Annotated in this window: 37 protein-coding genes, 1 tRNA gene and 1 pseudogene; 11 read left to right on the forward strand and 28 right to left on the reverse strand. The window is 37.8% G+C overall.

From position 1 onward, the window contains the following. Positions 1–178 precede the first annotated feature (178 nt). Positions 179–1021, forward strand: coding sequence for an alpha/beta fold hydrolase (locus tag LQV35_RS08395; RefSeq protein ID WP_230057433.1), 843 nt, complete (start codon positions 179–181; stop codon positions 1019–1021). A gap of 150 nt (positions 1022–1171) precedes the next feature. Here the strand turns inward: LQV35_RS08395 and LQV35_RS08400 are convergent, their stop codons facing one another. The 9 genes and pseudogenes from LQV35_RS08400 to LQV35_RS08435 all read right to left on the reverse strand — a co-directional run bounded on the left by LQV35_RS08400 (position 1172) and on the right by LQV35_RS08435 (position 10109). Beyond that, entirely contained in the window at positions 1172–1801 is a 630-nt protein-coding gene (locus tag LQV35_RS08400) for an NAD(P)H-dependent oxidoreductase (protein WP_230057434.1), read from the reverse strand. 538 nt (positions 1802–2339) lie between these two features. Further along, positions 2340–2606: a heavy-metal-associated domain-containing protein gene (locus LQV35_RS08405; protein ID WP_230057435.1), complete on the reverse strand. Its 267-nt coding sequence runs from the start codon at positions 2604–2606 to the stop codon at positions 2340–2342. A gap of 55 nt (positions 2607–2661) precedes the next feature. Continuing rightward, entirely contained in the window at positions 2662–3351 is a 690-nt protein-coding gene (locus LQV35_RS08410; RefSeq protein ID WP_230057436.1) for an MOSC domain-containing protein, read from the reverse strand. A gap of 39 nt (positions 3352–3390) precedes the next feature. Then, on the reverse strand, positions 3391–5193 hold the full coding sequence (typA, locus tag LQV35_RS08415; protein WP_230057437.1) for a translational GTPase TypA: 1803 nt from the start codon (positions 5191–5193) through the stop codon (positions 3391–3393). A gap of 177 nt (positions 5194–5370) precedes the next feature. Next, positions 5371–5931, reverse strand: coding sequence for a formate dehydrogenase FDH3 subunit beta (gene fdh3B / locus LQV35_RS08420; RefSeq protein WP_230057438.1), 561 nt, complete (start codon positions 5929–5931; stop codon positions 5371–5373). Then, positions 5931–8666 (reverse strand): formate dehydrogenase subunit alpha, encoded by a 2736-nt coding sequence (locus tag LQV35_RS08425; RefSeq protein ID WP_418884446.1) that lies wholly within the window; start codon positions 8664–8666, stop codon positions 5931–5933. Before LQV35_RS08425 ends, fdh3B begins: the two co-directional genes overlap by 1 nt. Before the next feature lie 12 nt (positions 8667–8678). Continuing rightward, positions 8679–8891: pseudogene (locus LQV35_RS09180) on the reverse strand (twin-arginine translocation signal domain-containing protein); the annotation flags it as partial. 37 nt (positions 8892–8928) lie between these two features. Continuing rightward, a complete protein-coding gene (locus LQV35_RS08430; RefSeq protein ID WP_230057440.1) occupies positions 8929–9135 on the reverse strand; it encodes a Tat pathway signal protein in 207 nt (68 codons plus the stop codon). Positions 9136–9395: 260 nt separating this feature from the next. Next, complete coding sequence (locus tag LQV35_RS08435) at positions 9396–10109, reverse strand: TorD/DmsD family molecular chaperone (protein ID WP_230057441.1); 714 nt, start codon at positions 10107–10109, stop codon at positions 9396–9398. Between the two features lie 309 nt (positions 10110–10418). Between LQV35_RS08435 and LQV35_RS09115 the strand changes: the two genes are divergently transcribed. Then, positions 10419–10940, forward strand: coding sequence for a type II secretion system protein (locus LQV35_RS09115; protein ID WP_268250104.1), 522 nt, complete (start codon positions 10419–10421; stop codon positions 10938–10940). A gap of 28 nt (positions 10941–10968) precedes the next feature. Here the strand turns inward: LQV35_RS09115 and LQV35_RS08445 are convergent, their stop codons facing one another. Both LQV35_RS08445 and LQV35_RS08450 read right to left on the reverse strand, forming a co-directional pair. Further along, complete coding sequence (locus tag LQV35_RS08445; RefSeq protein WP_230057442.1) at positions 10969–13950, reverse strand: molybdopterin-dependent oxidoreductase; 2982 nt, start codon at positions 13948–13950, stop codon at positions 10969–10971. A gap of 10 nt (positions 13951–13960) precedes the next feature. Further along, complete coding sequence (locus tag LQV35_RS08450; RefSeq protein ID WP_230057443.1) at positions 13961–14683, reverse strand: 4Fe-4S dicluster domain-containing protein; 723 nt, start codon at positions 14681–14683, stop codon at positions 13961–13963. Positions 14684–15118: 435 nt separating this feature from the next. Between LQV35_RS08450 and LQV35_RS08455 the strand changes: the two genes are divergently transcribed. Next, positions 15119–16477 carry an ATP-binding protein gene (locus LQV35_RS08455; protein ID WP_230057444.1) on the forward strand — a complete coding sequence of 453 codons (1359 nt, stop codon included), beginning with the start codon at positions 15119–15121 and terminating at the stop codon, positions 16475–16477. A 675-nt stretch (positions 16478–17152) separates the two neighbouring features. Here LQV35_RS08455 and LQV35_RS08460 read toward each other — a convergent pair. Then, positions 17153–17228: transfer RNA gene (locus LQV35_RS08460), tRNA-Val, on the reverse strand. Between the two features lie 303 nt (positions 17229–17531). Between LQV35_RS08460 and LQV35_RS08465 the strand changes: the two genes are divergently transcribed. From LQV35_RS08465 to LQV35_RS08495, 7 genes are all read left to right on the forward strand, one after another. Further along, positions 17532–19076, forward strand: coding sequence for a flavocytochrome c (locus LQV35_RS08465; RefSeq protein WP_230057445.1), 1545 nt, complete (start codon positions 17532–17534; stop codon positions 19074–19076). Positions 19077–19141: 65 nt separating this feature from the next. Beyond that, the gene (locus LQV35_RS08470; protein WP_230057446.1) at positions 19142–19573 is read left to right on the forward strand and encodes a cytochrome c3 family protein; all 432 of its coding nucleotides are present in this window, start codon (positions 19142–19144) and stop codon (positions 19571–19573) included. After that, on the forward strand, positions 19570–20250 hold the full coding sequence (locus LQV35_RS08475; protein ID WP_230057467.1) for a cytochrome c3 family protein: 681 nt from the start codon (positions 19570–19572) through the stop codon (positions 20248–20250). The genes LQV35_RS08470 and LQV35_RS08475 overlap by 4 nt, the downstream gene beginning before the upstream one ends. 1 nt (position 20251) lies before the next feature. Further along, the gene (locus LQV35_RS08480) at positions 20252–20917 is read left to right on the forward strand and encodes a response regulator transcription factor (RefSeq protein ID WP_230057447.1); all 666 of its coding nucleotides are present in this window, start codon (positions 20252–20254) and stop codon (positions 20915–20917) included. Continuing rightward, positions 20917–21243 (forward strand): hypothetical protein, encoded by a 327-nt coding sequence (locus tag LQV35_RS08485; protein WP_230057448.1) that lies wholly within the window; start codon positions 20917–20919, stop codon positions 21241–21243. The genes LQV35_RS08480 and LQV35_RS08485 overlap by 1 nt, the downstream gene beginning before the upstream one ends. Positions 21244–21311: 68 nt before the next feature. Continuing rightward, entirely contained in the window at positions 21312–21929 is a 618-nt protein-coding gene (gene thyX, locus LQV35_RS08490; RefSeq protein ID WP_230057449.1) for an FAD-dependent thymidylate synthase, read from the forward strand. 250 nt (positions 21930–22179) lie between these two features. Continuing rightward, a complete protein-coding gene (locus LQV35_RS08495; RefSeq protein WP_230057450.1) occupies positions 22180–23595 on the forward strand; it encodes an alanine/glycine:cation symporter family protein in 1416 nt (471 codons plus the stop codon). Between the two features lie 4 nt (positions 23596–23599). Here LQV35_RS08495 and LQV35_RS08500 read toward each other — a convergent pair whose 3' ends face one another. The 16 genes from LQV35_RS08500 to LQV35_RS08575 form a co-directional block, all read right to left on the reverse strand. Then, positions 23600–24337: a sulfite exporter TauE/SafE family protein gene (locus tag LQV35_RS08500; RefSeq protein WP_230057451.1), complete on the reverse strand. Its 738-nt coding sequence runs from the start codon at positions 24335–24337 to the stop codon at positions 23600–23602. A 51-nt stretch (positions 24338–24388) separates the two neighbouring features. Further along, the gene (locus tag LQV35_RS08505) at positions 24389–25573 is read right to left on the reverse strand and encodes a replication-associated recombination protein A (protein ID WP_230057452.1); all 1185 of its coding nucleotides are present in this window, start codon (positions 25571–25573) and stop codon (positions 24389–24391) included. A gap of 59 nt (positions 25574–25632) precedes the next feature. Beyond that, positions 25633–26142, reverse strand: coding sequence for a hypothetical protein (locus tag LQV35_RS08510; protein ID WP_230057453.1), 510 nt, complete (start codon positions 26140–26142; stop codon positions 25633–25635). Further along, the gene (locus LQV35_RS08515; protein WP_230057454.1) at positions 26139–27092 is read right to left on the reverse strand and encodes a hypothetical protein; all 954 of its coding nucleotides are present in this window, start codon (positions 27090–27092) and stop codon (positions 26139–26141) included. Before LQV35_RS08515 ends, LQV35_RS08510 begins: the two co-directional genes overlap by 4 nt. Then, entirely contained in the window at positions 27089–27757 is a 669-nt protein-coding gene (locus LQV35_RS08520; protein WP_230057455.1) for an ABC transporter ATP-binding protein, read from the reverse strand. Before LQV35_RS08520 ends, LQV35_RS08515 begins: the two co-directional genes overlap by 4 nt. After that, complete coding sequence (locus tag LQV35_RS08525) at positions 27754–28863, reverse strand: ABC transporter permease (protein ID WP_230057456.1); 1110 nt, start codon at positions 28861–28863, stop codon at positions 27754–27756. The genes LQV35_RS08520 and LQV35_RS08525 overlap by 4 nt, the downstream gene beginning before the upstream one ends. Further along, on the reverse strand, positions 28853–29041 hold the full coding sequence (locus LQV35_RS08530) for a hypothetical protein (protein WP_230057457.1): 189 nt from the start codon (positions 29039–29041) through the stop codon (positions 28853–28855). The genes LQV35_RS08525 and LQV35_RS08530 overlap by 11 nt, the downstream gene beginning before the upstream one ends. Next, complete coding sequence (locus LQV35_RS08535; RefSeq protein WP_230057458.1) at positions 29038–29679, reverse strand: nitrous oxide reductase accessory protein NosL; 642 nt, start codon at positions 29677–29679, stop codon at positions 29038–29040. The genes LQV35_RS08530 and LQV35_RS08535 overlap by 4 nt, the downstream gene beginning before the upstream one ends. 15 nt (positions 29680–29694) lie before the next feature. After that, entirely contained in the window at positions 29695–30492 is a 798-nt protein-coding gene (locus LQV35_RS08540; protein WP_230057468.1) for a tetratricopeptide repeat protein, read from the reverse strand. A gap of 89 nt (positions 30493–30581) precedes the next feature. Continuing rightward, positions 30582–33251: a cytochrome c biogenesis protein gene (locus LQV35_RS08545; protein ID WP_230057459.1), complete on the reverse strand. Its 2670-nt coding sequence runs from the start codon at positions 33249–33251 to the stop codon at positions 30582–30584. 17 nt (positions 33252–33268) lie between these two features. Then, positions 33269–34225 carry an NrfD/PsrC family molybdoenzyme membrane anchor subunit gene (gene nrfD / locus LQV35_RS08550; protein WP_230057460.1) on the reverse strand — a complete coding sequence of 319 codons (957 nt, stop codon included), beginning with the start codon at positions 34223–34225 and terminating at the stop codon, positions 33269–33271. Position 34226: 1 nt separating this feature from the next. Beyond that, entirely contained in the window at positions 34227–34847 is a 621-nt protein-coding gene (locus LQV35_RS08555; RefSeq protein ID WP_418884447.1) for a 4Fe-4S dicluster domain-containing protein, read from the reverse strand. A gap of 107 nt (positions 34848–34954) precedes the next feature. Further along, a complete protein-coding gene (locus LQV35_RS08560; protein WP_230057462.1) occupies positions 34955–35719 on the reverse strand; it encodes an FKBP-type peptidyl-prolyl cis-trans isomerase in 765 nt (254 codons plus the stop codon). 55 nt (positions 35720–35774) lie between these two features. Continuing rightward, positions 35775–37853, reverse strand: a complete 2079-nt coding sequence (locus LQV35_RS08565; RefSeq protein WP_230057463.1) for a cytochrome c3 family protein — start codon at positions 37851–37853, stop codon at positions 35775–35777. A gap of 98 nt (positions 37854–37951) precedes the next feature. Continuing rightward, positions 37952–39376, reverse strand: a complete 1425-nt coding sequence (locus LQV35_RS08570) for an ATP-binding protein (RefSeq protein WP_230057464.1) — start codon at positions 39374–39376, stop codon at positions 37952–37954. Beyond that, positions 39366–40058 (reverse strand): response regulator transcription factor, encoded by a 693-nt coding sequence (locus LQV35_RS08575; RefSeq protein WP_230057465.1) that lies wholly within the window; start codon positions 40056–40058, stop codon positions 39366–39368. The genes LQV35_RS08570 and LQV35_RS08575 overlap by 11 nt, the downstream gene beginning before the upstream one ends. 185 nt (positions 40059–40243) lie before the next feature. Between LQV35_RS08575 and LQV35_RS08580 the strand changes: the two genes are divergently transcribed. Next, the coding region (locus LQV35_RS08580) for a cache domain-containing protein (RefSeq protein ID WP_230057466.1) at positions 40244–41866 on the forward strand (1623 nt) is incomplete at its 3' end.

Here is a 41866-nt window from a genome sequence, read left to right on the forward strand (position 1 = left end):
TTATCAAAACTAAGACAAGCAAACTAATATAAATTCTGCTATACTCTTGCTAGGAGCATAATGATGAAAAGATTGTTTAGCTATAGCAAGAGTGTGGATTTTAAGTTGTATCAATAACTTTAAGCTTTATTTTCAAGATAGATGCTAAAATTTAAATAATAAAATCTAAAGGAAAACAATGAAAATTTTAGCCATTTTATCACTCTTTTTAAGCCTTGCTTTCTCAGCAGAGCTTCGCTACTTCATGCAAGACGAAAACTCACCAAAATTTAGCCAAAACTACGGCGACAATGGCGGTAAATTTGCCCTAAGCGATGGCGTAAAAATTTATTACGAAACATACGGCAAAGGCGATGTCATCGTGGTTTTGCACGGTGGCGGACTAGGCAGTATGCAAGAGATGGGCGGCTTTATAGACGAGCTTAGAAAAACGCACAAGGTTATCGCCATCTCAACCCGCGGACACGCTCGCTCAGACATTGGAGCTAAGCCATTTAGCCTAAAGCAAAGAGCCGATGATATAATGGCAGTTTTAAACGCCGAAAATGTGAGTGAGCCTGTTAGTTTGCTCGGATTTAGCGATGGTGGATACGCGGCATATAGCTTTGCCGTGCATTTTAAAGACTACGCCAAAAAGCTCGTTACCATCGGTGCTGGAGAGGTGCTTGCGACAAATAAACGCTTCGTTTTTAACCAAAACGAGTGGCAAAACTACGACGCAAAATTTATCGCTCAGCAAAAGTCGCTGATGTCTGAGCCACATCGCTACGATGAGTTTTTAAAAATGTATGAAGATATGTGGAATGGGCTTGTCATCAACAAGGAAATTTTTACTCGCATTCAAGCCAAAACGCTCATCATCAACGGGCAAAACGATCCAAACTCGCATCTTTTAACAGCGATAAACGCCTATCAGAGCATACCAAACGCGAGCATTGCCATCATCGTAGACACATCACACGCGTGTTTTTTGGAAAATTTTGACGCAGTTTGGGCGGTAGTGAAGCCATTTTTAAAATAAGTTAATTAAAAATTTGTTCTTGCGAAAGCAATATGATTAAGACTCAATAAACTAAATAAGTGTAAAACTGCGAAGATATTTTTGTATGTAAATATTTAGAAAAAGTCTCGGGCTAAATTTTGTAAAAACAAGGGGCACTTGCCCCAAAATTTAGTTTATCCACTTCACTACATCGCTAAGTTCGCGGCGATATTTTTGTGGCTGAGAGTTTAGTCTGTAGCCAAATGGTACGACGATGGCGACACGCTTATCACTTGGATTTAACCCCAAAAGCTCATTTAGCCCCGCTCTATCAAAGCCCTCGATCGGGCAGCTATCAATGCCTAAGCTAGCAGCTGCGTTCATCATATTTGTCGCAGCTATCATACACTGCTCATGCGACCACTGAAATATCAGCTCTTCATTATCTTTAAAATTTGAGCTTAAAAAACCCTGATAAAAAGCCACTCTGCCAGCTCTTTCTTCAGGCGTCTTATCAGGTCTGCGTGCTATCATATCGGCAACATAATGGCTATGTATTTTTATGTCAGAAATTTTAGCTAAAACTATAACTAGGTGCGAGCAAGATGTGATTTGTACTTGGTTCCACGATAGGGCACGGATCTTCTCGCGTAGCTCTTTGTTTTGCACGACTAAAAAGTCCCACTGCTCAAGCCCTGTAGAGCTAGGGCTTAGTCTGCCTGCCTCTAGGATGAAGTTAAACTCGCCTGCGCCTATCTTTTTGCTCTCATCAAAGACCTTGCATGCGTGGCGAAATTTTAAAATCTCTAAATAATTCATTTTTCTCTCCTTAAAATTTTACACATTATACTCATTATTTTTGTATAAGAGTTAAACTAGTCTAAAATTTTTACAAACTTTAAGTAATTTTTAAAATAAGGTAAATGCTTGTGCGTATACATACTTTAAAATCAAAAAAAGAAAATATAAAAATTTTTAGTCTTGGCTACTGGTATTTGCTCAAACACTGCGTTTAGTTATGGTGCCTTTATGGTGCTTAGGCAGATTACACTTTGCCTTTAAAATACTTAAGGCAATAAAAATAAAAAACCTTAAATCTATAACTGGTCTTTTTACTAAAAGGTAAAAAATCCAAGCATAGTAACTGATAGCCACTCAGAAGAGTTTGCAAAAATAGATTGAATTTACAGGCCAAATAAAAGTAGCAAATAGAGTTTAGCCATAAACTTAGTCAAGCCAACTATGCAAAATCAACAAAACTTAATATTCAAGATACAAAAATCACAGTCTTTATCTAGGCTACAAATTTAAAAGGCCAGCGATCTGCCGACCCATGCTAGCCATAGAATAAAATGACTTATTTTACCCCAACCTTAAATTTCTTCTCTTTTGAGCTTTTTATAGCTTTTATAACCTGCGATAGGCTCGTGTTTTTGTCGGTTGTGATATTTACATCTTTTGTCTGCAGGTCAAAACTCATCGACTTATACCCTGGCATATTGATAACAGCATTTTCTATCTGTTTTACGCAGTGCTCACAGCCCATATTTGGGATATTTAGCTGATGAGTTTGTTCAGCAAAAAGAAAGCTAGACATGATCGCTAAAAGTGCGATTTTTTTCATTTTTTCTCCTTTTACGCAACTTGGTTGCAATGATACACAAAAAGAGCTTACTAACTTATAAAACTTTCATAAAATCAGCATTATAGCTGCCATCAAGTTTTGTCTTCATCGCATCTATAAAAGATGGCGTAAGAGCAGTAAGTAGATTAAATTTATTTAATAGGTGTAAATTTTGATCAGTTTGATGAAATAGTCTGTTTATCTCAGCAATGCTCATCCCCACACTGTCTTTTTGCACTACTTTTACTTCATCTCCAGCTTTGCATGAGCCCTCGTTTAGCACTCTGTAATACCAACCGCTCAAGCCACTTTTAGCGATATAAGCTGTCATATCAGGGTTGCCCCAGCGTTTTGAAAGCTTTGAGCAGGGTTTTCGTGGCTGGCTAACTTGCAAAACAAGCGAGCCTATCTCGTGAATATCGCCTACGCAAACACTATCTTCACATAAACCATCAATGGTTAAATTTTCGCCCATAGCACCATAAGCTAAATTTTTAAGTCCTAAAAATTTCTCCCACTCGCTATAGTTTTGTAAAGAATTTGCAAATATCGCCTTTTCAGCACCACCGTGATGAAGGGTATCAGCCACACTATCTCCTACAAAACCAAGAGTGTTAGCAAAAATTTCACCCTCTTGCACGACTTTAAAAATGGCTGAAACCCACGGTTTATTTAGTGGGTTTTTGGAGTTTTTATCTCCGTAATTTTTTACCTCTCCAAGCAAAAGTGCTTTTAGTCTAGCCACACCAATCCTTTACACAAAAGCCTAAAATTAGATTTTAGACTATGCTTTTGACTTTCTTTTTCGCTCAGTTGGATCAAGATAACGCTTACGAACACGGATATTTATAGGAGTTACTTCAACAAGTTCATCATCTTCTATCCATTCTAAAGCACGCTCTAGACTTAATCTGCGTGGTGGAACGAGCTTGATCGCATCATCTGAACCGCTTGCACGGACATTGGTAAGGTTTTTGCCTTTTATAGGATTTACATCAAGATCATTTGGACGGCTATGCTCACCTATAATCATACCGATATAAACCTTTGCTTGCGGATCAAGGAAAAGAACTCCACGATCTTGAAGATTATAAAGAGAGTACGCTAGTGTAACTCCATTTTCCATTGAGACTAAAGCTCCATTCGTACGATGCTCAACAGTGCCTGAAAGTGGGCGGAATTCTAAAAAGCTATGATTCATAACGCCCTCGCCTTTTGTGTCGGTTAAAAACTGACTTCTAAAGCCGATAAGCCCGCGTGCTGGAATTTCAAACTCAATACGAGTCTGACCATCGCCAGTAGGACTCATCGAGGTCATCTCTGCCTTTCTTTTTCCAAGTTTTTCTATAACAGTTCCAGTGCAATCATCTGGCGCATCGATAACAAGATGTTCGTATGGCTCGCATTTTACGCTATCTATCTCTTTTACTATAACCTCTGGACGACCAAGCAAGAACTCATAGCCCTCGCGACGCATATTTTCAGCTAGTATCGTTATCTGAAGCTCGCCACGACCACTTACTTTAAATTTACCCTCTCCAACATTTTCATACTTCATAGCAATATTTGTCTTCATCTCGTTTTGCAAGCGCTCATCAATCTTATTTGATGTAACATGCTTACCTTCTGTGCCTGCTAGCGGACCGTCATTTACAGCAAAAACTACGCTTAGAGTTGGCTCTTCGATATGAAGCGGATCAAGTGGCATAGGATTTGCCGGATCAACTACGCTATCGCCAACATCAAGAGCTTCAAAGCCAGCTATAGCCACGATATCGCCAGTGCTAGCTTCATTTATATCAGCTCTTTCAAGTCCCATAAATCCGATAAGCTTTGAAATTCTACCCGTTGTTTTAGAGCCATCAGCCTTTGCAAGCATAACATTTTGATTTTTAGCAACTTTACCGTTAAAAATTCTAGCTATGCCTATCTTTCCAACATAGTTATCATAATCAAGTGTGAAAACTTGAAGCTGAAGTGGATTTGTATCACTTCCGCTTGGAGCTGGAACATTAGCCAAAATAGTCTCAAAAAGTGGCTCCATATTGACATTTTCATCATCTAAATTTAACTTTGCATAGCCGTTTTTAGCAGCCGCATAAACTACTGGAAACTCAAGTTGTTCATCGTTTGCGTCAAGTGCCACAAAAAGGTCAAAAATTTCATTTATAACACGCTCAGGATCGCCAGCTGGTTTATCGATCTTATTTACTACCACTATCGGACGAAGACCTAGGCTAAGAGCCTTTTTTACCACAAATTTTGTTTGAGGCATAACGCCCTCTTGTGCATCAACCAAAAGCAAAACGCCATCGACCATCTTAAGCACACGCTCAACCTCGCCACCAAAATCGGCGTGTCCTGGGGTGTCAATGATATTAATCTTTGTATCTTTATAGCGGATAGCTGTATTTTTTGATAGTATCGTGATACCACGCTCACGCTCAATGTCGTTACTATCCATGACACGCTCGCCAACACTTTGATGTTCGTTAAAAGTACCAGATTGTTTTAAAAGCTCATCTACCATTGTTGTTTTACCGTGGTCGACGTGTGCGATGACGGCGATATTTCGTATATTTTCCAAAATTTTATCCTTGAATTTATTAAGAGGTAGATTATAGCGAAAAAAGCTAAAATTTTTATTTAAATTTTTTCTTAGTGAAAAATTTTTAATCAAAATGCTTGTTATAATGAGAATTTAAAGTATTGAAAATTTAAAAAATGGGTGTAAATTTTAAAGAATTTACACCCCCTAAAATAACTACAGTTTTGTTACCGCATTTCTCGTCATAACGCGTTTGCGATAGACATTTGCTACCTCAGTAGCATCTCCAACAAGAAGTGCGTTTGTAGAACAAATAGCCGCGCACATTGGCACTTTGCCCTCTGCGATACGGTTTTGTCCATATAAATGAAGCTCTTCGTTTGAGAAAGTTTCTTCTGGACCACCTGCACACATCGTGCATTTATCCATTTCGCCTTTTATGCCAAATGCCCCATCTCTTGGGAACTGCGGTGCACCAAAAGGACAAGCATAAAGGCAGTATCCACAGCCAATACACTTTTTCTTATCATGAAGCACGATACCATCGGCGCGGATATAAAAGCAATCCACTGGGCAAACTTGCTCACAAGGTGCGTCGGTGCAGTGCTGACAAGCTATGGTTGTTGAAATTTCTTTACCATGAACGCCGTCATTTAGAGTAATGACCTTGCGGCGGTAAATTCCCACTGGAACTTCGTGAGCGCCAGAGCAAGCAACTTGACAACCAAAGCAACTGATACATCTGTCATTATCAACATAAAATTTCATCCGTGCCATTATGCAAGCTCCTTACTTCCTAAAATTTCATCAAAGAACTGAGTTTTAAAGCCCATATCATCAGCTTTTTCTAAGCGGCAAAGACCGGCATTGTATTCTGAAATTTGCGTCACAGGGTCAAAGCCGTAGTTTGTGATAGTGTTTGAACTTTCGCCTATCGTATAAGGCTTTGTGCCCTCTGGATAGCGTGATGAAAGATCCACACCTTGCATGATACCCGCAAAGTTATACGGCAAGCAGATACGATCTGGTGTAACCGTTTGGTTGTGATAGCACTTTACTTTTATCTTTGTGCCTTGTGGGCTGTGTATCCACATCATCTCTTTATCGCCGATACCGTATTTCATCGCTAGTTCTGGATGAACATAGGCAAACATCTCAGGCGTGATAGCTGCTAGATACTTACTCGTTCGCTCAAGCATACCAGCACCACTTAAATTTACAAGACGAAGTGAGCTCATGATAGTTGGGAAGTCTTTGCTCCAGTCTTGCTTTTGCTGTTCGCTCTTAAATTTGCTCTCAACACGGAAATTTCTAGCCTGATCATCGATAGCTGGATACTTTTGAACTAGATCCCAGCGTGGTGAGTGAAGTGGCTCTCTGTGCTTTGGAATTTGATCGATAAATTCCCAAACAGACGCTCTTGCTCTTGCGTTACCAAATGGCGCAACACCCGCTTCACGGCATTTTTTATTGATAATACCGCTATAATCCATCATCCAGTTATCGCCCATCTGTGCTTTTTCATCTTCAGTTAGCGTGATACCAAGCACCTCTTCGATATTTGCTTTTGTGATTTGAGGATAGCCGCCTTTTACCTTTGCACCTTTTAGCTGGATACTCTCATCAGCTATCTGGCTAACACCATTGTGTTCAAGTCCAAAGCGATTTCTAAAGCCACAACCACCCTCGGTATAAGGCTTGCTTAAATCATAAAGTATCGGGGTGCCAGGGTGCTGTTTATCCCAGCAAGGCCACGGAAGGCTGTAATATTCGCCCTTAACATCGCCACCGATACCAATAAGCGTATCAGGGTCAAAATTTGCCCAGTTTTCTTGGTGCCTTCTTAAGCGCTCTGGCTGCCAGCCTTGCAGTCCGATAGACTGGCCCATACGAGCTAGCTCACGAGTCGCATCATCTGGCCATACAAATTTATCTTTGACAACTTTTAGCGTGTCATCCATTAGCAATGACTTTGTATATTCCTCATAAAAGCCCCATTTTTTAGCAAATTCAAACATAACTTCATGGTCTGGCTTGCTTTCAAAAAGCGGATCAACAACCTTTGTTCTCCACTGAGCCGCGCGGTTTGTAGCCACTACGATACCCTCGTTTTCAAACTGCGTTGCCACGGGTAGTATGTATGTATTTTCTTTTCTATCTGCAAGGATAGCTATCTCATTTACAAATGGCTCAGCCACAACAAGCAAGTCAAGTTTTGCTACCGCTTCTTGAATTTTTGTTAGGTGCGCCATAGAAGTTATACCAGTTCCTTGAACCCAAACAGCTCTTAAATCGCCACTTGAAAAAGTTTTTTCCTCTTTTAGCACGCCTTGCCACCATTTTGACAAGCTCCAGCCCTTTTCGTTTCTCCAGTTTCTATCCTCTGGATTTTGTGGATCATGATAAAAATACTCTGTAAATTTTGTCCCTTTAACTGGCTCACTGCCCTGCTTTGGCTCTTTTGTTGATACTGCAAAGCGTTTGACAAACTCATCAAAATCCTGTCCCCAGCCCTTACAAAAGTGCTTCCAAGCCGCATCGCCAAGACCGTAGTAAGTCGGCAAACTATCAGCAAGGTTGCCCATATCAGTAGCACCCTGAACATTGTCGTGACCGCGGATGATTTGACAGCCGCCACCTGATTTGCCTGCATTACCAAGAACAAGCTGGATAATAGGGAAAATTCTCGTATTTGAACTGCCTATTGAGTGCTGTGTAAGACCCAAAGACCATGCGATAGCTGCTGGCTTTGTTGTCGCAAAAAGTCTAGTTATTTGTATCAGCTGATCTGCTGGCACACCTGTGACATTTTCGACCTCTTCTGGCGTCCATTTTTCAGCCTCTTGGCGAATTTCATCTATGCCATAAGTGCGGTCTTTGATAAATTCTTTATCTTCCCAGCCATTTTTAAATATAAGATGAAGCATACCATAAGCAAACGCTATATCTGTGCCCGGTCTAACGCGCACGAAGTGATCAGCCTTTGCCGCTGTTTTTGTAAAGATAGGATCAACAACGATAAGCTTTGCGTTGCTTCTATCTTTTGCTTGTAAAAAGTGTTTCATACCACCAACTGGATTTGCAACTGCTGAGTTTGCACCTACAACCATGATGGCTTTTGAATTTGCCGCTATATCTCCAAAGTGGTTTGTCATCGCGCCATAACCCCAAGTATTCGCCGCTCCGGCGACTGATGCGCTATGTCAAATACGGGCAACGTGGTCTATATTATTCGTGCCCCAAAATGCTGCAAATTTTCTAAAATACCATGCTTGCTCATCGCTAAATTTGGCCGATCCTAAAAACTCAACGCAATCAGGACCATGCTTTGCACGAAGCTCAAGCATCTTATCGCCGATCTCATTTACCGCTGTCTCCCAGCTAATGCGTTGCCATTTACCATTTACGATTTTCATCGGGTATTTGATACGCTGTTTTGACTTGGTTAGATCGATCTGATCGATACCCTTACAGCAGTGACTTCCCTGAGATATAGGGTGATCTACCGCCATATCTTGGCGTATCCACACGCCGTCTTTTACCTCCGCTTCGATACCACAACCCGCTGAGCAGATCGAACATATCGTGCGAACCTTTTTTGAGCCTTCAAATGGGGCTTTTAATTCCGCATTTGTGGCTTTTCTGATGGTGTCGTTTGAGCCAAACGCCATGGTGCTACCAGCTCCAACGGCGGCAAGCTTGAGAAACGAACGCCTTCCCACTCTTACATCACTCATGATTTTCTCCTGTAAGCGATTTAGCCACTACAAATGCCTAGTAGGCGACTTTGTAGAATTTTTCCCAGGCTAGGCTCTTATGATAGAGCACCTCTTTTTTGTTTGATGTTCCGACTACAACGCCATTTCCATCAGCCGTTAGCTCCTCGCTAGTGACTTTTGCAGCCAAAGGTGTGGCTACTACGCCAGCTACGGCGCCAACTTTGAGGGATTTTTTGAGAAATTCTCGTCTGTCTTGTTTCATCCCAACAACCTTTCTTGTAGAATAATATGAAATTTTTGCATATTTCTTATCAAATCAGCGCAAGTATGATAAGCATCGCTGAAATTTCAAATTAACAAAAAGCCCTAAAATAGGCAACTTACCTAGCATCTTGATATGCTATCTTAACAATATGCAAATTTAGCATAATATTTAGAAAAGTAAATTAATATTGAATAATTAAAATTTTATTTTAAAAAGTATTTAAGGCTAATCATCAAAATCAGCCTTAAAATGAGAATTTATAACGCGGTAAATTCATCCCAATTCATCTTACTTTTAACAGTAGGCATCTTGGTTTGATAAGGCTTTCGCTCCATTGCAACTTCTGCAACACTTTTTTCGTTTGTATTTTTTTCAGGAGCCTGCACTGCAAGTATCGAACGCTCAAGCGATATGAAACTTTGTAATATAATCGCAAATGACTCAAAAAATTTCGCACACTTATGCGTTTTTAGCATGTAAGCAAACTCGTCTGCAAAGCCATTTATAAGCCTTTCAAAAAGCTCGCTACTTAGATCAAGCTCATTGCTTGGCTCGCACTCATCGGCTAAAAATGTAGACATCAAAAGAAATATAAAACCAACAAAATCCTCGCTATTTAGGCAGTTGCTAGTATCTCTTCGATAAGGGCTCTTTTTTAAAATTTCAATCACCCTAAGCCTTGCAGCGCCCTCATCACGCCCCTCTTCATAAAAACTCGCAGTTAGCGGGACATTTATATAACTTAGATCAAACAAAACCGAGTTTTGCTCATCAGCAAAAGTGGTAAAGTCAAATTTTTTTAACGCCTCAAATGCGTGCTGGCTTGCTTCATTTAGTGGGTTTTGTGAGAGCTGTTCAAGCTGTGTTTGCCAAATTTTAAACCGCTCATCATTTTCATAAAAAAATAGCGGTGTAGCAAAAAATTCGTAATAATACGACCTAGCTTTTAAAATTTCTACATTTTTATTCATAAATTTGCCTCTTCAAATAAGTTTTTATGCAAAAATAGCATATTTTATCTTATATAAATCATAAAATAAAATTTTAATCCTAAAGTGCTATATTTTTTCTTAATTACACAGGTATCAAGTCTGATTTTTATATATTTTTTTAAAAACAAACTTTACTAGTGTATTTAATTTGTAAAAAATTTTTATCTCACTAAAATCACATGAAAATAACATAGCTGTCATTTTTTATTCAAACTTTAAGAATATCTTTGATAAAATCACTGGCTTTTTTCATAAGTGTATGTAATTATATTAAAAAGGAAGACAGACATGAGACGCGGTTTTACGATGATAGAGCTTATATTTGTCATCGTTATACTTGGAATTTTAGCAGCTGTTGCGATACCAAGACTAACAATAACAAGAGATGATGCAGAGGTAGCAAAAGCAGCAACTAATCTTTCTACTTTGGTTGCAGATATTAGTGCGTACTATACATCACAAGGAACATTTGCACCGACATTTAAAGAGATGACAAATGTCCAAGTTGCTAACGAGGCAACAAGCGCCTTAAGAAGTGCAACATCTTTAGAGACAAAGACAGCAACTTTAAAAACAGCAGACAAAGAGTGTATTAAAATTTTTCTTAGTGGCGCAGTAGCTGGCGGTCAGCCTGCCACTCTTTTAATACAGCCAGGCTTAAACGCAAGTGAGCCGATATGCTCTAAAATTTTAGAAATGGGAACTGTAAAAGCTTTCACGCAGGCAAATTTTAAGTACACTCCAGCAGGTCAAACAGCGCCACAAGAGGTTAATGGTATAGCCATAAGTGGTATCGGAGTGAAGTATTAAGGGCTAGCAAGGTTGCGAGCCCTTTGTTTTAAGCTTTAGAAATTTTTGCTGGCAATGCCTGTCTAGCACAGGTGCCAACCAGCCAGTCATTTAGACTAAATTTTCCATTTCGCTTCGGGTCTATTAGACCAAGTTTGTTGTGATTGACACCGTTCTCTGCGCCTGCCACACGAAACACCTCAACTCCATCTATATAATGAGCTCTTGCACCAAACTCATCATGACCAAAACCGTGCTCAATGCTTATGTTACCACTCATTATGGCGTCTGTTACAAAAGCGATACCAGTTTGCTCGTTTTGCGGAGTTGTGACTTTAACTTTATCGCCAGTTTTTATGCCATTTTGTTTAGCAACATCAAGGGCGATTCTGATAAAATTTTGAGGATGTATAGCCTTTAGTTTTGGGCTAACTATACTATAATAATGTTGCAAATTTGATTTTCTTGTACTTAGAGCATATCTCCACTCGCTCTTTTTATAGAAATTTTCAAGTGGTGTAGAGTCGCTAGCTACTGGCAACATTAGCGTTGGCGTCCCTGGCATAAACTCGCCCGTAATACTATGCCTATGACCTCCAAGTGGCTCATAATAAATCGCAGCAGGCGTCGGTGCTGGCACAGGTTTTGCCATCTTATCGCCATTATAGGCGCTAGCATAAGTATCAAACCTACCTCCCTTTGCAAGTATATGCGCTACTTTTGGCTTCTCATCATCCTTTAGATATGGGTTTAAAATTTTCATGACTCGGTCTATCTTGCTGATACTCGCATCATCTTTGCTAATATCAGAAACTGGCTCGCCATCAAAAGCTATATTTGCCAAAGCTGCTGCATAATACTGCTCTTTAGTATGAAGCGGCATTGACTTTCCATCTTTATCCTTAAAGGCATTTTCGCCAAAACCCTTTAGCCCCATCTTTTTTGCTATGGCTATATAAAAGCTCTCCACATCGATACTTTCGCCAGTTTTGCTCTTGTCTTGTTTTGGTGTTACAGCTGGATAGCGCACGGTAGATGTTTTGGCTATCGTACCCCACAAATCTTGTGGCAGTCCCCAGTTTTCAAGATTAACCCCATCTGGCACTAAATAATCAGCATACGCATTAGTTTCACTCATAAATGCATCTATGCCAATAAATAACGGTAAATTTTTACTATCTTTTAAAGCCTGCAAAACAGCCGTCTCAAGCCCTGCTTGACCGTAAAGAACATTAGTCATATAGTTAATGAAAACTTTAACCTTATAAGGATAGCCAGCCGCATGGCTAGTTAGAGTTTCGTTTATCAAAGGCATTGATATAGGATACCAAGGCTGAGTCGCTGGATAGCCACTACCCGTAGCCTCTAGCTTTCGTTTATACTCTGAGCTTGTCTCATAATATTTACCAGAACGAGATAAATTTAAGCCACCAACCTTTGCCATGCCTTCAAATTTTTCTAGATCATATCTGCCGTTTGAAACCTTATGTGTTCCAGCACTTGCTAGCGCAGTCCCACCTTTAAAGCCGTAATTTCCCATAAGTGTATTTAGGCTAAGTATCGCAAATGTCGAGATCGCAGCTTGTGTATGCATCATGCCACCATGAACATTAGTAGCTACCTTTCGTCCATTTTTTGTAAAATTTTCACAAAGCCAGATAAAGTCATCTTTTTTAACACCGCAAATTTTTAGATACTCATCTATACTGTGCTTAAACGCCTCTTCTTTTAAAAGTTGCATTGATGTTTTAACGGCAACCTCTTGATTATTTATTGAAATTTTTCCATCAAAAAACAATTTGGCTGGCTCATTAACTTTATAACTTTGCATCTTTGAACTTTGGCTAATAACCTGCCACTCTTCATTTATGAGCGCAAATTTTCTGTAGTTAGGGTGGGATTTATCAGTGATAACCAAATGGGTTGCGTTAGACCAATGTATCTCTCCTGCTAATTTCGCTTGGTCTAAATTTGGCTGGATAAGATAGTTTGTGGCATATTTTTTATTTTCTATGATCCATCTTATCATAGCCATAGCTAAGGCTGTATCTGTGCCTGGCTTTATCGGTATCCAGCGAGCATTTTTGGAAGCAAATTTTACTGCATTTGTAGCACTTGGATCTACAACAGCGTAAGCAAAATCAGAGTTATCTGCTCTGTTAGTCGCTACCATCTTTGCTTGTTTTTGAAATGGATTACCTCCATTTGCAGGAGCCGTTCCCCAGAATATGCTAAATTTAGAGTGCTCGTAGTCTGGCTTGGTATGCATAAACCCTTTAGCATTATGAGCTATCTTACCCCCGGCTCTAAATCCACCACCACAAATTCCGCCGTGCGAGTAGTGATTGATCGTTCCAAAAGACTTTTTGATAAATCTATCAACTATATCAGATCGCCCATCATAAAGATAAAAACTTAAAAGTTGGTTTCGTTTTGTGCCGTACTCTGGGTTTTGAGGATCTATAAGCTCGTCAGAATTTAGCGCCTTTAAGCCATCTACATGCCCCTCTCCAAACAAATCTCCTCCATTTACAACCTCATCTATAAGTTGCTCAAAGCTTATCTTTTGCCACTTACCCTCGCCTCTTTTGCCAACTCTTTTTAAAGGGCTTAAAATTCGCACCGGACTATCTATCATTTGTGGCAACGCAGCTCCCCTTGCGCAGACAGTCGAGCGTGTCTCATCAGCCCCAAGCTTAGTTGTAGCTAAGAGCGCCTCGTTAATAGGGGTGTCAAAGTCTATCCATTGCGTAGTTGTAAGCGGATGATATGGGTTTCCAACACAGCGTAAAATTTTGCCATTTTTATCATCAACATGCAGTCTAAGACCGCATTTTGTCGTACATCCATGACACATCGAAAAGACAACAGAGTGCCCATCTTGCATAACCACCTTGCCATCAACAACACTAAACTCAGGCGCTTTATCACCACTTTGTGGGATATGATCATCTTTTTTCTCATTTGCATTTAAAGAAAATGGCAACGCTGAAACTGCTGCCATACTGGCTAAAAATTTTCGTCTTTGCATATTTTTTCCTTTACCAGCTTATTACTTTTTTATAGCCATTTTTGGCAGCCTTAGCTTCATTATTCATAGCTAAAATTTCACTTACACCATAGTAAAATACTTGTGGATGGGTATTTTTAGGACTATCAAGAACCATTGTTTTGTGTGTGGCTAAAAATTTTCTAATCGTTGAGTTCTCATCGTTTAGATCGCCTATTATGCGGCTACCACCAACACAAGTTTCCACGCAACTTGGCAACAGCCCAGCACGAAGCCTATGATCGCAAAATGTGCACTTATCTACTTTTAAAATTTCCTCATTTAAAAACCTAGCACCATACGGGCAAGCATCCACACACTGCATACAGCCGATACATTCAGCAGTATTTATCTTTACTATACCGTTGTTTTGCTGACAGCTTGAACCAGTCGGACAAACATCGATACAGGCTGGCTTCTCACAGTGATTACAAAGACGAGGCAAGGATGCTATAAAGCCTCTTTTTTTATCTTTAGTCGCCGCCTCATACTCGCTTACTATAGTGCGAAAACCGCCAGCTGGCGTGTCGTTTTCCATTGAGCAATTTAGCGTACAGCTTTGACAGCCCACACATCTAGTAAGATCTATAACCATAGCGTAGCGCTCACCTTTGGTTTTAGCAAATTTACTAGGAGCTGCTTTTAGGGCAGTAGCAGCTACAAATGTCCCAGCCATCGCTAAAAATGAGCGACGCGAACTACAGGTTGAGTTCATTTTTTCTCCTTTTAAAATTTGATATTTACTTTCATTTTTTAAATCAATTCTTATATATAAAAACTAATATAAAAATTTTATTTTACAAAATTATATGAAATTTATCGTAAAATCAATGTAAATTTTTTCAAAGACCCCTAAATATCGACATTAAAGATAAAAAATAGAACCATTTTTTGTAATAAAAAAGTAAAAATTTGTAATAAAGCAAGAAATTTGCATATAGCATGCGACCAAAATAAACCTGAATTGTAAAGCTAATATATCTAAAAATACGAATATTAAAGAGAGAATTTTAAGAGCTAGCTAATTAATTAAGCTTAAGCTAATAAAACCATTTTTTATACATTTTAATTATAGAAAATTTTTACTAAAGCTTTAATTTATATATTTTTGATATTATTATAATTCAAAAACTATAAAAAAAGATAAAAGATGTTTACCAATAGATATAGTGAATTAAAACTCTTAAACGATGAATATGTAAGTAACAATTTTGCCTTTACCATCTTATATGGTAGGAGACGTGTAGGCAAAACTACACTTATAAAAGAATTTATCAAAGACAAGCCTGCGATTTATTTTTTGGCAACGCTTGAAAATTTTAGTGTTGTGTTAAAAAGATTCCAGCTCTTAGTAGCAGAGTTTTTAAACGACAATTTTTTAAAAGAACTGCAACTTCGAGACTTTAAGCAGCTTTTTGAATATATAGGACAAAAAAATTTTTCACAAAAATTAGTCATTATCATTGATGAATTTCAATACCTTGGCAAGCTTGATGAGAGTATTGCGTCACAGTTTCAACTCATTGTCGATGAAATTTTAAAAAATAAGAACATTCATTTGATCCTTTGTGGCTCGATAATTTCAATGATGTATGAGCAAACACTCTCGTATTCTTCACCACTTTATGGTAGACGTACGAGTCAAATCAAGCTTGAGGCGATAAATTTTGAGTATTTAAAAGAATTTTTTCCAAGCAAAAGCCAAAATGAACTTATAGAGCTTTACGCAGTGCTTTATGGCGTGCCGAAATATCTTGAAATGTTTAGCGATAGTGGTGAAATTTTAAACAGTATCGAAGCAAATATACTAAATCCAAACTCATACCTTTACAACGAACCACAATTTATCTTGCAAAATGAGGTCAATGAGCCAGTGACCTATTTTTCTATACTTGAGGCGATTGCAAATGGTGAGCATAAACTTGGCAGCATAGCAAGTCGGCTTGGTAAAAATGTGCAAAATATCACATCTTTTATTGCAAAACTAACCGAACTAGACATTATTTATAAAGAGGTTCCGATTCTAGAAGATAATCCAGCTAAGAGCAAAAAAGGGCTTTATTTTATAAAAGATAACTTTTTTCGATTTTGGTTTTGTTATGTCCTGCCTTATAAAAGCCAGTTAGAATTAGGAAACACTAATTATGTAAGAAAAAAAATAGCTGAGAATTTTAACGGCTTTATATCGCCTGTGTATGAACAGCTTTGCATTGAGTATCTGCTAAAAAACTATGAACTTCTAAAATGTGGCAGACACTGGGATAAGGATCTTGAGATCGATGCTATAGGCATTAGCAAAGACTATATCATACTTGCTGAGTGCAAATACTCAAACAAAAAGGTAGGTGTTGATATTTTAGAGCAACTAAAGCAAAAAGCATCTAGGCTAAATAGCAATCTAGCAGTAAAACACTATATATTATTCAGCAAATGTGGTTTTACTGATGAGCTTAAGAAAATTAAGAGCGATGAAGTGGTTTTGGTAGAGAATATACAGTTTAAAATTTAGACAATAAATTCTTATGCCCTGGCAACTTCAAAGGATAAATTGCTATGTTTCAAGAAGTTATGCAGGGCAAAAACAAGCTCTTTAGGCTCACACGAAAGGCTAAAGTCTATTTTATTTTTAAATTTAAAATGCTAAAATTTTCTATCACACCAAAAAAAGGGGCAAAAATGCAAATCATAAGCTCATTATTTAGAATTATAGGATGTCTTTTTTGCCTATTTGTTTGTGCTATTGATTTATTTGTTATGGCTGTGATATACATCGTTATCTTCGGTACTTTTGGCATTTTTACCTATGCTTTAATCACTAGCTTTTTTTCTGCCTCATAAAACTCTTATATGCCAATCGTTTTTTATACAACTAATAAAGTAGGCACTCATAAACAACCAGCCCTTTAATATATTACCAAATATCTGCTCGCATCTTTTGCCACATACTAAAGCGATATATAATCTTGAGAGCAAACTACATATCTACACAAATTTCAATATTATTTAACAAATAATATTACAGTAGTTTGTGTGATAACAGCTATTTAAAAATTGCTCCAAAAGCACTTGGAACATAAAGACTTTTTAGCTATATTTTTTAAGAAAAATCTTTTTAATGGCTGTATCATAAAATGTGATTATATTGAGTGATTAATGGCTTAAGAATAGTGAAAAATAAATAATATGGTGGCCCCGAATGGACTTGAACCATCGACCACCACCATGTCAAGGTGGTGCTCTACCAACTGAGCTACGGGACCAAATAAAAGAATTGAAATAATACATAAATTTTCTTTGCAAGTAGCTTAAAAATTTTGAAAATTTATAAAATTTTACACCTATAATAATATGTTACCTAACATCATTATAAAATCATTTTTTTATAGTATGAAAATAATAAAAATTAAATTTTTTTATCATATTTTATATGTAAATTTTATGTTTATCCCTAAATTTAGGGATTTTATCAAAAAAATGTTAAAAAAATATTTTCTTTATTTCTCATTCTTTTCTCACAAAAAATTTTATATAATGCCACTAACAACTTTTTTAAAGGAGACAGAATGAAAAATTTGTCAAGACGCGAAATGCTCAAAATGAGTATGGTTGGTGCTAGTGCTTTAGCTTTATCAGCTGTAAATGCAAATGCTTCAGCGGTTGATGCAAAGGGTGTGAAATTCGACGAAGAGTGGGATGTCATCGTCATTGGCTCTGGTTTTGCAGGACTTGCAGCAGCTCTAACATCGGCTAAAAAAGGCAACAAGGTTTTAATCCTTGAAAAGATGGGTCGTATCGGTGGCAACTCTGTTATAAACGGTGGCGGTATGAGCGTTTGCGCTAACCCAGTGCAAGCAAAAACAGGCATTAAAGATAGCAAAGAGCTTTTCATCGCTGATTGTATGAAGGCTGGTCTTGGCATAAACCACCCAGAGCTACTAAATGCTATTGCTGATCGCGGTATCGACGCGCTAAATTTCTTAATCGAAAACGGCGTTCAGTTTAAAGAGCACTGCGCGCACTTTGGCGGCCACACCGTAGCTCGCTCAATGCTAACTACAAACGACTCTGGCTCTGGCTACATCCAGCCAATGTTAGAAAAATTTGAAGCATTAAAAGATAGCGGTTGCGAGCTTAGAAGAAGAGCAAAATTTGATGATTTTGTGATGGAGGGCGACAGGGTTGTGGGCGTAGTCATACGCGAAGAGTATAAATTTGACTCAAAGCTTTACAGCGATGACCTTGAAAACACAAGCGGTACCAAAAAGACGCTAAAAGCTAAAAAAGGCGTCGTGCTAGCAAGCGGTGGCTTTAGCAACGATAAGGCGTTTAGAAAGCTACAAGATCCTAGAATTCCAGATGATGTCGATGCGACAAACCACGCTGGCGCAACAGCTGGCGCGCTTTTAAAAGCGTTTGAGATAGGTGCGTATCCTGTTCAGATAGACTGGATCCAGTTTGGTCCTTGGGCTAGCCCAGACGAGAAGGGCTTTGGTACAGGTCCTATCCTAACTCAACAAGGCACATTTAAGTATGGTATCGCGGTCGATGTTCGTAACGGCAAGCGCTTTATGAACGAGCTAGCTGATAGAAAGACGCGCGCGGACGCTGAGTTTAAAATTTTACGCGAAGCACCGGGCAAGTATCCTATAACATTTGCTGATACAAAGATGGCGTTTAAAGATCTTAGCGAAGATGTTATCCAAAAAGGTCTTGCAAGTGGTAAGCTAGTAGGCGAGTGTGCAAATCTCGATGAGATCGCGTCAAAATACGGCGTACCAGCTGACGCGCTAAAAGAGACTGTTAAAAAATACAACGAAGGCGTAAGAGCGAAAAAAGATGAGTTTGGCAAGCAAGAAAGCGCGCTAAGCGAGATAAATGAGGCTGGACCATTCTATGTTATCCGCCTATCTCCAAAGCCTCACCACACAATGGGTGGCTTAAAGATAAATGAAAAAGCAGAGGTCATCTCAGCTAAAACTAACAAAGCTATCCCGGGACTTTACGCGGCTGGCGAAGTCACAGGCGGAACACACGGTGCAAGCCGTTTAGGAACGGTTGCGATTACTGATTGTATCGTATTCGGCATGATAGCAGGCGAGAATATCTAATTTACACTGCAAGAGCATTTTGCTCTTGCACTTACAAACAATATATTCAAATTTAAGGGCAAACAATGAAAAAGCTAAAACTAACAGCTATACTTATGTGCTTTTTCTCTATATATTTATTTGCTGCTGCTGATATAAATACTACTACTGTTAAGACAATAGTAATATCCGATGAACTTAGGCAAAAGCATAAGATAAAACCACACCATGAGCATTTGGCATTTGATTGTATAGATTGTCACGAAGGACAAGGTGATGATCCTAGTAAGTTTAAAGCCATAGGAGATAAAGGCTGTCTAAGCTGTCATAAATCAAAGGCATTTATGGCACAAAGATTAAAATTTATGGATACACTAAAAGCAAATCCACACAACTCAGTACATGATGGTCCTACACTATATTGTGATGAGTGTCACTTTGAACATAAACAATCAACCAATATGTGTACAGAGTGTCATGAACATGAGGTTCCACAATGGATGGGGGTAACACCATGAAAATTTCTAAAAAGGTATTGGCTGCTATTATATTAGTAAGTGGCATTATAGGATTTTTAGTTGTGCTTCCTGTTCACTATGCACTAGAAGAGACAAGTGGAGATAAGTTTTGCGTAGTATGTCATGAGATGGATCCTATGGTTATGAGCTATCAACATGATGTTCATAGTGGTAAGGGAGCTACTGGCACAAAGGCAAAGTGTGTTGATTGTCATATACCACATGATAATCTTGCAAAGTATGTCTTAACAAAGGCAAAAAATGGTATAGTTGAAGGATATGTTCACTTCTTTGGTGATCCTGATAGTATAGACTGGCATAAAAATCGTAAGAATAGAGAGAGTTATGTATTTGATAATGGTTGTATGAGCTGTCATACAGATATACTTACAACAACAGCTTCATCACAACAAGCTAAAAAGATGCATGCTCACTATACAAAGCTATTAAACACTGATAAAGAGATAAAGTGTGTAAGCTGTCATACAACAACAGGACATGGTGGCCAGATGAGAAACTATCTTGAATACTATAAACCAACTCTAAAAATCTATGAGAATAAGATGCTAGGTGAAAGGATAAAGGCTAAGCAGGAATTCTTTGGTAAAGATTATGAGCTTAGTAAGGAGGAGAGGGAGTATTTGGAAAAAAACACAAACAAAAAGTCTGGACACTAAGATGAAGCGTATCTTGCTATTTAGCGATGACTTTGAGCTAGCAGTAAGTCTAAAAACTATACTTTATCGCTTTAACTTTCGCATAGTTGAGTTTCAAAATGAGCGCGAGATTATAGCTGATTTTGACGCTGGTAGCAGATACGACCTTTATGTTTTTGAACTAAAGTCAAAAAACATAAACCTAAATTTAGTAAAATTCATACGCGATAATGAAAATTTTACCCCTATCATGCTTATCCTAGATGAGCGGCGCCCAGAGGTTTTTAAGAAAATTTATTACGCTAGGGTTGATGGTTTTATAGTTAAGCCATTCTTGCCTGATGAGATCATTTTTCATTTTTTCAAACTAACAAAATCTCTTTTAGGAACTCGTTTTGAGTTTGAAAATGGTCTAGTTTTTGACAGAAGTACACTTTTAATCACATACGATCAAGAAAAAATTTACCTTGGTAAAAAAGAGGCGATGCTACTTGAGTCACTAGGCAAAAACTCTCCGCATGTTGTTACTTTTAGCGAGCTTGAGTACTTTATCTATCACGGCGAAAATATCTCACAAGACCGCTTGCGTTCGCTTGTAAGAGAGCTTCGCGCCAAACTGCCAATAGACATCATAAAAACTGTACGCGGGGTTGGATACCGCATAGATTATATAGTTAGGGATAGATGATGAAATTTCTTTTTTCTCTATTTTTTATCACGCTTAGCCTTTTTGCAGGCGATTTTGAGTTTATAAGAGCCGAGCAGTTTGACCATACAAATGGCGTCCGCTCTTATGCATTTGTAGTAACAGATAAAAACTTACAAACCAAAACTATAGCAGACTTACTAAATTTAGACTCTAGTTTTCTTGTAGTAGCAAAAATTCGAGTCCTAAATGGTAATAAAAGCTACTATTTGCATGCTTATAAAAATGGTGAAAAAGCACTCGAGATAGACCTCTCACGAAGCGGGGCATGGGAAATTTTAGAAGCATTTAAGCGCTCATCTTTATAATTTTGCAAGTTTTTATCACTTACAAAGCCTTTAAAGGCTAAAATAAAGCAAAAACTAAAAGGCTAAAAATGAATATAACTCTACTAAATTTCACTCCGCTAAATGTTTGCTCGCACGCGATACGCACATGCTGGCAAAGCTTTGAACGAGGGGATAATGGCGGCGAGAAAGACCTTGAGCTGATTGACCGTGTTGGCAACAAAAATAAGCATGCAAGTACACTTGAGCATCTTTATTACAACTTCTATATTCAAGGAATTTCACGCGCCCTACTTCAAGAGCTAGCACGCCACCGTATCGCGAGTCTAAGCGTAAAATCAACTCGCTACACATTAAAAGAGTTAAAAAATGAAGCTGAGTTTAAATATGGTGAGTTTGATAGAGCCAGTTCTTATATAGTGCTAACAGGAAACGAAATGGTTGATAATGCAAGCATTACAGCACTTGAAAATTTACGCAAAATTCTAAGCACCACAACAACCAGCCTTGACATCGTTAAATACTGCCTGCCTGAGTGCTACAAAACAGAGCTTACATGGAGCGTGAATGCTAGAAGCCTGCAAAACTTTCTTTCACTTCGCTCTAGCAAGTCAGCCCTTTGGGAGATACGAAACCTAGCAAACGCCGTTTATGACGCACTTCCAGCTGAACATAAATTTATATTTAAAGAGTGTATACAGGGATAGTTTTAGCGGATTGTCAAAGATGGCTAAATCCGCTATTTTAAGACTTCACTTAAGTGTAAATTTTATGCCATTTTAAAGTGGGTATTTTTAAAATCAAGCAAATTTATAAATTTTTAATATTTTCAAGATGCGTAAAAAAGGTGTATTTTAAAGCGATACGACATAAAATTTATAAAAATTTATTAGTTTTTATGCAAAATTAAACTTTGCAAAGTATAATAAAATCTTAAACTTTCAATTAGGATCTTGTATGGAAAAATTCACAGAGCTTGTGAGGCTACTAAATTCGTTTATTTGGGGACCTTATTTTCTTATCGCCCTACTTTGCGGAACTGGGCTTTACTTCACTATAAAACTAAAATTTGTTCAGATTTTTAAGTTTAAGATGGGGCTTCGTAGGCTTTTTGGAAATTTCTCACTTCACGGCGAAAAGGCTGGCGAACACGGCATGAGTTCGTTTCAAGCTGTGGCAACCGCGATAGCAGCTCAAGTTGGGACGGGAAATTTAGTTGGAGCTAGCACGGCCTTGGTTATGGGTGGACCTGGAGCTATATTTTGGATGTGGATAGCGGCATTTTTTGGTATGGCAACAAATTTTGCCGAAATTTGCCTAGCTCAAATTTATAAGACAAAAGATGATAGCAATCACATCATAGGCGGCCCAGCCTTTTATATCTCAAAAGGCATAGGTGGCAAGGTAGGCAAAATTTTAGCCATATTTTTTGCCTGTGCTATCATCGCAGCTCTTGGCTGTATGGGGAATATGGTTCAAGCAAATTCCATCTCAGACGGCTTTTCTTCAGCATTTAACATACCAAAATGGGTAACTGGTGCCATACTAGCGCTTATTTGTGCTGTTGTATTTATAGGTGGGATAAAGTCTATCGCTCGTATAGCAGAAAAGATAGTCCCTACTATGGCGATCCTTTATGTGATAATAGGCTTTATAATTATATGTTATAACTTGGAACAAATTCCAGCGATATTTTCACTCATTATCGAAGCAGCCTTTAACCCAGCCGCAGCATGGGGAGGCGCTACTGGCGCTACAATGGCAGCGGCAATACGCTACGGCATAGCTAGAGGTCTTTTTTCAAATGAAGCTGGTATGGGCTCAACCCCACACGCACATGCAGCCGCAAAGGTAAAGCACCCAGTCGATCAAGCTGTACTTGGGATAATGAGCGTTTTTGTGGATACTTTTATTGTTTTAAATATCACTGTTTTAGTCATTCTAAGCTCTGGTGTGGTCGCTTTTAAAGAGGTTTCGGCTGGAAAATTTGAGCCAGTTTTTAAAGGCATACAGCTCGTACAAGAGGCGTTTTCTACCCATATATTAGGTAGTTTTGGCTACTCATTTGTGGCAGTTTGTCTTTTCTTTTTTGCATTTACAACCATTGTCGGGTGGTATTATTTTGCTGAAGTAAATATCCGCTATTTATTTGGGAAAAAGGGGATAAAATTCTTACAAATTTTAGTAGTTGTATTTGTATTTTTGGGTAGTCTTTCAAAGATAGATCTCGTTTGGGAGTTAGCTGATCTTTTTAATGGATTAATGGTCTTACCAAATCTTATCGCGATACTCATACTAAGTCCAGTTGTAGTAAAGCTACTTAGAGATCATAATGATGGCAAAAAGTACGACCAGCGCGACTATGTAAAGTGATTTGCTAAGAGTTAAGAAATTTATTTAGCATTATAAGAAGCATAACACTTAAAAGCGCGATGATCCAGCGCTTTTGTGCTATGCGTGAAATTTTGTGAGCAGTTTTTACACCAAAATACACCCCTATAACAGCCCCTATGCCCAACATCGCACCGATAGTGTAGTTTACAAAGCCGTGCAAAGCAAGACTTACAAACCCAGAGATAGAAGCAAAAATAACAAAAAACAGCCCCGCTGATGCAGCCTTTTTTATATCATAGTTTAAAAAACCAACAAGCAAAGGTATGATAAGAGCAGAGCCGCCGATACCCATACTTATGGCTGTTGTGCCTATTATTAATCCAATTAAAAAGAGTAAAAATTTTGACTCATTTGGCGCACCTTTTGGCTCTGATGGCGTGGTTAAGAGCTTTGCAAGATTTAATATCTGCAAAACTATTAGCATGCCAAGCAAAAATTTAGATGAAAAAAACTCAACCACAAATCCGCTTGCCATCGCACCGAAAAACCCACCAAGCCCTAAAATCAGAGCTGGCTTTACATCAAGTATTTTTGATTTAAAATTTACATATGAACCAAAAGCTGAGCTAAAAAGCATCTGCATTATACTAACACCAACGGCAAATTTCATATCATAGCCAAAAAGTAGCATACTAGGCACAACTACCGCACCGCCACCTATGCCAAAAAATCCACCTGCAAACCCCACAAATAGCCCTAAAATGATAAATAATAAATCCATGCGTATCCTTTATGTTATTGTATCACTATTTGGGTAAAAGTGTGGTTATGTTTAGTTTTTGTGAAGTTCATGTATCTTTTTTAGCCACTCATCAAGCGTCTTTTCAAAGCCAATGCCTTTGCTTTTATAAAATTTTAGTGGTTTTTGAAGGTATTTTTGCTCAACCCATCCGCCAAAATCATGCGGATAAAGGTAGTCTTTTTTTTCCGGTGCTGTATTTATAAGATACTTTGGAATTTCAAGCTTTGGTTCATTCTGAGCGTAATTTAGGGCAGAATTTATCGCCATATAGCTAGAGTTTGACTTTGGCGAGCTAGCTAGATATACAGCGCACTGAGCCAATATAATGCGCGCTTCAGGATAGCCTATCTTGCTGACGGCAGTAAGCGTGCTGGTGGCTAAATTTAGGGCATTTGGATTTGCATTGCCAATGTCTTCACTAGAAAATATAACCAACCTTCTTGCGATAAAATCTGCACTCTCGCCAGCAGCTATCAGTCTTGCAAGGTAGTAAATAGCAGCATCAACATCGCTCCCACGAAGGCTTTTTATAAGAGCACTAGCTAAGTGATAGTGTGTATCATCGCTACTGACCCCTTCATTTATGGCATTTGCTCTAAGAACTCGTAAATTTTCAAGAGTAACTTTTTCATCAAGTGCGATAGCAAATTCCAGCAAATTTAGCATACTCCTTGCATCTCCGCCACTACTTTTTAAAAGATACTCTTTTGCTTCATTTGAAATTTCAAACCTTACGCTTTGCCCTACTCTTTCTAGTAACTTTTCAAAATCCCCCGTATTTAAGGGCTTAAACTCAAAAAGCATTGAGCGGCTGCGTATACCAGAACTTAGAGTAAAAAATGGATTTTCCGTGCTTGCACCGATGATAAGTGCACGGTAGTTTTCCATGGGTATCAAAAGTGCTTCTTGCTGTGTTTTGCTAAGACGATGCACCTCATCTATGAAAAAAAGTGGTTTATTTAACGCATTTTCGTAGTTTTTTAGGATTCGGCGAAATTCCTCTATCTTTAAATTCCCACCATCAAACTCGTAAAAATCATAACTTAACGAGCTTGCCAAAGCCCTAGCAAAACTAGTTTTACCACAGCCAGCCAAGCCATAAAACATACTGTGTGGTACCTTGTCATTTTGGATGAATTTTTTAAAAACGGCTACCACATCGCTCTGACCACAAATTTCATCAAGAGTTTTTGGGCGAAATTTTAGAGCAAACATAGGCGTCCTTTTTATTTTTGTAAAATTATACTAAAAACCGCCTTTATCAAGACAAAAAACTAAATTTTGCCCTTTTTTAGTAGCCAGTAAATGTGTGGATTTATGACAGTTTCTCCGCGTGCAGCACAAAGCACGACCTCATCGTAGTAATAATCACAAGTCCCATAAGCATGATACTCATACGCACCAAAGCCATATCCCATGGGCGTGATCTCATTTCTGGCATACCAAGCAACCTTTGCGTCAATGTATTGTTTTGAGTCATTTGTGTAGACAAAAAGCGCTATCTCATCACGGTTTTTTTGACGCATCAACCAGATAAAAGCATTACCAATGTCATTAAAAAAATGGGTATCGCCGTTAGGAAGAACGGCTTGAGCGGTGTTGTAAAGATCTGTTATTAGTGTTTTGCTCTCACTACAAAGGTACTTATCAAGCTCGATCTCAAGCGGTTTTTTTTCACTATTTCCACTTACAACTAAAATTTTTGTATCACTAATATCAGCTGAAAATATCAATAGCCCCAAAACACCAAGCAAAAGAACGCCAGCAAAAATTTGCTTTATCACAGCAAAACTCCGACATTAAAGTAGTATTTTGCCACATAAAAACTACATATCATCGCATTTAAAACAAGCCAAAATGTTGAAAGCTCAAGCAGATGTGTATAGCTTTTTTTTGTAACTAGCTCGACTAAAAAAGGTGCGATACCAAAGAAGATTCCCAAAAACAAAGAGCCCCAAATCAAATAACCAATATAAAAATAATCCTTTAAAAGCATGCAATAAGGGCATTTATGGTTTGGCTGCTCATAGACATAAAGTCCAAAAAAGTATGTTATAGCGTAGTAAGCCACAAAAAGATATAGTAAATTTAGTGCAAATGTAGCCATTGATTGTTTTAGTGTGTTTAGTGTTATTATGGCTACTAAGATGACATAAAAAAATGTAGCGAGCATGGCTTGCGTATAGCCAAATGGCAGCTTTGGTGCCTGAAATACGACCGAGCAACAAAACACTGGCACTCGTAGCGGGATATTTGTAAAAAATAAAATTTCAACGACAAACTCAAGCAAGATAAAGACAAAAAGTATGCTAAAAAGAGCGTATTTGCGCTTTAAAAATGGGAAATTTACCTCTTTTAAATCTAGCGCATTTATAATAAGCCACAAACCAAGTCCAAAGATAAGTAAAATTTTTAGCAAAAGCAATAAATTTCCATATCCGTTTGAGCCCACCACTCCAGCTGAACACATCGCGCCTGGAACTACATTTGCAAGCTCATTTACCGTAAGTGCAAAAAAGATAAATAAAACTATCTTGCAAGTTATGGTAAAAAATAGTATGGTGTTTATTAGGTAGTTGCGCTTTTCAAGGCTATATTGTAAATTTGTAGTGGCGTTAAAGTCCCAGTGTCTGACTATGCGTATGATATTTATCTGCGAAATGCCGAGCAAAACTATAATAACAAGCTCGATAGCTAAAAATGCGATGACCTCATTTGAAAGAAAGATACTCATAAAATTTCGCCATCTCGCATATTTATACGCTTATCAACAAACTCAAGCTCATCAAAAAGCAAGTCGTGCGTGGCGACGATAAGAGTTTTGTTTAAAGATTTAAATTTTTGCATCATTTGGATAAACATAAGCGAGTTTTCTTTGTCTAAATTTGCCGTTGGTTCATCAGCTAAGATGATATCTGGATCCATAACAAGGGCTCTTGCTACGGCACATCTTTGCTTTTCACCCCCGCTTAGACTAGAGACTAGTTGCTCTTTTTTATGAGCTATATTTGCTAAGTTTAGGGCATTATCTATCTTAGTTAAAATTTCCGCCTTTTTTAATCCAAGTAAACTAAGTGGTGCCATAACATTTTGCTCAACGCTAAGCCCATCAATTAAGTTAAATGACTGAAATATAAAGCCAAGCTCCTTGTGGCGGATACTAGAACTCATGAAGTCTGGAAGTTTTGAGATATTTTGCCCGTTTATTAAAATTTCTCCACTACTTGGCTTACTAAGTCCTCCCATTAGCGATAAAAGCGTGCTTTTACCACTGCCGCTTACACCTTTTAATATGACTATCTCGCCGTCATTTATGCTTAAATTTATATCTTTTAACGCACAAAATTCATTTACCTTGCCTTGGTTGTAAATTTTAAAAAGATTGTTTATCTGTATCATTTTATTGCCTCGCTCATGTCACTTATGGCAACTCTCCACGCTGGAATGATGACAAATGCCAAAAACGGAACCACGCTAAACAAAAAGACCAAAAACAAAATATCAAAGTCAATCACAGGTGTAAAAGTGATGAAATTTTGTATATCGCCACCTAAAAATATCTCGCGCAGCAGCGGTGCATTAAATACAAAAACATAGGCATAAGCCAAAGCGCAACCTAATAAAAAGGCACTAAAGCTTACTATGAAATTTTGTATAAACTTAAGCGCTATAATATCCTTTATAGCATATCCTATGCTTCTAAGGACTGCCATCTCGCGCTTTTTCTCGCCATAGACTAGTGAAATTTGATTTTTTAAAAGTATAAAAAATGCCACCATCGCAACCACATAAAGCACCATAAAAACACCGCCTTTATAGTAGTAGATGTGCTTTAGGTCTGCCACGCTATCTTCAGCCGTATATGCAAATGTGTTTGGATAAAGGTTCATTATCTTTAGGGCAACTTCGCTGATCTCATTTTTATTTGCTACGCTTACAAAAATTTTAGTATATTCTGCATTATCAAGACTAAGCACCTCTCTAGCCGTATCTTCATGCATATAGATAGTATTGCTTGAGATGATGTTTGTTGAGTGAGGTGCGGTTTTGTTGATTTTGATTGGGATTAAATTTTCTTCAGTTAAAAAGTTAAAAACATCTTCATAGTAAAGCTCATTCATCGCAGCCTTTACACCTTCGCCTATAACCATCTCATCAGCCCCAAGTGCATTATCTGCAACGATATTAAACCAAATTCTCTTTTGTGCAAAATAATACCTACCATCAACAGCACCTATGGCATCGCTAACACCGCTTATTTGCTTAAAGTCATAGATATATCCATCATGCATCGTATCTCGCTTGCCGCCACGAAGCGCCTCTACAACTATATCAGGGCGTGTATTTATGCCATTTACTAAATCATACTGAATAGAATTTGATATAAAAAGCACAGAGCTTAGAACAAAAATGATAAAACTAAATATAAAAAAGCTAAAAGCATGGTCAGCTCGCTCTTTTTTTAGTAAAATAACTGCGTAGTTTATAAAATTTTTACCTATCATAGACAAATTTCCTATACTCATCACCAGCAAAGCTAAATGCAGGTCTGGCATCTTTTATCTTTGTTGCAAGAGCTGAAATTTCAGCTAGCTTACTAGCCCTATCAAAACTAGCATAGTGAGCAAAAATAAGCAAGTATATAACACCAAAAGATATTGCTAAAATGGTTAGAAATTTCATAGCCCAGTAAGCATCTGCTCGCTTATATCGCTAAATTTTAAAACCGCCTTACCAAAATGATCTTTAGCAAAATTTATCGCATCACTCTCTTTTTCAAAGGGCACAAGCTCATCACCCATAGGGCCATAAATGTTTGATCCGATAACAAAAAAGGCACTCTTAGCATCTATCTTATGAAGCTTATAATAATCGCTCACAAACACACGCTCAAATTTTTTACCATTTTTAAAATAGTATTTCATAAGATCTTTCACACCATCAAAGTACAAATTTTGGCTACCATCTTCTATCATCGCCGCCCAGTTTGGATTTTTAGCTACAAGCATGCCACATATAGGACACCTAGCGTCTGCTGGGACTTCTATTTTTTGTAATTTTTGAGCTATAGTTTTTGGTGCATCCCAGATATAAAGTGCGGCAGCGTTTATGCTTTGTTCATCTTGGTTTTTGCAAATTTTGGCTAATTTTTCTTTTAAAGCCTCAATGTTTTGAACGCCTCTTTTGCTTACTCTAGGGCAATTTTGCTTATAAAACTGCTCGCCTTTTTTATAAATTTGCTCCATATTTGCCGCCTCTTGTGGCAGCTCTTGCGCATAAAGTAAGCTGGCAAAAAGTACTAAAAAAAGACCAAATTTCATATTTAAACCTCGTTGTTATTTACTTATACCATCTAAAATTTTGGCATTTTCGCAAGCTTCAAGCAAGTTCATATCGCAAGCCTTTTTGAAAAACTCTTTTGCTTTTGCGTTATCAGCAGCAACACCCTTGCCTTCAGCATAAAGTATGGCTAGGTCGTTACATCCTCTGTTATTGCCAAGGTTACATGACTTTTCAAAATTCTCTTTTGCCTTTTTATAGTCGCGATCCGTGCCAAGACCGTTTGCATATAAAAGCCCAAGCGCATCACAACTAATGCCAACACCACCGCTGCAAGCTATGGTGTAGAAATTTTTAGATTTATTTAGATCTTGACTCTCGCCTATACCGTTTAAATATATATATCCAAGGTTATTACAACCCCACATATCTCCGTAATTACAAGACTTTGTATAAAGCTCAACTGCCTTTTTAGCATCTCTTGCTACCCCTGCACCATTAGCATACAAAAGTCCTAAAGATGCACAACCTTCATTATCTGCACACGCTTTTTCATAAAATTTCACAGCCATTGTGAAATTTTGATCCACTCCACGACCACTCTCATACATATGTGCTAAGTTATTGCAAGCTGACGCAAATTTGCCATCACAAGCTTTTTTGTAGTACTCTAACGCCTTTGCATAATCCTTTGTAACACCACCAGTACCCTCATCATAAGTCACGGCTAAGTTATAGCAGCCAGATGCTTTATGCTCCTCTTTGCAAGCCTTTTCGTAGATCTCGATTAGTTTCATATGATCACCACTCTCTTTAGCCTGCATACCATCTTTAATAAACCCTGCATTTGCCATACTGGCTAAAAATAGCGTTGCTAAAAGTAGCTTTTTGCTTGCTGCACCTAGAAATTTCACTTTGTTTGTATTCACATTTTCTCCTTAATTTATATCGTTTTTATATCTTTGCCCTTAAGTGCTAAAATACTTATAGACACGATAAATAAAACTAATGCGTAGATAAAATTTGGCACCTGAGGGGCTTGACCAGCTGCATAAGAGTGAAGCCCTGTAAGGTAAAAATTTACGCCAAAATATGTCATTATTATCGAGCCATAAGCAAAAACAGAAGCTACACAAAAAATATAAACTGAATTTAGTTTTGGCACAAATCTAAGATGTAAAACTATCGCATACACAAGGATAGAAACATAAGACCAAGTCTCTTTACTATCCCAGCCCCAGTAGCGACCCCAGCTCTCATTTGCCCAAATTCCACCAAAAAAGTTACCAACCGTAAGCATAGAAAGCCCAACTATCAAGCTTAGCTCGTTTATGGCTGTAATGTATCGGATTTGAGCATTTATGCGTTCGCTATTTTTGGTATTTTTTAAAACCATTAAAGTAAGCCCCATAAGCCCAAGCAAACATCCAAGCCCTAAAAATCCATAACTTGCCGTAATAATAGAAACATGTAGCGTTAGCCAGTATGACTTTAAGACTGGGACTAAATTTGTGATTTGAGGATTAACAAAACTTAAGTGAGCCACAAGCATTACGATAGCAGCTAGTAAACAAGAAGCTGATATAGTAAGTAGCGAACTTCTAAAAAAGACAAGTCCAGCAAGTATAGCTGACCAGCCTATATAAACCATGCTTTCATAGCTATCGCTCCAAGGTGCGTGCCCTGATACATACCAGCGAAGTGCAAGCCCTAAAGTATGAACTATAAAACCTAATAACAACAACACAAAAAGGCTCTTTTTTATAAATACAAATCTCTTGTGAGCCAAAATTTCGCTAAAACCTGCAAAAAGTGCAAAAAGACCTAAAAATAAGTAAAAATAGACTAAATTTTTAAATACTCCAAGCTTATTATAAAGCACCTCTGCTTTTACTCGCCCCTGCTCTGGCAAGATATGAGATGAGTTTTTTTGCTGATAGTTTTTTATCCCTTTTAGCGCGGCATCTGCCTTTTGCCACTCATTTTGAGATATACCTAAATTTAAGCCCGTCAAATAGTCATTTAATATGACTTTTATCTCTTTGCTGACACTTGGATTTGCAAAGGCTTCATTTGGAGAGAGCCACTTGTTTGTAGGGTCTCCTGAGATAGGGATAAACCTAAAAAATACACCTTTCATCGTAAGATAAGCGATATTTATACGCTCATCAAATTTTATAAGCTCATTTTCTAGCGTACCTCTCTTTGAAGCTGACTTTTCATTTGCCTCTTCAACCTCTTTATCTAGTTTATACCGTCCCTGCTCATCAAACATAAAGTTAAAGCTCACAAACTGCTCATCTTGGGATAAATTTAAAAGCTTTTTTATCTCATTATTTTTTACTTTTATGATCTTTAAGTCTTGCCAAAGCGTTGGGTCTATACTCATACCAAGCACAACTTGCTCAGGGCTTAGTCCAAAAAGTGAGTTTGTGCCAGCCATTTTACTGACTATCTCGCTAGCCTCAGTACTTATGGGCTTTATGCGCCCCATATAATCTTGCACTAAAAGTGTAGAAAATTCACCATTTGCATGATTTGCTGTATTTTGCCTGAAATTTTGTATATCATTTTCAGAGGCATTTGTAGGTAAATTAGCAAAAACTAGCAAGGCAAAGACAAGAACTAGCTGGCTATTTTTTACAAATTTACTTAACTTTAAAAAACGGCTATGCGGTGTAAAAAAGTTTGCAACAAATCCCACGCAAAGCAAGAAGTAGCCGATATAGGTTGGAATTTTACCTGGATCACGGTTAACCTCTAAAACCGTTCCCCTCTCATCTTTATCATAAGATGACTGAAAGAGTTTATATCCTTGAAAAGTTAGCGGATTGTTCATAAACACGACAAAATCCATAACTTTTAAGCCGTCCCTTTCAACTTCAATGGCACTTGCATAAGATGACGGACTTTGCGAGCCTGGATAGCGTTCAAGCATGAAGTCATTTAGCCTGATAGAAAATGGCAAATTTATAATCTTTGAGCCCCAAGCTATGAGAATTTGCTTGCCATTTTGCTCTATAACCTTTGGCTCACTAACCCAGCCTACACCACCTTTTATGCTTATATCTTGCATATTTGTATCATTAAAGCCAACTTTTAGATTTAACACTCCGCGCTTACCTTTTGGTGAGGGCTCGTATGAGTGAAATTTTACTTTTAATGTGTTACCGTCTATTGGCTGAGCGATCTCAAAGCTATTATCACCTATTTGAGCTAGCTTAAGGTAGTGTTCGTAAATTTTGCCATCTGCTTCTATCTGTAAATATGGCTTTACGCTTATCATCTCATTTGAAACCTCATGCTCTCTAACATGTAAAACGCCCTCTTCGCCCATATATCTAGTCATAAAAGCTCCAATAGCTATAACAATAAAGGCAAAATGAACTACAAATGCGCCAAAGCGACGCCACATCTTTGTGCGAAATATAATCCCAAAAAGACTAACGATAAGCAAAAGCATTACGGCTTCATACCAAAGCGCTTCATAGACAAAAATTTGTGCTGTAGCTGTGTCGTAGATACTCTCTAAAAAGGTAGCGACACCAGCCGCCACCGCAAGAGCTAGAAGTAAGAGGAGAACAAATTTATAAGAAAAAAATAACTTTACCATGCTCCCCTCAAAAATTTTTACAATATACTATATGTCTGTCCTGCGTATAAGATAAACATACGAAGCATAAGCACGCCCACAATACTAGCTAATGCACTTACATAAAATGCAAGGCGTGTATGCGCAAAAGTCTTGCCTAGACAGAAATTTAAAACCAACGGCAAGCCAAAACCAACACCCATAACTCCTATCCAAAACATTTTAGCATAAAATCCATCAAAAAATGCAACACTTGCTGCTTTTTGCACATCGCTACCGATGATAAGTGACACAAATAGCATACTTATAAGCAAAATTTCAGCTACAAGCACTGGCCACTCGATAGTATGAAGTGTTTTCATATCTGATGAGTGTGTATCCTCGCCAAAAAATAGTGCAGCTATTATACTAGAGCCAGCGATTCCTGCGCTTAGACCAGATGCAACAAAAAGTGCTGGAAGCACAGCTGTATTTAGTATAGGAAATCTTACTAAAACAGAAATCAAAAAGCCAGTATAAGCACAAATCGCAACCGCAAAAATAAGTGTAAGCACGAAAACTAGCGGGCGGATGGCATTTACTATAGCCATGATAAATTTAATAAGTCCAGAAAAAATTCCAAATCCCAAAAGCTCTTTTTCAAAAGCATAAAGACACATCACAAAGCTTAGCGGTATGTAGATACAAAGTGCTGCAACACCGATAGACATAACTGAGTTAAAGTTATAATTTATTAAAATTTTCCAAAACAGCAAAGGTCTGTCAAGATCTGCAACAAGGCAAACCATACCAAGCAATATAGTAACTAGCGAAAGCAAGCTAGCGCCTTTAAATAACGGTGTTATCTCGCATTGTTTTTTATAATACCTTATCAAGATAGCAACTATAAGTGCTCCACCACTCATACCAGCCAAAAGCAAATATACAGCGATAGGCCAGTGCCATACGACAGCTCCGTGTGAAAAAGTTTCAGTGAAATTTATAGCACCATTCATATCACACCCCCATCTTTATAGCAGGTATATAGCGCAGACTTGGCTTTGTGCCACATTCTGGACGCATTCTTAGACTATCTTTTATGCGAAGTAGCTTGCTAATTTGCGACTCTTCATCATTAACATCACCAAATACTAAAGCATCGTACCTACAAGACTCAACGCACGCTGGCTGCTCGCCCTTTTCTATCTTAGTATCTAGGCAGAAGTTACAGCTTTCTGCGGCTTTTGTTTCGTGATTTATAAATCTTACATCATAAGGACAAGCTACGATGCAGTATTTACAGGCGATACAATCATCAGTCTTCATTGTAACTATGCCAGTTTTTTCATCTTTGCAACAGGCGTTTGTTGGACAGACATTTACGCAAGGTGCGTCTTCGCACTGCTGGCAAGAAATTCTGACAAATCTCTTATCCATGCGGTTTTGCGGATCTGTTTTATCCTGCACAAAAAGCCTCATTTGACCTTTTGGTACGATGTTTGTTTTCACGCACGCAACTTCGCAGTCAGTGCAACCTACGCATTTGTTTTGATCAAATATCATACCAAAATGCGGTTTTTTCTCTACCTTAGGCTCTTGTGTGCCTTTTTTTGGCTCACTTGGAGTTGCCGCCGCCATTGCAACTGCCCCAACACCAACGGAGCCAAGAGCGATGTATCTTATAAACGCTCTTCGTTGATTTTTATTGTCCATATGACCTCTCCTCCACTTTCATGTAGAAAGATTTATTTTACACCGTGAAAACTCTTAACTTCTTCAGCACTCATTTTTTTAGCTTCTTCAACTAATTCACCAGGCTTGAAAATTTTAAGAAGTTCTGTTTCAAATACAACAGCCGAACCACCAGGTATAACTTCAACACCGTTATCTCCATAGGCTAGTTCGCTAGGTATTACAAATTTATACTTTGAGCCAACACTCATAAGTCTTAAACCCTCGCTTAAACCCTCAATGATATTTATAAGCGATAAATGCGATGCTTTGCCGGCTTTATAAGTATCTTCAAAAACTTCTCCATTTGGTAAATATGCCTTATAATTTACCAAAACTATACTCTCAGGCTTTGGCTTATCGCCTTTAGCGTCTTTTAAAATTTCATACTGCAAGCCACTTTTTGTGGTTTTTACTTTTGAATTTTTTGCATTTTTCTCTAAAAATTCTTTTGACTCTTTTTTGTTTTTAGCTAGCTCTGCCTTTTGCAAATCTTGCGCTGCCTTATTTAACGCCTCTGCTCTGTCATTTAGTAGCGTTATAACTTGGTCATTCGTAAGCTTTGTCTGGTTTTTTATAGCGTCTAAGAAGCCTTGTACTACGATTTCTGTATCAGTTTGAACGCCAAGAGCTTTATGGTTATTTATCTGTTTTAAAAGATAACCACCGGTTGAAGCGCCTAAACTATAAGCCTCTTTTTGTTCTTTCGTGCTTAGCTCAGCACCAAAAACACAGCTTGCTAAAAATGATATTGCGATAAAACTATTTAAAATTCTCATCTTGTCCCTACCTTAAAGTTAAATTTTGGGGGCTAGTTAAAGCCCCCGTGTGTCATTAAATTTTACTATTCAAAATTCTTTGAGCTTCTTCTACATAACCTTTAGCAGCATCAAGTCTTTGTTTAGTATATTTAAAGCCGTGCATACCCCATGAGCCATCTTTTTCAAGTAGATCAACAGTGTCTTGAGCTTTTTCGATCAACTCATAAACTCTTGACTTTTTAGTTGCGTCAAGTTTAGTTGTTTCAAGGATCTTATACATTCCCTCGATACCAATCTTAACTTGAGTATAGCCATTTTTGATTGGAGTTTGCCATCCCATAACCTCTTCATAAGCTTGTTTTTGAGACTTAAAGTGTAGTGTCTCTTTTAGCTCAGATAGTACTGGGCTGTGGCAGCCTTTGTTCTCAACCATATCAAGATCCGCCCAAGATGTTCTTGCGCAAGCCCACATAAGGTCTACGAAGTTTCTACCATCTTCATTTCTTTGGAAGTGCCAATCTTTACCATCTCTTGGAGATTTTGAAGCATCGCCAGCTTTCATAGATTTTCTATCAGCACTTACATCGATTTTCCAGATGTGTGAGCGGCGTTGTGTATCAAAGCCTGCTTGATCTTGGAACTGAATAGCATAGAAATTCTCGCAGCTCATCATAAATGGCATGTGGCAAGATGCACATGAGTTATCTTTATGTGTGTCTGCTCTTTGAGCTATATAAGCTTGTTCTTGGTGACAATCAGCACAAGTTTTTCTAATTTTTGGCTTAGTATAGAATGAACTTAGATAAGCTTGCTCTGAGTTGTAGTTTAGACCTTTAACATTTTTATCGCCAGTTACTAAACCTGTGTTATCGTGTGGATCGTGGCAAGTAACACATCTCATGCCTTTTTCATAGTGAGCAGTGAAATATGACTGTGAGCCCTCAGAACCACATCCTGGTCCCATTGATTTAAATTTAGAGCTTAGCGCTAGATCTGGAGCGATCTTGCCAAGTGGGTGAGCCTTATAAAGGTCTGGACTCCAGTTAAATCTTTGGTGACAGCGTTCGCAGTTTGAAATTCTAAAGTTTGTAGCACCATCAAGGTGACCACCAGCGCCGTGGCACTCCTCACAGCTTACACCTTTTGAGATAGTGTGTTTTCTAAGCTCGTTTGGATTACCAAGTGCAGCATAAAACTCTTCTTTTGTTTTAAAGTCAAATTTGAACGGGTGGCAAACTTCGCAGTAAGAAGCGTTTGCTTGGAAGTTCATAGTATCTTTATACTTTGCAGCATAAGATGCAAGACCGCGTACATAACCAGTATTTAAACCATACTCTTCAAGAGTTTCTGGGAATTCTGGAACCCATTTTTTGATCTTTTTAACAGTTTCAGGAGTTAGGTTAAGCGCCCAAGTTCTTTGCCATTGGTTTGAACCTGGAGTGATAGTACCTGTTCCATCTTTTAACATACCGCCCTCAACATGGTATGTACCACGAAGCATCCACGCATCAACAAATCCAAATTTTGTTCTAAGGTGTCCAACAGTTGCATAAATTACATCAGGTGTGATACCTTTTGGTAGGATTGAAGCTGTATCTTCTGTGAAGACTGGGTCAGTTAGGTTATTGTTTAACTCTGGGTGTTCACCAGGGAAACGAATAGTTGTTGAGTGTCTTGATCTGCTCCAAGCTTCATACTGTGCAGGGTGGCACTCGCCGCATTTTTCAGAACCAACAAATTTGTTAGGAAACATTAGTGATGAACCGGCTGGAATTCTATACATCATAGAGCTATAGCCAGTGCCCGCTTCACGCTTACTAACTTTAGAAAGATCTTTACCATGACCCTCTTCTAGCCACTCATGACCACGGTCTACGACTTTGATCTTGCCATCTACTTTACCACCATATTTTGTGAAAATCGGGTGGTTTTTAAATAGCCAGTTGTACATCTCTTGCTCTTCTACAATGTAGTCTTGCAATGTCACAACACCTCTGTCTTTTAGCGTACCCTTAGGGTTTGCTATAACGCCCCTTGCAGCTTCTGTCATCTGCATATGAGCGTGTCCGCCAGCTTCTGCGGCACAGGCGCTAGAAGCAAAAATGCTAAGACCTGCCGCTAAGCCGAGTAACACTTTATCCAAATTTTTCATGTGTCCTCCTTCGCGAAAATTTGAATAGAAAATCAAAATGACTTCTTATTGAGAATATTACCAATAAAAAAGGGGGAAATAGGGGGAAAATAAATAAATTATGAATTAAAAATATTAATTGTAAATATTACGCTATTATTTACATTGCGAACAGAGATCTCTCCGTTGTATTTTTTAATGATCATCTGGCTCATATAAAGACCAAGTCCGCTGCCAGATTTTTTAGTAGTAAAATTTGGTTCAAAAATTTTACTTATAACGCTATCATCGATGTTTCCAGCATTATTTTCTATCATTATCATTTTTGAGTTTTCATTTATGAGTGATGAAATTTTCACCTGTTTTTCTGAAATTTCTTGCCCATTAAAAGCCTCTTTTGCATTGTTTATAATGTTTATTAAAATTTGTATTATTTCATTTACATTTCCAAAAAGGGTAAAATTTTGCTCTGGTTCAAAAAGTACATTTACGCAGTGTTTTTTAAGTGGGGCGCGAAGTAGTTTTATGGCTTGATTTATCGCTGTATAGCTTGAAAATTCGGACTTTGGAGCATTTGGATTAAAGAAGTTTTTAAAATCATCAATAGTCTCAGACATAAATTTAACCTGCTCATCCGTCTCTTTTATCTTTTCATTTAATATCTCTTTTGTTAACTTTCCGCGCTCATTAAAAAGCTCTAAATTTATAAGTATCGAGCTTATTTGGGCTAGTGGCTGCTTCCATTGATGGGAGATATTGCCTATCATCTCACCCATGCTGGCTAAACGACTTTGATTTATCATCAACTGCTCGTTTTGTTCTTTGATTTTGGCTACTTTTTGATGAATTTTAAATACAAAAAACAACAATACCATAACAACGACAAGCAGAGCAATAGCACTGGCTATAAATTCATTTTTATGATAGCTTAATATATGTTTTACAGGTATTTTAAACGAGATCATAGCTATAGTGTCGCCCACCTGACCTTGGAAATTTTCTATATTTTTATACTGCTCGACCATTTTTTTTGGCGCACTATTTATGTTATGACAAACCACGCATGAGGCTTGTGAATTTTTAATAGGAAGTCCTACATATATATAGGATGCGTTTGAATCATAAATGATCTGTGAATACTCTTCGTATTTTTTCTCTTTGAAATTTTCTAAAATTTCATACTCAAATGGCGTGCCTTGATGGGCTGGATTTAACGGATCGGTGGCTATTAATTTATAGCTATAGTTTATGTTTTGCTTTTGAAGCTGAATTTCATAAATTTCTCTTGTTATATAAGATGATGAAAGAAGCCTTGGATCAAAAAACTCTGGCGATAGATCACCACTTTCTTTTAGTTCATCTATTAAGGGGCGCTGAACATTTGAGACATAGTCTCTGACGGCATTCATGGTATTTAAAACATGCAAGGCCTCTTGTTTTGCATCTTTTAAAGCAAGCTCTCGATAAAACGCAAAAAACATCGAAAGTATGACTATGTAAAGCAGTGCAAATACCGATATAATCAGCGCAAACCTATACTTCAAACATATATCCTATGCCGTATAAATTTTTAATAACATCCTTGCCGACCTTTTTTCTAAGCTCTTTTACTATCGTCTTTATAGCCTCTTTTGTTGGCTGCTCAAACTCCCACATATAATCAAAAAGTTCCTCGTAGGTTACATTCTGATTTTTATGGTTTAAAAAGTACTCAAAAAGCTTACTTTCGCTCTTTGAAAGGTGCTGAATTTGCTCATCTTGATAGTGTATGATCTTTTTAGCAAAGTCATACTCCATGCCATCTTTTATCTTTACTATCGGCTGATGGTCTACCAGCTCTAAAGCTACATCCTTAAGAGCTCCGATTAGTGCATTTTTATCAAAAGGTTTTAGCAAAAAGCGTGTTATTTTTAGCTCAACTGCGCGCCACAAGTACTCTTGTTCGGTATGTGAAGAGACTATGATGATAGGGATTTTATGATTTTTAGCTCGTACTCTTTTTATCACTTCAAGCCCATCTATATGTGGCACAGTGATGTCAAATATAAAAACATCATATAAATTTGTCATCGCTTCATCAAGAGCCTCAAGTCCGTCTTTCACTCCTTTTACTTCGTTGAAAAATAGACCCAAAACCTCAGTCATATTTTTTAAAATTCCAGGCTCATCTTCGAGACAAAGCGCCTTTTTATTTGACAAAATATCCAAGATGCTATCATCTAACATAAATTTTCCTTTTTGTAAGAAACTTAATATAACATACCAAAGCTTAAAAATGATGATAAAATTTATAAATTATAAATAAATTTTAAGTATTTTGGTGCTTTTTGCCACTTTTTATTTATTTTTTATTGTATTTTTATCTTAAAATTGAGATAATAAAAAACACAAATTTCATGCAAAGGAGTTTCATGTTTAAAAACTTGAAAATTTCAACGAAACTCACTCTGACAAGCTGCGGCTTGGCAGTTTTGATTTTGTTGATGGTCGTGGGTATAGTTGCGTTTAAGTCGCTAAAAATGGCAAATGAAAATACAAGTGCCTATATAAAAAGCGAAGTCGAGAAAAACGCCAAAAGCATAGCAGTATTTTTATCTGATGGCTTGCAAGCTTCAAGGGTGCTTTCAGAAATGATCTCTGGAACGCTTGAGTCTGGGCACAAGCTCTCGCCTGAGTCTTTACTTGATGTATTTTTAGGTGTTGCAAAAAATAATCCAAATTTTGCAAGTGTTTGGTTTATGCCTGATGATAAGAGGTATTATAGTAAAGAGATAGATGGTGTATATGGAAAGTTTGTCTCTAAAACAAATGACTTTATAATACCTATAGTTTCAAATGCCACTGGTACTCCAGTTCAAGATCAAAGTGAGGGCGATCACCTTCAAAAAGAGTTTTATAATGCTTCAAAAAATAGCAAAAAAGCTCAAATTTTAGACCCATATGTTGATGTTTTAGAGGGTAAAAATGTCTTAATAACATCATTTACTTCGCCAGTTATCGTAGATGATAAAGTCGTGGGCGTCGTTGGTATAGACATGAATGTAGCAAAGTTACAAGAAACCGTGGGAGCTATAAAGCTTTATGATACAGATTATAGCTTTTTATTCTCTCATACAGGTAAATTTGTAGCCCACAATAAAGCCGAACTCATAGGCAAAAAGGCTACAGATATTAACCCGGATCTTCAAGTTTTTATAGATAGGCTATCAACAAACGAGTCGCTCGAGATAGAGACTGTTTCAGTTCTTACAAACCGTGCGGCAAAGATGGTGTATGCTGGTATTAGTGTGCCTGAATTTGATAAAAACTGGGGCATAGTTTTGGTGGCTGATGTAGACGAGACTTTAGCAGATGTCAATGAATTAAAAAATTTCATGATCATCTTTTCGCTAATCTCAGTCATAGTGCTATTCCTAACGATGTGGTCTTACTCTAGGACATTTGGTAAACGCATAGAAAGAGTAGCTAGCAACCTTGAGCACTTCTTTGAGTTTTTAAATTTCAAAACTGATAAAGCTGAACTAATAGCAATCAAAGCTAACGATGAGATTGGCAAAATGGGTATGCTCATAAATGATAATATCAAAATCACTCAGCAAAATTTAGTCGAGCAAAATGAGTTCATCGCTCAAGCTAGCGGTTTTGTGGATCAGATAAAACAAGGCAACTTCACTGCTACGCTTAACGCACATACCGCTCACCCAGCCCTAAACGAACTAAAAGAGACATTTGCTCAACTACAAAGAGCTCTTAAGGATGGTATAGCTAATAATGTAGTAGAGCTAAGTGGCTTACTAGATAAGTTTAAGAATCAAGACTATACAGGTAGAATGAATGACAATGGTCAAATAGCAGTTGGCATAAATGCTTTAGGTGATGCTATAACAGCTATGCTAAAGACAAATTTAGACCAAGCAGAAGTTCTTCAACAAAAAGCTCAAATCCTAGCTGATTCTATGAAACAAGTAACAGATGGAGCAAACTCTCAAGCAAATAGCTTACAAGAAAGTGCAGCAGCAGTTGAAGAGATGAGT

This window comes from Campylobacter suis, assembly GCF_905120475.1.
Taxonomy (GTDB): domain Bacteria; phylum Campylobacterota; class Campylobacteria; order Campylobacterales; family Campylobacteraceae; genus Campylobacter_A; species Campylobacter_A suis.

Excerpts from the sequence above, each read along its gene's own strand:
- LQV35_RS08395 (WP_230057433.1), top strand. The coding sequence starts at position 179 with ATGAAAATTTTAGCCATTTTATCACTCTTTTTAAGCCTTGCTTTCTCA.
- LQV35_RS08400 (WP_230057434.1), bottom strand. The coding sequence starts at position 1,801 with ATGAATTATTTAGAGATTTTAAAATTTCGCCACGCATGCAAGGTCTTT.
- LQV35_RS08405 (WP_230057435.1), bottom strand. The coding sequence starts at position 2,606 with ATGAAAAAAATCGCACTTTTAGCGATCATGTCTAGCTTTCTTTTTGCT.
- fdh3B (WP_230057438.1), bottom strand. The coding sequence starts at position 5,931 with ATGGCACGGATGAAATTTTATGTTGATAATGACAGATGTATCAGTTGC.
- LQV35_RS08430 (WP_230057440.1), bottom strand. The coding sequence starts at position 9,135 with ATGAAACAAGACAGACGAGAATTTCTCAAAAAATCCCTCAAAGTTGGC.
- LQV35_RS08435 (WP_230057441.1), bottom strand. The coding sequence starts at position 10,109 with ATGAATAAAAATGTAGAAATTTTAAAAGCTAGGTCGTATTATTACGAA.
- LQV35_RS09115 (WP_268250104.1), top strand. The coding sequence starts at position 10,419 with ATGAGACGCGGTTTTACGATGATAGAGCTTATATTTGTCATCGTTATA.
- LQV35_RS08445 (WP_230057442.1), bottom strand. The coding sequence starts at position 13,950 with ATGCAAAGACGAAAATTTTTAGCCAGTATGGCAGCAGTTTCAGCGTTG.
- LQV35_RS08450 (WP_230057443.1), bottom strand. The coding sequence starts at position 14,683 with ATGAACTCAACCTGTAGTTCGCGTCGCTCATTTTTAGCGATGGCTGGG.
- LQV35_RS08455 (WP_230057444.1), top strand. The coding sequence starts at position 15,119 with ATGTTTACCAATAGATATAGTGAATTAAAACTCTTAAACGATGAATAT.
- LQV35_RS08465 (WP_230057445.1), top strand. The coding sequence starts at position 17,532 with ATGAAAAATTTGTCAAGACGCGAAATGCTCAAAATGAGTATGGTTGGT.
- LQV35_RS08470 (WP_230057446.1), top strand. The coding sequence starts at position 19,142 with ATGAAAAAGCTAAAACTAACAGCTATACTTATGTGCTTTTTCTCTATA.
- LQV35_RS08475 (WP_230057467.1), top strand. The coding sequence starts at position 19,570 with ATGAAAATTTCTAAAAAGGTATTGGCTGCTATTATATTAGTAAGTGGC.
- LQV35_RS08480 (WP_230057447.1), top strand. The coding sequence starts at position 20,252 with ATGAAGCGTATCTTGCTATTTAGCGATGACTTTGAGCTAGCAGTAAGT.
- LQV35_RS08485 (WP_230057448.1), top strand. The coding sequence starts at position 20,917 with ATGAAATTTCTTTTTTCTCTATTTTTTATCACGCTTAGCCTTTTTGCA.
- thyX (WP_230057449.1), top strand. The coding sequence starts at position 21,312 with ATGAATATAACTCTACTAAATTTCACTCCGCTAAATGTTTGCTCGCAC.
- LQV35_RS08495 (WP_230057450.1), top strand. The coding sequence starts at position 22,180 with ATGGAAAAATTCACAGAGCTTGTGAGGCTACTAAATTCGTTTATTTGG.
- LQV35_RS08500 (WP_230057451.1), bottom strand. The coding sequence starts at position 24,337 with ATGGATTTATTATTTATCATTTTAGGGCTATTTGTGGGGTTTGCAGGT.
- LQV35_RS08505 (WP_230057452.1), bottom strand. The coding sequence starts at position 25,573 with ATGTTTGCTCTAAAATTTCGCCCAAAAACTCTTGATGAAATTTGTGGT.
- LQV35_RS08515 (WP_230057454.1), bottom strand. The coding sequence starts at position 27,092 with ATGAGTATCTTTCTTTCAAATGAGGTCATCGCATTTTTAGCTATCGAG.
- LQV35_RS08520 (WP_230057455.1), bottom strand. The coding sequence starts at position 27,757 with ATGATACAGATAAACAATCTTTTTAAAATTTACAACCAAGGCAAGGTA.
- LQV35_RS08525 (WP_230057456.1), bottom strand. The coding sequence starts at position 28,863 with ATGATAGGTAAAAATTTTATAAACTACGCAGTTATTTTACTAAAAAAA.
- LQV35_RS08530 (WP_230057457.1), bottom strand. The coding sequence starts at position 29,041 with ATGAAATTTCTAACCATTTTAGCAATATCTTTTGGTGTTATATACTTG.
- LQV35_RS08535 (WP_230057458.1), bottom strand. The coding sequence starts at position 29,679 with ATGAAATTTGGTCTTTTTTTAGTACTTTTTGCCAGCTTACTTTATGCG.
- LQV35_RS08540 (WP_230057468.1), bottom strand. The coding sequence starts at position 30,492 with ATGGCAAATGCAGGGTTTATTAAAGATGGTATGCAGGCTAAAGAGAGT.
- LQV35_RS08545 (WP_230057459.1), bottom strand. The coding sequence starts at position 33,251 with ATGGTAAAGTTATTTTTTTCTTATAAATTTGTTCTCCTCTTACTTCTA.
- nrfD (WP_230057460.1), bottom strand. The coding sequence starts at position 34,225 with ATGAATGGTGCTATAAATTTCACTGAAACTTTTTCACACGGAGCTGTC.
- LQV35_RS08555 (WP_418884447.1), bottom strand. The coding sequence starts at position 34,847 with ATGGCGGCGGCAACTCCAAGTGAGCCAAAAAAAGGCACACAAGAGCCT.
- LQV35_RS08560 (WP_230057462.1), bottom strand. The coding sequence starts at position 35,719 with ATGAGAATTTTAAATAGTTTTATCGCAATATCATTTTTAGCAAGCTGT.
- LQV35_RS08565 (WP_230057463.1), bottom strand. The coding sequence starts at position 37,853 with ATGAAAAATTTGGATAAAGTGTTACTCGGCTTAGCGGCAGGTCTTAGC.
- LQV35_RS08575 (WP_230057465.1), bottom strand. The coding sequence starts at position 40,058 with ATGTTAGATGATAGCATCTTGGATATTTTGTCAAATAAAAAGGCGCTT.